We start from the raw sequence: 57671 nt of genomic DNA, 5'->3' as shown, positions 1-57671 counted from the left end.
TTGATTGAACCGTTGGAAGACCGTATCTACGGGCGCGTGTTGGCGGAAGATGCGATTGACCCGATCACCAACGAGATCCTCTATTCCGAGGGGACTTTGATTGATGAGATCAAAGCGGCTAAAATCGTTGAAGCAGGGATTAAAACGGCTCAAATTCGTACTCCGATGACCTGTAAATCGGAAAAAGGGGTTTGTGCATTATGTTACGGACTAAACCTTGGGACCGGCGATATTGTCAAAAAAGGGGAAGCGGTCGGAATCGTTGCTGCCCAGTCGATCGGGGAACCGGGGACACAGTTGACACTTCGTACGTTCCACGTTGGGGGAACGGCGTCAAGTACCCGTGAAGAGCGTCAGGTTATCGTAACCAAAGAGGGTTTTATCCGTTATTACAACATGAAAACCTACCTCTCCAAAGAGGGGAAACATATTGTCGCGAATCGACGTAATGCGGCTATCTTGCTGGTTGAACCGAAAATCAAGGCCCCTTTTTCGGGATCCATTGAGATTCAAACCATTCACGATGAAGTTATCATCAGTGTTAAAGGGGAAAGCAAAACAGCCCGTTACACGTTACGTAAAAATGAAGTTGCAAAACCGAATGAACTTGCCGGTGTCAGCGGTAAAATCGAAGGGAAGTTTTATCTTCCGTATGAAAACGGTACAATGGTAAAAGAGGATGAGTCGATCGTTGAGACGATCAAAGACGGATGGAACGTCCCTAACCGTATTCCGTATGCATCTGAGATACAGGTCAAAGACGGTGCCCCGATTACTCAGAAAATTTATGCCAAAGAGAAAGGGACGGTTAAATACTACCTTCTTAAAGGGGATTACCTTGAGCGTCACCATGAGATTGCAAAAGGGTACAACGTTGAAGTGAAAGGGCTGTTTGCCGTTGTTGCCGACAGCGAAGAACGTGAAGCGATTCGTCACTATATTGCTCGCGGTTCGATTATAGAAGTGAATGATGATGAAGCGGTCAAAGCGGATACGTTGATCGCGAAACCTCTGAAAGAGGAATCGATTATTATCGCTGAGTGGGACCCGTATTCCAATCCGATTATTTCGGAAACGGACGGTGTTATCACGTTTGAAGACATCATTCCGGGTGTTACGGCATCTGAGCAGTTTGATGAGCTGACCGGAAAAACCCGTTTGATGATTAACGAATACGTAGCCCCTGAATATAAGCCGTCGATTGTCCTTGCCGCAGCAGACGGATCTATTATCCGTTATGCGGTTGAGCCGAAAACAGCGATTTTCGCACAAGACCGTGCCGACGTTAAAGTGGCCGATATCTTGGCACGTACGCCAAAAGCACTTCAAAAATCGCGCGACATTACCGGGGGTCTTCCACGGGTTTCTGAGCTTTTCGAAGCACGTAAACCTAAAGAGATCGCGTTGATCGCAGAACTCGACGGTGTGGTCAGTTTCGGTAAACCGCTTCGCGGAAAAGAGCGTATTTTGATCACCTCTGAAAACGGAATGGTTAAAGAGTATTTTGTTGATAAAAATCTCTCCATCCTGGTTCATACCGGAGAGTTTGTACACTCCGGTGAGCGTTTGACGGATGGTATTGTCAGTTCACATGAAATCTTGAGAATTTTGGGTGTTAAAGCATTATACAACTTCTTAGTCAGTGAAGTGCAGCAGGTTTATCGCCGTCAAGGGGTTAATATCGCGGATAAACACATCGAGGTAATTTTTACCCAGATGTTGCGTCAGATCAAAATTTTACGCTCCGGTGATACAAAATTCATCGAAGGTGATGTCGTCTCCAAAGCGCAGTTCAAAGTTGAGAACGAAAAGATTCTTCGCCTCGGCGGAGAACCGGCAATTGCCGAACCGTATCTTGTGGGTATCACCCGCGCTGCGGTCAGTGCCGATTCGATCATCTCAGCCGCATCGTTCCAAGACACGACCAAAGTCTTGACCGAAGCGGCCGTTGCAGCGAAAATCGATGACCTGACCGATCTTAAAGAGAACGTCATCATCGGTCGTACGATCCCGGTCGGTACCGGTATCTACAAAGACCAAACGATTATGTTTAACGAGTAAAAGTTTTACCCGCAGGGGGCATAATGCCCTCAGCGGAAAGTTCACACACTTTGGTGTCCTTTTTATTTATCTGCTTTCATCTCTCCTTCAATTTAAAACTTCCTTAAAATAAGCTATTTTTAATCAATAAACAGGTAATATTGCGCGTTTATTAGTCCCCTATGGGTGGATTAAAATTCTACTGGAACATTTCAACAAAGGAGATTGTGTGCCAACAATCAACCAACTTATTCGTAAAGAGCGACAAGCGGTAGTGAAAAAATCAAAATCACCCGCTTTGGTGTCATGCCCACAACGTCGTGGTGTATGTACTCGTGTATATACTACAACCCCTAAAAAACCGAACTCGGCGCTTCGTAAAGTTGCTAAAGTACGTTTGACATCCGGGTTTGAAGTTATTAGTTATATCGGCGGTGAGGGTCACAACTTGCAAGAGCACTCTATCGTTCTTGTTCGCGGCGGCCGTGTAAAAGACTTACCGGGGGTTAAATACCATATCGTACGTGGTGCATTGGATACAGCGGGTGTTAAAGACCGTAAAGTATCTCGTTCTAAATACGGTACGAAAAAAGCTAAGGCTAAAAAATAGTCAAATAGTCAGACAAGATTCGGTTTTTGACGACCGTTTTTTGAGTAAATGAAATAACATTGAAGGAAACATTATGAGAAGAAGAAAAGCGCCCGTTCGCGAAATTATGCCTGACCCGGTTCACGGATCAAAAGTATTGACCAAGTTTATCAACAAAATCATGTGGGACGGAAAAAAAAGCACCGCAGAGAAAATTATGTACGGTGCTCTTGATATTATCGGTTCACGTGGTGAAAAAACCGGTATTGAAGTATTTAATGCAGCCATCGATAACATCAAACCGGTCATCGAAGTGAAAAGCCGCCGTGTGGGTGGAGCGACCTACCAAGTTCCAGTAGAAGTACGCCCTGTTCGCCAGCTTTCACTTGCAATCCGTTGGTTGACGGATGCCGCGCGTAAACGTAATGAACGTACTATGGCTGAACGTCTTGCAAACGAATTGATGGATGCTGCCAACGATAAAGGGTCATCATTCAAACGTAAAGAGGATACTTACAAAATGGCAGAAGCGAATAAAGCGTTCGCTCACTATCGCTGGTAAGAATCCCATTTTGGTTAGAACGCAACCGGAGCTAAGCCCCGGTTGCTGCGCTAGCCGCTAAGGCACTAAAGCTTGCCTCATACTGAGGCAGATTTTTAGGGCGTAACCTTTTGATAACCCGCTTGGGTTATCATTCCCCTATCCACTTTAAACTCTATTAAGGGCTATTATCATGGCAAGATCCCATAAACTAGAAGACGTTAGAAACATCGGTATCGCCGCTCACATCGACGCGGGAAAAACGACCACAACGGAACGTATCTTGTTCTACACCGGTGTATCACACAAAATCGGTGAAGTTCACGAAGGTGCAGCAACTATGGACTGGATGGAGCAAGAGCAAGAACGTGGTATTACCATTACCTCTGCGGCGACTACCTGTGAATGGAACGGCAAACAAATCAACATCATCGACACTCCGGGCCACGTTGACTTCACCATTGAAGTTGAGCGTTCCATGCGTGTACTTGATGGTGCTGTAGCGGTATTCTGTGCGGTTGGCGGGGTTCAACCGCAATCAGAAACAGTATGGCGTCAAGCAAACCGTTACGGGGTTCCTCGTATGGTTTTCGTTAATAAAATGGACCGTACCGGTGCTGATTTCTACAACGTAGAAGAGCAAATCCGTGCGCGCCTTAAAGCCAACCCAATCGCCATTCAACTTCCGATCGGTGCTGAAGATCAGTTTAAAGGGATCATCGATCTCGTTAAAATGAAAGCAATCCTTTGGGACGAAGATGCAGCGATGGGTTCAAACTATCATGAAGCAGAAATTCCAGCGGATATGGTGGAAATTGCCGATAAATACCGTGCCCAAATGATGGAAGCGGCTGCTGAGGGTGACGATACTTTGATGGAGAAATTCTTCGAAGAGGGCGAACTTAGCAACGAAGAGATCATGCGCGGGATCAAAGCCGGATGTCTTAAAATGGAAATCATCCCTATGACATGCGGAACGGCGTTTAAAAACAAAGGGGTTCAGACGCTTCTGGACGCGGTTGTTGATTACCTACCGTCACCTTTGGAAGTTGCGGCTATCAAAGGGACCATGGAAGACGATGAAGAGGTTGAAGTGGATGTTGAATCAACAGACGATGCTCCATTCGCCGGTCTTGCGTTCAAAATTATGACCGACCCATTCGTCGGACAGCTCACTTTCGTACGTGTGTACCGTGGTGTTCTTGAATCAGGTACCTATGCTTATAACACCATCAAAGGTAAAAAAGAGCGTATCGGACGTATCGTTAAGATGCACGCGAACAAACGTGAAGAGATCAAATCTCTCTATGCGGGTGAAATCGGTGCGGTTGTAGGTCTTAAAGATACAACGACTGGTGATACGCTATGTGATGAGCGCGAACGTCTAGTACTAGAGCGTATGCACTTCCCTGAGCCGGTTATCTCGGTTGCGGTTGAGCCTAAAACCAAAGTAGACCAAGAAAAAATGGGTATCGCGTTAGCAAAACTGGCGGCAGAAGATCCATCGTTCCGTGTTCACACCGACGAAGAGACAGGCCAAACGATCATCAGCGGAATGGGTGAGCTTCACCTTGAAATCCTTGTTGACCGAATGTTTCGTGAATTTAAAGTCGAAGCGGAAGTCGGAGCTCCTCAGGTTGCGTACCGTGAATCTATCCGTAACGAAGTGAACCAAGAGTACAAGTACGCGAAACAATCCGGTGGACGCGGACAGTTCGGTCACATCTATATTCGTGTCAAGCCGGGCGTTGCCGGTACCGGTTACATCTTCCACAACGAAATTAAAGGGGGGGTTATTCCAAAAGAGTACGTTCCTGCCGTTGAAAAAGGGTGTAAAGAAGCAATGCAAAAAGGGGTTCTCGCCGGTTATCCGATCGAGGACATCGAAGTAGCATTGTATGACGGATCTTACCATGAGGTTGACTCCTCTGAGATGGCGTTTAAACTCGCTGCATCTATGGGATTCAAAGAGGCTTGCCGTAAAGCAAACCCTGCGATCCTTGAGCCGATGATGAAAGTCGAAGTTGAAGTTCCTGAGAACTTCATGGGTGACGTTATCGGCGACCTTAACCGCCGTCGCGGACAAGTCAACAATATGGGTGACCGTTCCGGTAACAAAATCGTTGATGCGTTCGTACCGTTGTCTGAAATGTTCGGTTACTCAACCGACCTTCGTTCAGCGACACAGGGTCGTGCAAGCTACTCTATGGAATTCGATCACTACGAAGAGGTTCCACGTAACGTTGCCGATGAGATCATCAAAAAGCGTAACAGCTAATTTTCCCCACTCCGTGCGCCTCGGCGCACGCTTTACTTTTATTCCTCTTTTTTTTTCCGAATCCGATATAATTAAATTATGATAAAAATTAACATTTTGATTCTCCTCTTTTTACTGGCAGGTGAAGTAATTGTGTATGCAAAGCAGAGCGTCTCGATAGGTGTTTTGGCGCATAAAAACTTCAGTGAGACGGAAAGTATGTGGAATCCTACCGCCTTGTATCTGAATGAAAAAATTCCCGAATACGAGTTTCACATTCTCCCTTTGCGATTTGAGGAGTTCCCCCTCTATTTGCGAGATAACAAAATCGATTTTGTTGTTACCAACTCTGCGTATTATGTCGAATTGGAAAACCGATTCGGTATTTCCCGAATCGCGACATTGAAAAATAGGGGTCTCGACGGAAACGCCCAAACCCAGTTCGGCGGGGTGATTTTTACCAAAGCTTCCAATACGGAGATATCTTCTTTAGAGGATATGGTCGGCAAGCAAATCGCCGCTGTCAATCCGGACTCTTTCGGAGGCTGGATTATGGCATTACGGGAATTGAAAGGGGACAATTTAAGCCTGAATCAGTTCACCGTAACCTTTTACGGAACGCATGAGGCGGTCGTATATGCGGTACAAAGCGGCAAAGCCGATGCCGGAACGGTCCGAACCGATACATTGGAACGGATGGATAAAGAGAATAAAATTGAGATCGACGATTTTACCGTGATCAATCCAAAAAAGCACCCGGCCTTTTTCTATCAGTGCAGTACCGCTCTGTACCCGGAGTGGCCGTTTGCGACAACCCGGCATACATCCGGACAATTGGCCGAAAAAGTAGCCATTGCATTGATATCGATGCCGGAACACTCCGAAGCGGCGCTGAAATCCAAGAGTGCCGGATGGACAATACCGTTAGATTACCAAAGTATCCATGAGTGTCTAAAAGAGCTTGAACTTGGCCCTTACGCACAGCTCAAAAAAGCGGCTATTTCCTATTTTGTCAAAAAATACGGGGTTTATATTTTGATCGGAACCGTGTTGCTTCTGGTATCGCTGATTGTGTTGTCTTACATTGCTAAAGTCAATGGCCGTCTCCGAGAGGCTAAAAGGGTTTTAAACAACCTTAATCGATCGCTGGAGGAGAAGATTGCGGAAAAGACACGGCATCTTTACGACAAAAGTGCGAAACTGGAAGAGGCCTATCTGAATGAAAAATACCTCAGGAGTATTCTGCGTACGGTGGCGGATATCAATCAGATGCTGATTACAACCCGTTCCAAAGAGGAGCTGATAGAAAAAGCTACGCTGTGTCTGAGTTCAAATGAGGCCTTTAAGAGTGCAAAAATATCGATTGTGGAGGATGGGGTGCTAGTGGTTGGCGCCGCATACGGTGTTGTAGAGGATAACAGTGTGACCGATATCGACCGTCTCGCTTTTGATGAGGGGAAAAATATTATGATTACCTCTTTTGATGAGAAAGTACCTTCTGATTGCAAAAATAAAGCCGAGTACTACAAGATTACGGCGATGTATGCCCTCTTGCTGAAACGAAGTAACTACGGTGATCCTATGGGAGTATTGACGATTTGTACAGCGCATCGCTACGGGTTTAGCGCAGAAGAGCAAAATATGCTTGAAGAGCTCGCAGGCGATATCGGATTTGCCCTTCATTCTTTTTCCCAGCATGAGCAAATCAGCCTGCTGAACGAAGAACGGCTTAAAAACTACCAGAACTTTATCGATGCTCTCGTCAATATGATTGAACAGCGCGATACGTATACGGCAGGGCATACGCAACGGGTAGCCCATTATGCCGAGTTGATAGCCCGGGAGATGGAGTTGCCTGAGAAAGAGATTCAGAGGCTGGTGGAGGCGGCAAAACTGCACGATATCGGAAAAGTGGTTACCCCCGATTCTATTTTGCTCAAGCCGGGACATCTGAGCGTATTGGAGTATGAACTGATCAAGGAGCATGTTGCGGCAGGGTACAAGGTCCTTTCCACCGTCAATTTTTATCAGGAAATGGCACAGGTTATGCTGGATCATCATGAACGTTACGACGGAAGCGGTTATCCGAAGGGGAAAAAAGGGGGTGAAATTCCACTTTTGGGTTCTATTCTTGCGGTGGCCGATTCCTTTGACGCGATGACGACCAACCGTATTTATAAACCGAGAAAAGAGGTCGCGGAATCATTGATCGAGCTGAACGCGTTGAGCGGAAAAATGTATCATCCGGCCGTCGTCAATGCCGCTTCGAAAGTTCTCAGCGGTATCACGATCGATGCTTCTATCAGTCAGTTCGGGAGCAGTGCTTTGGAAGAGGAGCGGCTCAGTTATTTTTTTAAAGACAAATTGACCAAACTTTATAATGAAGATTATTTTACGATGACGCTGAACGGCCGTTCGGAACATGCTAAACCCGAAACGCTCTGTATCGTTTCGCTGGTTGATTTTCATCACTTCAATAAAAGGTACGGATGGGAAAAAGGGAATGAGCTCATTGCTCTATTTGCAGCCTATTTGTCCGAGAAGCTCCCTGAATATATGATCTTCCGATTGTGGGGGGATCATTTTGCGATAGCAGATTTTAATGGGGATATTGAGGCGATATTGGCAAAATCGCCGTTAAACGAAAAGGGCGTTGCCGCCAAAACAAAAATGATCGTCACAATCCCCGATAATTTAGAGGATTTGATGCACAACGAAACAACCGGTAATGGAATAAACACTCCGTTAGCGGAATAAACGGCACTTCACTCCAAAAGTTCACGCTTACTTCACCCTTGGACCCATATGCTTTGGCCAGTATCAACGCCGCATTGATTATTTACCCTGTTTCACCTCTTTGAGTTTTTGCAAGAACCCCTCTGCCGTTGCACCGCCCACCATCATCCGTCCGATTTGTTTGCCGTTGGAACCCAAAAAATAATAGGTCGGGGTACCGAACACCGCATAGCCGTATTTGTCGGGATGGAGTTCGACATCGATTTCGATAGAGACATAAAAGCTTTTGACGTATTCGGCAACTTCGTCGTTTTCATAGACGCTTTTTTTCATGATGTTGCACATTTTGCAGGTTTTTTTCGAGAACATCAGCATCACGATTTTGTGCTCATTTTTGGCCTGAGCCAACCCCTGCTCATACGAAGGGGCCCAATCGAGTTCGGCAAAGAGTGAACTGCTGATGAGAAGGAGGGCTAAGAGGACTTTTTTCATTTTGTCTCCAATGTTTTAATATGGGTGATAAAGCTTTGCGGATCTTTATACCCGATAAGATCACCACCTTGGATCAATTTTCCGCTCTCATTGAAAAAGATCATTGCCGGGGGGCCGAAAAGGTTGAACCGTTTGGTCAGCGCTTTTTCGCTATCACTGTCGGCGGTAACGTCGGCACGTACCAAAACGTAATGATTCAGTGATTGTATCACAGCAGGGTCTTTGAAGGTGATTTCATCGAGCTCTTTGCAGGCAGTGCACCAATCGGCGTAGAAATCGAGCATCACTTTTTTCCCTTTGTTCTCGGCCAATAGCGCATCGAGCTCTTCGGAAGAGTGGATCGTTTTAAATTCTAAGGGGGTAGCTGCTTTTTCGCTCACAGGAGCGAGGGGATTTGTCTCCCCTTTGATTGCACCGTAAAAGAGAATCAGCCCATAGGCGAGCATCAAAATTCCAATCCCTTTGAGAAACGGCTTTATCCCTTTATGATTGCCTTGCAGCGATTCGAGTGCACCCAAATAGATCGAGATAATAATCAAAAATGCCGCCCAAAGGAGCATGGTAAGTGAAGGGTGGAGGATACGGCTAAGCATCCAGATCGCAATAGAAAGCATCACGACGCCGAAGATATGCGATACCGTGTCCATCCATCCGCCGGGACGAGGCATGTATTTACCCGCACCTGTTCCGATAAGCAGCAATGGAATTCCCATCCCGATACTGAGGACGAAGAGTGCCGCACCGCCGAGGAGCGCATCGCCGCTTTGACCGATGTAAACGAGTGCTCCGGCAAGAGGAGGAGCAACGCAAGGTCCGACGATCAGTGCGGATAAGAAGCCCATGATTGCGACCCCGAGGTAGCCCCCTTTGGAACTTGCCTTTTCGGAAGATTTGGTGAGGCGGGTTTGCCATGATGAGGGGAGCCCGATTTTAAAGTATCCGAACATCGAAACGGCAAGACCTGCAAAGAGGAGTGCAAACGTTGAAATAACCCACGGGTTCTGCATCGCGATTTGGATATTTCCGCCGAATAGTCCCGCCAATATGCCTGCAATCGTATAGGCGACCGACATCGAGAGGACATAGACGAGGGAGAGGATGAAGCCTCGGCGTGCACTCATATTTTTCCCTTGCGCCACGATGATCGATGAGAGGATCGGAATCATCGGAAAAATACACGGTGTTAGGGAAAGGAGCAGACCGAAGGTAAAAAAGGTCACAAGGATAAGCGGTACGTTCCCCTCGATAAACGTTTGGGTAATTTGATCGGTTTCAGAGACGGTAATCGGGCTTTTTCCCCCGCTGGAAACTGTGGTTTTTAGGGGTGCTTTATCGCTCTCTTTTAAGAGGAGTTTAGAGGTTTCGATATCAAAAGCAAAGGTGGATTTCATCGGCTCATAGCATAGCCCCTGCTCAGAACATCCCTGATAGCCGATCACGAGGGTGATCGGGACGATATCGCTCATCTCTTTGGTTTTTACCAGAGGGATATCAAAGGTGAGTGAAGCAGTGTACACTTTTTCGCCGTCATGATCGATGGCTTCGGGGAGGACGAGACGATCAACTTCGATACCGCTCTTTGTTTCCAGAACTTTAGCGGTGATTTTGGAGCGGTAGAGATAGATATCCTTTCCCAACTCTATGGTCGCCGATACAGTGCATCGCTTTTTCATATGGGCCGAAGCTTTGAACGCCTCTTCGGGCATTAAGAATGCAGGTTCGGCAAATATCAGGGTATTGAAAAACAATACAAAAAATAGAAAATATTTCATGCGACTCATTTATCCTTTTTTAAAACGTTAATACTTTATCGCTCTGTATGACCCAATCGGCGAGAATCTGCATCGTGGATGAAACGCTCTCATCGAAATAGGGCTGATTTTTGAAAAGTCCGCAGCGGGCATTGCACGTACCGCACGCTTGGAGGGCTACCCCATCCTGATACAGCTTTTTGAGCATATCGACCAGATCGTGATCGTAGCTCTCAGGCTTTTGGATGATGTCTCGGGCGAGATCGACGGCATCGTTCATCAAAAAGATATTGACTCCCTCACCGCTTTTGTGGAGTGTTTTAGCCAGACGCAGAGCATTCCACGTCACATCCGAACCGTCGTAGGGTTGGTGATTGAGGATAATAGTGGTCATTCGGTACCCCTTATTGCTCTTTCGTGAGCAGTGTTACCCCTAAGCCTGTTTCAATCGGGTAACCCTCTTGGGCCCAACCTTTGAGACCCCCTTTGAGGTTGGTTGCATTGACATAGCCTAGCTTTTTAAGTGTTTGAGCGGCTAATGCCCCTCGGCTGCCGCCACGGCAATAGGTGACGATGAGGGCATTTTTGTCTTTGATTTTATTGAGCACTTCAAACTCAAGATTTCCACGCGTTATTGCCAACATATTTGAAGCGTAAATTTCACCCTCCGCACGCTGATTCTCTTCGCGCACGTCCATGACGATCACTTTTTTTTCAGCGTCCAACATCTCTTTGAGCTGTTTTGGTGCCATCTCTCCGGCCTCTTGTTTTGCCACACTGATCAGTTTTTCGGACTCTGCTTGTCCGGCTATCAAGGATGAGCCTGTGAGTAAGCTCACTATCAAAAGGATCTCTTTCAATTTCATAATCCAACCTCCGAATTTGTATTTATGTTATTAGCTAAATAGCTAAGTAATTTGTATGGTACAATACTCTTACTGAATTTGTCAAGGATTGCAATGCTCGATATGGATCAAAAATTAAAAATTTTTAAAGCGCTCAGCAACGAGACCCGCTTTTTGATTTTCAAAAATGTTTTTACCGGAGGGTATACTTGCTCACTCGATAAAAAACAGCCGGGTGTAGAGGTAAACCCTATTGCGACATGTGTCAGTACCGTAGCGGAACATTTTAACTTTTCCCTTCCGACTATTTCAGCGCATATCAAAGAGCTCAAAGAGGCGAAAATTATCACCGTAGAGAAAAAGGGAAATAAAGTGTATATCGAACCCAATATTGAGACAATCCGTGAGATGGCGGGGTGTTTTACGACATTGGTGAAAAATTTTGATGATAATCGGGAATTGTTTTTTGGGGATAATCTTACGATCTAATATTACTCACTTTCCGGGCAAAGCCCGGAAAGTGGCGGGGACGGCCCAGCCGGCACTTCATGCATCGGCCGGGTTCCAAAGCTAAAAAAGCCAAGCAGTTGGCTTTTTTGACGCTTTTCACCCCTGCATCCTCCTGAAGCTACCCGCATCTTTCGGATGCGGGAGATTACTAACCTTTTCGCACTTGTTTAGACAAGGTGCGTAAGGTCAGTTACTACTTTTTAGCCATTTTTTTCTGAGAATTTAGCCTCAACAATTTAGAGCTCATTTTTGGGAAGTTAACGTAAAAAATACATAATGTGTTCAGCAGCAGAATCGGACATTTGCAAGGTTACGATTTGCATAATTCTCTCCATATCGGCACTTCATCCTCTTCCGGTCTCCCTACCAGTTCCAGAGAGGGGGTGTAGTCGGTTTTGTAGGCCAGACTTTGACACCCCTCGACATAATAGCCCAAATAGATCCATTTGAGATTGAGCCGTTTGGCAAATTCGATCTGCTGCAGCAGGGTATAGCGCCCCAAAGAGTAGGAGGGGTACTCGGGATCGTAATAGCAGTAGAGCGAACTGATCCCCTCTTCGAGAATATCGATCAAATCAACGGCAATCAGTTTATCGCCCTCAAAATAGAGGACTTCGTATCCGAAATCTCCATGTCCCTGTACAAAAGAGGCGTAGTAATTTTTCGGATCGCTTTTCGGGGGATCCCATGCGCGGGTATGGTGTTTGTAGGTATGGTAGCGATGAAACAAATCCAGATGTTCACGGGTGAGGGTAGGATGGCGTATAACGGTCGTCAAATGGCTATTTTTCCGTAGAATACGCCGTTCGGATTTACGGTAGAGGTAATGCTTCGCATCGATTTTAAGACTTTCACAGGCACGGCAATCGCTGCAGATCGGACGGAAATACATGGAGCCAAATCGCCGCCATCCCCGTAGTATCAGCGCTTCACACTGTATTTTCGTACACTCCCGGATCACTTTGTAATGGATGGTTTGGGAATTACCCGAAATGTAGGAGCACGGCTCATGAAGAGCGCACTCTTTTAAAACAGTATTATGCATGATCTCTGCCTCTGGAAGAGGCAAGCTTGAGTGCCTTAGCGGCCAGCGCAACCAAAGGGATTTTATTCCTTTGGTGTTCCAATGAAATATTACTCGTCGTCATCTTTGCGGCTGAGGGAGATAAGGACCCCTTCGATCATCTCATCGATGTCTCCATCGAGAATATTGCTGATATTCGAGTAGGGGATTCCTGAACGGGTATCTTTGACTTGCTGATACGGAGCGAGGACGTAGGAGCGGATCTGGTGCCCCCATCCGTTTTCACTTTTTTCGATTCCGTCAACGGCTGCTTGTTTTTTCTCCATTTCGAGTTCGTACAGCCGAGATTTTAACATTTTGAAAGCGGTTGCTTTATTTTTATGTTGTGAACGGTCATTTTGACACTGTACAACGATCCCTGATGGGATATGGGTGATACGGATGGCTGATTCGGTTTTGTTGACGTGTTGTCCCCCGGCGCCCGATGCGCGGTAGGTATCGATACGGATATCGCGGTCCTCAATCTCGATATCGATGTCATCATCCAGTTCCGGAGAGACCATTACCGAGGTAAAACTGGTATGACGTTTGGCTGCCGAATCGTAAGGGCTGATACGGACAAGACGGTGAATCCCGTTTTCATTTTTAAGATAACCGTAGACATTGATCCCTTTGATTAAAATGGCGGCATCTTTAATCCCTGCCTCTTCTCCCGACTGGTAATCAAGCATTTCGACGGTAAAATCATGGCGCTCCGCCCAGCGGGTATACATGCGCAGGAGCATGGAAGCCCAGTCTTGGGATTCGGTACCGCCGGCACCCGGATGGATCGTGACAATCGCATTGTGCGAATCGTGTTCACCGCTGAGGAGCACTTCAATCTCCATCGACTTGACCTGATTTTCTAACGATCCGGCATCGGAAAAAAGAGATTCGATGGTTTCGTCATCCCCCTCCTCTTTAGCCATATCGTAAAGATCTTTGGCATCGCCGAGGCCATTATAGGTTTTGGAATATTTGGCGAGACGGCGCTCAAGCTGGGTTTTCTCTTTTTGTACCAGCCCGGCATTGGCGGCATCATTCCAAAACCCGTCGGAGTTTTCAAGAGCTTCGATCTCTTCCAAGCGGGTATTGATATCTTTCGGCCGGACGACATCCGTCACATTTTGCATTTTGGTCGTTAATGTTTTAAGTAATTCGGTATATTCGTAATGATCCATAATACGGGAATATCCTCTTTCGGTTATTTAGAATGGCTAGGGAGTCAGGCTCCGTCTGGCTGTGTTGATGGGTAAAGCGCTGAAACTTCGCTTTACCGTCACGGGAGACTTCCTGCATACAAGAAGTCTATACTATAATTGCGATTATATTCTATAGAGGCTAAAAAAATGATTATCGCACGTTCGGCACAAGAATTGCGTGAAGCACTCGGCACCCGAATCGGTAGTGTCGGTTTTGTCCCTACCATGGGGGCGCTGCACATTGGACATAAAACATTGATCGAACATGCACGTCGTGAGAATGAGACGGTCGTTGTCTCTATTTTCGTCAATCCGACCCAGTTTTTACCGGGAGAAGATCTGAGTAAATATCCGCGTCGGGAAGAGGCCGATTTTAAAATTTGCGAACTCAGCGGCGTGGATCTCCTTTTTTATCCCGATGTGGGAACCATGTACGGACGCGACGAGGTTCGGATTACGGCCCCCGATGTTCGGGGGTATATTCTGGAAGGCTCTTCCCGCCCCGGTCACTTTGACGGGGTCTTGACGGTGGTGATGAAGCTGCTGAACATGGTTCGTCCTACCCGTGCCTATTTCGGTAAAAAAGATGCCCAGCAGCTTGCACTGATCGCCCAGATGGTGGATAACCTATTTATGAATGTGGTGATTGTTCCGATTGATACGGTGCGCGAGAAGGATGGGCTTGCCCTCTCCAGCCGCAATATTTATCTAAGCCCGTCCGAGCGTCAGGAAGCGCTGAAACTTTCTGCATCGCTTAAAGCAGCGACCAAGATGGTGATGCAGGGGAGTGTGGACGCCGGTGTGATTCAAAACGCAATGATGAACATTCTTGATCCGCTGAATGTGGAGTACGTAGCGATTGTCAACCGCCGTTTCGAAGCGATGACACACGTGATCCTCGGGGATACCATCGTACTGGTCGCCGCCCGTGTCGGAACGACCCGCCTGATCGACAATGTGTGGATGTAAGATGAAACGCTGGGGAGTCTGGGCGGCGGCGTTAATCCTTTTTACGGGGTGTACACCGAAAATGGGGAAGGATATTCTGATCGAACCGCAAGGGGGGATCCGGTTGGAAAATACACGGGATGAAGTGATGCTGGGAGTATTGTGGCTACTGGGAGCCCCGGTGGAAAAAGAGGCGATCCGTTTGGGCGGTGATATCAAAGTGGTCAATCAATGGCACAGCGATATGAAGCTCATTTCGTTAAGCTATTCCCTCAATGACGGTTCGGAATCGATCGCCAGAGGGGAAGCGTGCACCGACGATCATACTTTCTGGGTCATTGCATCGGGAAAAGAGAAAATTATCCCCCTTTCGCTTAAAATCGATACGGAGCGTTTAAGCCTGAACCGGATCAACGGAGTGCTTCAGTCGAAGCGGAAACTCTTTTTGAAAGGGGAAGCGGTGATCGAAGTATGGGGGATTCAAAAGCACTATTTTTTTGAAAAAGAGGGGAGCAAAGAGATCCAGAAGGCTTTGAAAAAACTCTTATCGGTTTAAGGAGGCGATTGTTTAATGGTGAACCGGAGTCTCGTCTTTAGCTGCTGCGGCAGCGGCAACGGCGGCAGGATCGGGTTTGAGAAATTTCTCTTCGATCATCATGTCCACAATCCCTTTGAATACGGGAACGGCCGTAATCGATGCAAAATAGACGGTACGGGGGTTGATAACGGTGACCCCGATGGTGTAGCGGTGTTTGGTATCATTGGCGAAACCGATAAAAGAGGTATGATAGCTATTGACGTAGGCACCGTTTTTCGCAATGTGCGCCGTCCCCGTTTTTCCTCCCACCTCCAATCCCGGCGTTTTCGCGGACGTACCGGTCCCCTCTACGACGGTTTTAATCAGAATCCGTTTCATTTGTTGTGCCGTAGCCGGAGAGATGACCTGAATCGGGGGCTGCGTCTGCATCGGTATGATCCGTCCGTTATCATCGATCAGAGAATCAACTACCATCGGATTGACAATTTTTCCCCCGTTATTGAAAACATTGAATGCTTTGACCAGCTGCATGGCATTGGCACGCATGCCGTATCCGTACGAGGTGATCGCTTTGTAGAGATAATTGTTTAATTGTGCCGAAGAGGGGATGGAACCGCGTTTTTCATAGGGGAGATCGACCCCGCTAAAATGGGTAAATCCGAACTGCCGTAACCCTTCGGTAAATTGGGCACCGCTGAGTTTCTGGGCGAGTTGGGCGATTCCGATATTCGAAGAGTAGACGATCACATTTTCGGCACTGATCATATCGAATTTATGCTCATCCACAATCACTTTGCGCCCCATTTGATAGCGCCCTCCGTGTCCGTTGACCATATCATAAGGGTTGATGAGGTGACGTTCGAGCAGCAGTGCGAAAATGACCGGTTTGATAACCGATCCGGGTTCATAACTGTATTCGATCGCGTTGGCATTGAGCGAGGGGTAATCTTCGCGTCGGATATGGCTGGGGTCAAAACGGTTTGAGCTGGCCAGAGCGAGGATTTTGCCGCTTTTGGAATCCATGACGGTCGCAATGATTTCATCGGCTTGGAGCTTCTCTTTGATCCGGTCGGTGATCGCTTCGACACGTCCCTGAAGGGCAATGGGGATATTGAGCTTGACGGTGAGGCCGTTAATCTGCTGTTTGGTATCGCTTTGTTTGTTTAAAATCAGGTAACCGTTGACATCGCGCATCGCTTTTTGGGCTTTATTTTGCTGCGGATTGAGCTCTTCATCGAAAAATTTCTCCAGCCCTTTGATCCCATACACGCGGGTATATCCCTCTTCTTCGATTTTACGGGGGTATCCGAGGAAAGGGGACATCAGTTTTCCGTAGGGGTATTCCCGTGCTTCACCGCTTTCCAGGATAGTGAGCCCTTGCAAAATTCGATCACCGTTACGGTTTGTATATTCGATAAAAACCCCTAAACGGCGCAGTTCAAACGCTAAGGTTTTGAGATACATTGCCTCTTTCGGACTGATATGGTAGCTTAAGGTGACTGACCCTTTTCGGGTAAGGAGGCGCTGGCGTATATCGGCAGGATCAATACCGCTGTAGATACTGAAAAGCTGGACAAAAAGTTCCGTTTTATTGGAATCGATATTTCGGGTATTGACGACCGCTTTATAGAGTTTTTGGGTGGTTGCGATATGAAAACCATCACTGCTGATGATGGAGCCACGTTGTGCTTTTGATGTCTCTTCTGAAAAAATTGAGGGGATGTCCCGATCATGGATGGCGGTATAGAGCATCACTGCCAGAAAAATGGCGAATCCGAGAACCAAGACGAGAAATAGGGCTAATATTTTTTTGGATTTACTCGAATTTCTCATAGTTTTACTTTATTGTTATAAATTACCCGGAAATGGGGAAGGTAAAGAGGAGATGCAACCCTCTCTTTAATATAGGGTTACATTTGGGTTCGGGTGATCTCTTTGTATGCATTGAGTGCTTTGTTACGTACTTCGAGCATAAATTTCATACTGAGTTCGGCTTTGTCGATGGCAATCGCGGCTTGATGAAGATCTTTGACGCTTCCCGTCGCAATATCACTCATCGCCTGTTCCCCTTCGACTTGTATCTGATTCACATCGCTTAACGCATTTCTAAGCTCCTGTGCAAAGTCGGTACCGCTCCCGGTTGCTGCACCCCCGCTGCTTTTTGACTGAAGCAGATCGGCAGTTGAAAGTGATTTAATGGATTGTAAATTTGTCATAATTGTATTTCCTTACCTCTTAGCCTTGCAAAATACTGATTGCACTGTTGGCCATATTTTTAGCACTTTCGAAAGCGGCCACATTGGCCTGATAGGAACGAGTTGCTTCTACTAAATCGGCCATTTCGATGACAGGATTAATATTGGGATAAGCAACGTATCCGTTTGCGTCCGCATCGGGATGAGACGGATCGTATTTCATCTTCGGTGCCGTGTCGTCCCGGCTGATTTTATCGACAATAACGCTCATGATCGCCGGATTGGGTTTGAGCCCCGCCAGCCCTTCGTTGAGAGGATCGGAATATCCCAGTGCCGAGGTTTGACGCTCAAGGGATTGATTGTAAAGGGTATTGAAATCGATCGCTTTAAAGACAACCTCTTGACGGCGGTAAGGTCCCCCTTCGTCGGTTCGGGTCGTTTGGGCATTGGCAATATTCGAACTGATGGTGTTGACACGGACGCGCTGTGCCGATAATCCGTATCCGCTGATATCAAAACTGTTTAAAAATGACATACGGTATCCCTTACGATAGTTTGCCGGAAGCGTCGATCACACTTCGGTGAATAGCATCATCTTTTTTCAAGGCCGCAACAAGGGCATTGAACATAATCGAGTTTTTGGCCATTTCGCTGCTTTCGACATCCAAGTCGACGCTGTTGCCGTCGTTGCGCGCCATATGGCCGTCACGAAAAAAGGTGGTCGGTTTGGATTCCGACTCGCTGAGGGTTCCCAGATGGGCTTTGTCGGTACAACTCATCGGAAGGTTTTGAGATTGGTGACCGAAAATGGAAGCACTTTTTTGGGCAAGGACCTCTTCAAACCGGATATCTCTCGGGCGATAATACGGGGTATCGGCATTGGCAATATTACTGGCGATCATATCCTGACGGGCGGCACGGTAGTTCAACCCTGCTTCCATTAAACTATCCGCTCGTGATTCAATGGTACTCATAATCTGCCCCCTTTTTCCGTATATTTTCGATTCTTAAATGATAAGCAAGATTCATTCCAAAACCATTTAATCGAACTCTTTATCTAAAGAGCGATATACTTGCGCAAATTATACATTTAATAAGTCCAAAAATGCCTGATAAAAAATTGTTTCTTTTAACGACGGCCCTGATCACGATCGGTGTCATCTGCTCTTATACCCTTACGGCGTACACCGTGGTATTGTTTGAATACAACTCTTTTCACTTTGTGATCCGTGAATTGATCGTTGCGGTGCTCTCAATCTTTTTGATGTGGGGACTGGCACAGCTTGATCCCGATATCTGGCTTCATCGTCTTGGGTTGACCCTCTTTTTCGGCGGGATGATTCTGATGCTGGTTATGCCCTTTCTCCCCGCCTCTTTGGTCAGCGAAGTGGGAGGGGCAAAGCGGTGGATTAAGCTGGGGGGTTTTTCCCTCGCTCCGGTCGAGTATTTCAAAATCGGATTCGTCTACTTTCTGGCATGGAGTTTTTCCCGTAAACTCGGCCATCACGGTAATATGGGGGTGGTCGAAGAGTTTAAACGTTTTTTGCCGTATGCCGCGATTTTTATTCTGGTGATGTTTTTGATCGCCATTTTGCAAAACGACCTGGGGCAGGTCATCGTACTGGCACTGACTCTGGCCTTTATGCTCTTTTTTGCCGGGAGCAGTTTTCGATTTTTCATGACCCTCATCGGCGGTTCGGTCTCGTTTTTCCTTTTTTTCATCCTCACTTCCGAACACCGGATTAACCGTATTTTGTCATGGTGGGCCACGGCGCAAAGTACGATCCTCGCTTTTTTGCCTGAACCGATCGCGGAGCACCTGCGGATTGAAAACGGGGAAGAGGCGTATCAGATCGGCCACTCGCTCAATGCGATCCATAACGGCGGAATTTTCGGAACGGGACTCGGAGGGGGGACGTTTAAACTCGGGTTTTTGAGTGAAGTGCATACCGACTTTGTCCTGGCGGGGATTGCCGAGGAATTCGGATTTATCGGGGTTTTTACGGTCACCTTTCTTTTTATTATGATTCTCCACCGTTTGTTTAAAATCGCCAACCGTTCCCATAACGATACGGCGTATCTGTTCAGTCTTGGGGTAGGGCTTTTGATCACGTTTGCCTTTATGGTCAATGCCTACGGAATCAGCGGATTAACCCCGATCAAGGGGATATCGGTCCCTTTTCTGAGTTACGGAGGATCGGCGATGATGGCTTCGGCTATCGGGATCGGAATGGTGCTGATGCTTTCGAAAAAAATTGTCTACAAACCCGGAGACAAAAAATGAGAAAAACAGAGGTTCGTATCGGCAACGTCCGCTGAGAGCAGTAAACATCGGGGTATCGTAGAGGAGAGGTGTATGAATATAGTATTTACCGGAGGGGGGACGGGGGGGCACCTCGTTATCGCCCTCGCATTGGCCGAGGCGGCAAAAAAGCGGGGCGTCAACGTCATGTTTATCGGTTCGACGTCGGGACAGGATCGGCAGTGGTTCGGCGATGGCGCCGTGTTTGAAAAAGGGCACTTTTTGGAGACATCCGGTGTCGTGAATAAAAAAGGGTTCGGAAAACTCGGGGCGGTGTGGAAAATCTTTAAGGCCGTTCTTAAATCGCGGGAGATATTGCGTGATTTTTCTGCCGATGCGGTGGTGAGTGTCGGGGGATTTTCGGCGGCTCCTGCGGCGCTGGCCGCCGTTATGAGTAAAATTCCCCTCTATATCCATGAACAAAATGCGGTAACCGGAAAATTAAACACCCTTTTGCGTCCGTATGCAAAAGGATTTTTCAGCTCATATGAAGAGGGGGAACATCGGTGCGATTATCCCGTGAATGAGCGCTATTTTCACCATGCCTATATCCGCAGCGAGGTCAAAACAGTCATTTTTCTGGGGGGATCGCAGGGGGCGAAATTCATCAACGATCTGGCTTTGGAAATAGCCGTGTGGCTGAATGAGCGGGGGATACGGATCATCCATCAATGCGGGGCCAAAGAGGAGGAACGGGTTAAAACCGCGTACCGCCAGCTAGGGATCGGTGCCGACGTGTACGGATTTACCTCTCAAATCGCTTCGCTGATCGAGCAGAGCGATGTTGCGATCAGCCGTTCCGGGGCGAGTACGCTGTGGGAGCTTTGTGCTGCCCGGGTTCCCGCTTTTTTTATCCCCTATCCGTATGCCGCAGCCGATCATCAGTACCACAATGCCCGCTATATTGTCGAACATCAGGTGGGGTGGTGCGAACGTCAGGGCGAGGGGATTTCCGAGAAATTAAAAGAGGCTTTGTCGAGTGATATTTCACTCAAAAGTGAAAAACTAAGGGAGCTGATCTCCCCTAACGGCGCGGATTATATTATTACAAGGGTTGTTGAAGATGTTTCTTGAGTTGACACAGTATCTGGTCGATATCGTTCAGGGGTTAGGATATATGGGAATCGTACTGCTGATGGCGGTTGAGAGTTCGTTTATTCCGTTTCCGAGTGAAGTGGTGATGATACCGGCGGGGTATCTGGCGTCAAAAGGGGAGATGAACCTGCTGTTGGTGATTGTGAGCGGCTTGACCGGTTCGATGATCGGCGCGTACGTCAATTATTTCGGAGCGTTGTGGATCGGTCGCCGTTTTTTAGATAAATACGGCCGTTATTTTTTTATTTCACCGGAAACATTGGATAAAGTGGATGGGTTTTTTCTCCGTCACGGCGCCATTTCAACCTTTACCGGACGTTTGATCCCGGGGGTGCGCCAGCTGATTTCGATTCCGGCAGGGCTGGGACGGATGAATTTATCCCTTTTTAGCCTCTATACCGCTTTGGGTGCCGGAATCTGGGGTGCTGTTTTGGCACTGATCGGATATTTTATCGGCGATAACGAAGCCTTGATCGGAAAGTATCTGAAAGAGATAACGATGATCACGGCAGGTGTTGTCGCCGTGATCATCGCCCTTTATGTTTGGAGATCGAAATCTTCGATACACAAACTCTAAAGCGTCTGAAAGCCCTTTTCGCTATAATCACGCACTCATTTGTCACCAGCAAGGGGAATGAGAAGAGAATTTAGAGAAGGAATTTCGCATGAAAAACATGTCTACGGGCAAATACCGCCCTTATCCGCAAGTCGATTTGCCAAACCGTATTTGGCCTACCCGAACCATTACACACGCCCCTACTTGGTGCAGTGTCGATCTTCGTGACGGTAATCAGGCGTTGATCACGCCGATGAATCTGGACCAAAAACTCTCACTCTTCACCCTCTTGCTGAAACTCGGATTTAAAAATATAGAAGTGGGATTCCCTTCCGCATCAAAGGTGGAATTTGACTTTTTACGCACCCTCGTCGAGCAAAAGTTGATCCCCGATGACGTCACGGTTCAAGTCCTCGTTCAGGCGCGCGAACATCTGATCGACAAAACCTTCGAAGCGTTAGCGGGGGTGAAAAAAGCGATCGTCCATCTGTACAACTCCACCTCGGTCGCACAGCGTAAGATCGTCTTCGGAAAAGAGCAAGACGAGATTATCGCATTGGCGTTAGAGGGTGTTGATATGGTCAAAGCCCGTGCGGCCAAGCACGACGGCGAGATCATGCTTGAATACTCTCCTGAGAGTTTTACGGGGACGGAGTTGGAGTTTGCCGCCCGTATCTGTAATGCGGTAACGGATCGATGGGGAATCGGACCGGATCGTAAAGTGGTTATCAATCTTCCGGCAACGGTTGAAATGGCGACACCGAACGTTTATGCCGATCAGATCGAGTGGATGAGCCGTCATCTCACCAACCGTGAGCACGTATTGATCTCGACCCACACTCATAACGATCGCGGAACCTCCGTAGCGGCGACCGAATTGGCGTTGTTGGCGGGGGCGGATCGTGTCGAGGGGACGTTGCTCTCCAACGGTGAGCGGACCGGGAACGTCGATATCATTACCCTGGCGCTGAATATGTACACCCAAGGGGTCGATCCGGAGCTGGATTTCAGCGATTTGGAGACGGTCGTTCGCGTCGTCGAAGAGTGTACCGATATGAAAACCCATGAGCGTCATCCGTATGTGGGTGAACTCGTTTACACGGCGTTTTCAGGCTCACATCAAGACGCGATCAACAAAGGGTTGGCGTATCAGCGTGCCAAAGAGGATCCGTTTTGGGAAGTACCGTATCTCCCTATCGATCCGCAGGACGTGGGGCGCAATTACGAGGGGATTATCCGTATCAATTCCCAGTCGGGCAAAGGGGGCGTAGCGTACGTCCTCGAAGATAAATTCGGCTATTCATTGCCGAAGAAAATGCACCCTGAGATCGGGCGTATCGTTCAGCAGGTGACCGACGAAGCGGGCCGAGAGCTGACCAGCGAAGAAATTCTGGAAATTTTCGAGAAAACCTATTTCGGCGAGCCGCATGACATCGAATTCGTCGATTATTCGGTGATCTCTGAGAGTGCCAAAGAGCACTCCGCCAAATGTGTGTTGGAATACACCCATAACGGCAAAGTCATCCGAAGCGAAGGGCAGGGGAACGGTCCGATCGATGCGTGTAAAAATGCGTTGATGGTGGAATATTCGCACAACTTTAAAATCCTTTCCTACAGCGAGCATTCACGCGGAGAGCTTTCCAGCGCCGAAGCGGTCGCGTATATCGAGATTCAGACGGAGAGTTTGGAGAAATTTTTCGGGGTAGGGTGTGATAATGATATTACGGTTGCCTCGATCAAAGCGATGTTTAGTGCGCTTAATCGAGCGTTTTCGTAACTTCTTCCGTCATTCCCGCGAAAGCGGGAATCCAGCTTTTAAACAATAGCTACTGGAGCTTCTTCTACTTTTTTCAGAAGTGCATCTTCAAAAGTACCATATTCAGGTTTACTATTAACAAACCATACGCAAAAGCATTCATTACTTTCTTCAATCTCTTTGATAGTCATTTTAGGGCTACCTGATTTAAGTTCAACAACATCACCTTTTTTGAACATATATTTTTTCTCCTTTCATTAAAATTTAATTATTATAAGTTATTTTTAATTAATTTAGAATAGGTGTTATGTATTCAATCTTCACTCGATTGAATTTATTTCAAAATGCAATATAATTTCATCTACAGATAGTGCATCGTTACAATGACCTATAAAAAGGGAGTTGACGATGCCTGAAATTAGCCGATTTTATGGAATACGGGTGATGATGTTTTATGATGAACATAATCCACCTCATTTTCATGTAGAATACAATGAGTATAATGCGGTGATACGAATCGCCGATTTGGCGATTACCGAGGGGAAACTCCCACCTAAAGGGGCAGGATTGATCGTCGAATGGGCATTAGCACACAAAGATGAGCTGGCTAGAGATTGGGAATTGGCTCAAAACGATCAAAGACCGGAAAAAATCGAACCCTTGAAATAAGGAGTAGTAAAATGAAATATACCGTTGTCGATGCCCATTATTTGCACGATTACAAAATCGATATGACGTTTGAAGATGGTAAACACGGAATTGTTGATTTGAGCGAATACACAAAGCGCGGCGGAGTGTTTGCCAATTTCGGTCATATCGACTATTTTAAAAAATTTACGATTGATTATGGAACATTGGTATGGGATGGAGAAGTAGACATTGCCCCCGAACGGCTTTACGAAAAAGCCGTATAAAGCTCTAATTCCTCTTTAACTCCATCTTCGCTATAATCGCGTAATTTTATCTACACTAGTGAGTAACCTATGATGGATGTCCGTGAAGCCTTTTTGGCCTTTTTTGAATCAAAACAACATGAGCGTGTAGGGAGTTCTCCTCTTGTCCCGGACGATGCGACCCTCCTTTTTACCAATGCGGGGATGGTCCCGTTCAAGTCGATCTTTACCGGGGATATCCCCATCCCGGCGAATCCGAGAGCGACGAGTGCTCAGACTTGTTTGCGTGCCGGCGGTAAACATAACGATTTAGAAAATGTCGGCCATACGGCCCGCCACCACACGTTTTTCGAGATGTTGGGCAACTTTAGTTTCGGCGACTATTTCAAAGAAGAGGCGATTGCCTACGGATGGGAATTTATTACGCAAGTGATGAAACTTCCCGTCGAGAAACTCTGGGTGACGGTCCATGAGAGCGACGATGAGGCCGAAACAATCTGGAAAAAACACATTGCGGCGGATCGGATTGTCCGTCTCGGTGACAAAGACAATTTTTGGCAGATGGGAGATACCGGACCGTGCGGACCGTGTTCGGAAATCTTCATCGATCAGGGTGCGGAACATTTCAACGGGCCTGAAGATTACATGGGGGGCGACGGGGATCGTTTCTTGGAAATCTGGAACCTTGTTTTCATGCAGTATGAGCGTAATGCGAAGGGGGAACTTAAGCCGTTACCGAAACCGTCGATTGATACGGGGATGGGACTGGAACGGGCTACGGCAGTGTTAGAGGGGGCATTGAGCAACTACGATTCGTCCCTTTTTATGCCGATCATCCGTAAAGTCGAAGCCCTTATCGGCAAACCTTACACCTATGCCAGCGGCGCATCGTACCGCGTCATTGCCGACCATATCCGTACCGTCATGTTTCTCCTCTCTCAAGGGGTCAATTTCTCGAATGAGGGGCGCGGATATGTCCTTCGCCGGATTTTGCGCCGTGCGGTACGTCACGGATACCTCCTCGGATTTACCAAACCGTTTATGTTTGAAGTGGCCGATACGGTTGCGGAGCTGATGGGGAAAACCTATCCGTATCTGAACGAAAAACTGGCTGTGGTTAAAGAGCAGATTATGCTTGAAGAGGAGCGATTCTTTAAAACAATCGCATCGGGGATCGAACTGTTTAATGAAGAGCTGAACACGACGGATAAAGTATTCAGCGGTGAGGTAGCGTTCAAACTCTACGATACGTTTGGATTTCCCCTCGATTTGACCGAAGATATGCTTCGGGAGAAGAATCTCGGTCTGGACGTCGAAAAATTCGAGCAGCTGATGAGCCTCCAGCGCGAGCGTGCGAAAGCAGCGTGGAAAGGGTCCGGAGATACCGCCGTCGAGGGAGATTTCAAGACCCTTCTCGAAACCTTCGGCGTTAACACGTTTATCGGATACGGCTACACGACGGCACCGGTAAAAATTCAGGCATTGCTGGGTGAGAATTTTGAACGGGTCGATCAGCTTCACGCCCGTCATAAAGGGTGGGTCATGTTGGAACAGACTCCGTTTTATGCCGAGAGCGGTGGACAGAGTGGAGATATCGGGGTATTGGGGCATAAAGCAACCGTCACCGATACCAAAAAATTTCACGGCCTCAACCTCTCGCACGTCGAAACACGTGAGACGATCGCTGTCGGCGAGATGATCGAAGCGGTTGTGGATATTTCGCGTAACGAAATCGAGAAACACCACTCGGCGACCCATTTGCTGCACGCGGCATTGTATGAACTTCTCGGAGAACACATCTCTCAGGCCGGATCATTGGTGGAGCACAACCGTCTCCGTTTCGATTTCTCCCATCCCAAAGCTCTCTCGCACGAAGAGATCGCATCGGTCGAAGAGCGGGTCAATCACCATATTCTCCATGCCCTTGAGGGGAAAACGCGTGAGATGAGTATCGAGGAGGCCAAAAAGAGCGGCGCAAAAGCGCAGTTTGGCGAAAAATACGGAGATAGGGTCCGTGTCGTCGATTTCGGCGGAGCTTCGGTCGAATTTTGCGGCGGTACCCATGTCGCCAATACGGCGGTTATCGGGATGTTCATTATCACCAAAGAGAGCGGCGTGAGTGCCGGCGTACGCCGTATCGAAGCGGTGTGCGGCAATGCGGCTTACAATCTCTTTAAAGCAAACCGCCATTTGATCGAAGAGGTTGAAGTGTCGGTCAAAAACCGGGATATTCTTGCCGGAATCGATCGCCTGAAAGAGCAGGTTAAAACCCTTAAAACCGAAATGGCATCGCTGGCTTCAGCCTCTAAAGAGGAACTAAGTATAACGATGATGGGCAATACCGCCGTTGTGATCGCGCAGCTGGGTGCCGGGGATATCAAAGAGCGGATCGATGAGCTGAAAAACAGTCACGATTCCATTTGCGTCATGCTGTTCCAAATCAAGGACGATAAAGTCTTACTCGCCAGCGGTGTTAAAAATTCATCGCTCAAAGCAGGGGAGTGGGTCAAAGCGATCGCCCCGATCGTTGGCGGAGGCGGAGGCGGGCGCCCCGATTTTGCTCAAGCAGGGGGAAAAGATCCCTCGAAAATCGGTGAAGCGCAAGCTGCGGCATTGGCGTATGTGACCCAAGAACTTTCGTAAGAAAGATGGGCTTGACTTTAGAAGTAAACCCAGTGTTAACGTAGCCAAAGGGGCTTTGCCCTCTTGGCGTATGAAAAGGAATAGTATGAAAGATTTTCTCTATCAGTTGTTTGCCGAGCATCGGACCCTAATCGTATTTTTGCACGTGCTCAGTGCCGTCATCTGGGTCGGGGGGATGGTTGCGATCCGTTTTGCAACCCATCAGGCACTCGGTGAGATTACCGATCCGAAACTCCGTTTGGAGCGGGCGGCCCATACCCTGAAACGCCTTTTTACGATTGTCTGGCCGTTTGTGCTGGTTTTGATTACGACAGCGGTCATTATGGCGGTCGGTCTGGGATTTCGTGCTGCGGCACTTGATCCAAACGGAAACGTGATCGACGATTATGCGATGAGTCTTTACAATACGGTCCACATCAAAGAGGCGATTTGGTTGGTGATGGCGCTGAACCTTGCTGCGATGATGTTTCGCCGCCGCAAAGCCGAGATCGCTTTGGCGGAAGGGAACGTTGCCAAAGCCAAAGCGTTGCTGGGGGTGATCGCCCAATACATGGTGCCGGTGAATATCGTTTTGGGTGTTATTGCCATTTTTATCGGCGTTGTTCTGCGAAACGCATATTAAGACCATGCTACGACTGGCGTCTGCTTCTATCACCCGTGCCGAACTTCTTCGGAGTGCGGGTATCCCTTTTCTTCAGGAGTCGGTTGATTTCGATGAAGACTCCATTATCGCCGCAACGCCTAAAAATTTCGTCTATCAGGCAACCCTCGGCAAATACAAAGTGAATCTGGAACGTTTCGGATACAGTGATTATCCTCTCCTTGTCGCCGATACGGTGGTTACGGCAGGGGGGAAAATTTTGCGCAAAGCGAAAGACGAAGCCGATGCGAGAGCGATTCTGGAGATGCAGAGCGGTTCGGAAGTGGCGATCATCACCTGCATGATCTATAAAACTCCCCGGCTTGAACTTTTCGATATCGCATCGACCCACTATTTTTTCAATCCGTTCGATCCAGACGAGGTGGATCGCTATCTTCGAAGCGGCGAGTGGCGAGGGAAAGCGGGAGCCTGTATGGTGGAGGGGTTTTGCAAACCTTATATCCGGGAAGTACGGGGATTTGAGAGTACCGCAATGGGGCTGTGCGTAGAGGTTCTCAAGCCGTTTGTATCGGATGAAGCCGAGGAGAAGGGAGTTCTATGAAAGTAAAATCGTTTGTTTTGGCCGGATTGATATTGAGCGGGTGTGCAACGACACCGGTGACCAACCGATCGCAGTTTATGATGGTCTCTCCCCAAGAGGAGATGACGATGGGGGCCACCGAAGCGCAAAAAGTGGTGCAGACATCGAAGATCAGTACTGACCGTGTGCTGCAAGAACGGATCAAACGGATCGGGAAAAAGATTGCGGCCATCAGCGGCCGGGATGATTTTGCATGGGAGTTTACGGTCATTGACGATGCAACCCCCAATGCGTTTTGTCTGCCGGGGGGAAAAGTCTTTTTTTATACGGGGATTTTAAAAATTACCGAAAATGATGACCAGATCGCTGCAGTTATGGGGCATGAGATCGCCCACGCTCTGGCACGGCACGGTGCGGAGAGGATGTCGATGCAGATGGCCAGCAATCTGGGTGCACAAGTGTTGGCAACGGCGCTCAACATTCCGGCACAGTATCAGAATCTCTATTCTCAGGCCTACGGCATCACCTCTCAGGTGGGATTGATTCTCCCCTACAGCCGAAAATTCGAACATGAAGCCGATCAAATCGGAGTGTACCTGATGTGGAAAGCGGGATATGAGCCCCGGCAGGCGCTCCGGTTCTGGGAGAATATGGCCCGTCTCTCCGGCAGCGGGCAAAAACCTCCCGCATTTTTATCGACCCATCCGGCGGATAACGCGCGTATCCAGGAGATACGCAACTATATTCCGCACCTTCCCGCGCAACGATGAATTCTAACCCTTACGCCAAGGAGCTTCAAGCCCTCAAGCGCTCCGGACGCTACCGCGTCCGCCGTCTCCGAGACGATGCGCTGATTGATCTGGCGTCGAACGATTATCTGGGGTTGGCCCATCTGCCGGAACTTCACGCCAAAGCGTGCGAAACCCTCTCCTCCTATCCCGATCACGCTCCCAAAGCGTCGATGCTGGTCAACGGCTACCATCCGATCCATGCGGCATTTGAAGCGGCATTGTGCCGGGCAAACGGTTTTGAAGCGGCGATTGTCATGGGGAGCGGGTTTAATGCCAATATCGGCTTGATCGAATCGCTGGTCCGAAAAGGGGATCTGCTGCTGATGGACGCCGATTACCACGCCAGCGGTATCGCCGGGGCGCGGATGTGCGAGGGGGCGGTGGAATTTTTTCTCCATAACGATCCTACAGATCTCGAAAAGCGGTTAAAAGAGAATCGGGCAAAGCGGGTGATTGTTGCCGTAGAGGGGATCTATTCGATGGGGGGGGACCTGCTGCGCCGTGAAATTATCGAGCTGTGCGAACGCTACGGTGCTCTGCTGATTCTGGATGAGGCCCACAGCAGCGGCGTTATCGGGGAACATTTGATGGGGATTCTGGATCACTATGCGATTGGGCCGACTCCGCGCATGATCAAGATGGGGACATTGGGGAAAGCCTACGGAAGTTTCGGTGCGTACGTCCTCTCCAGCTCCCATATCAGCGAGTATCTGATCAATCGGGCTAAAAACGTCATTTACGCTACGGCCCCTTCGCTGTACGATACCGCACTGGCCCATCACGCGCTGGAGTACATTCAGACCCACACCCAATCATTGCGCGCGCAGATGGATAAACGCCGATCAATCGTCCGGAAGCTTCTGGGGATCGAGGTCGAAGGGTTGATTGTTCCGATCGTCATAGGGGACAATAACCGTGTGATGGAGCTGCAAAAACTCATCAACGAAGAGCTGGGAGTTTGGGTCGGAGCAATCCGACAGCCGACGGTGGAGAGGGCGATTATCCGGCTGATCGCGCGGCTGGGTGCCGATGAAGATGTTTTGCATCGTGTGTGTGAGCGTTTTAGTGCGATTAGGGTAAAATAGCGCGATGAATTGCATCCATATCGATCGGCTTAAAATTACCCATGCAGGGGGGATATTGTTGGATATCGCGTTTGATATTCACCGCTCTTTGGCCTTGGTCGGACAAAGCGGAAGCGGGAAATCGCTTACACTGAAAGCCCTTTTGGGATTATTGGACCGTTCGTTGGGATTGGAATTACAAAAACGGTCCGATTTTGAATGGATTCGGGGCACAAGTGTTGCCTTGGTTCCCCAAAACCCGTTTACGGCCCTTTCCCCGTTGACCAAGATAAAAGATCAGATGTTTTTTCCGCCGGAACGGAGCGGGGAGTTATTTGATCTGTTGGGGCTGGAGCGAGGGCTTTTGGAACGTTTTCCTCCGGAGCTTTCAGGGGGACAGGTACAACGGGTGGTCGTGGCGATGGCATTGGGTTCCGGCCCAAAGCTTCTTTTGCTGGATGAACCGACGACCGCACTTGATCCGGAGTCGAAAGAGACGATGATTGTGCTGTTGAAATCCCTACAGGAGAAGATGGGCTTTTCCATGTTGTTTGTCACCCACGACATGGGCGTCGCATCGGCATTGTGTGAGGATATATGTGTGATTTATGAGGGAAAGATCGTCGAAACGGGAAAAACATCGGCGGTAATATCGGAGCCGAAAGAGCGGTACACCTGCTCTTTGATTGAAGCAGATTTTGGGAATCGGGAGTTTAGAATTTAATGAAAAAATACGTATGGATAGCATTGGGGATAGTGATCCTCATCCCGGTTACCTTTTTCGGGTATCTGATCTACTCGTTTGAGTATGAAACCAAGAGACTGATCAATTATCAACCCCGTTTGACCACCGAGGTGTATGACCGTAATGGAGTGAAAATCGCCAACCTTTTCAGTGATGAACACCGTTATTACGTCTCATTCGAAAATATCCCTCCCCGTTTGGTGGAGGCGCTGGTAGCGATTGAAGATACGATGTTCTTCGAACATCACGGGGTCAATCCCGATGCGATCATGCGGGCAATTATCAAAGACGTCAGTGCCGGAAAACTCAAAGAGGGGGCGAGTACCATTACCCAGCAGTTGGTCAAAAATACGTTGCTGACCCGCGAAAAGAAATTTTCCCGTAAATTTAAAGAGCTTTTGTACTCCATCCGTATTGAGCAGGAGCTGACCAAAGAGCAGATTCTGGAGCGCTATTTTAATGAAATTTATCTGGGACACGGATACTACGGGATCAAAACGGCATCGGACGGCTATTTTCGTAAACCGCTCAAAGAGCTAAGTCTCAAAGAGATAGCAATGCTGGTGGGACTCCCTAAGGCTCCAAACTTTTACTCTCCGACAAAAAACTACGAATTGTGTCTGGGTCGGGCCAACCGTATTATCGGTCGTATGCTTGAGCTGGGATGGATTGATCAGGCGACGTATGACAAGGCGACGCAGGAACGGCCGAAGGTCTATAATGACACTTTGAGCAAAAATTCGGGTCCTTACATTATCGATGAGGTGATGCGTCAACTCGGGGATGCTTTCCCCGATATCCGCAGCGGAGGATACAAAGTGTATACGACGATCGATATGCGTTTGCAGGAAGCGGGATATAAAGCACTTCAGTCCGGACGTGACGAGATACTCAAACGGGCCCAGGAGGCAGGCGATCTGGATGAAAATATCCAACGCCAGCTCAACGGCGCATTGATCAGTCTTGATCCCGAAACGGGGGAGATTTTGGCGATGGTCGGAGGATACGATTACTCTTTGAGCCCGTATAACCGCGTCACGCAGGCCAAACGTCAGCCGGGTTCGGCGTTTAAACCGTTTATCTATCAGGTGGCACTGGACAGCGGAATGTCCCCCTCCTCGATGGTGCCCGACATCGCTCGTACCTATACCTATGCGGGTGAAGACGGCGAAGAGAAAACCTGGCAGCCGAAAAACTACAAAAACGAGTACAAAGGGATGGTGACAATCCGTGATGCGCTGACCCATTCGCGCAATCTGGCGACGATCAATATGGTCAGCGATATGGGTTTCGGGAAAATTACCGACGGATTGAGACGTTTCGGGATTGTTGAAAATCTCCCTCCGGATCTCTCTATCGCTTTGGGGACCATCTCCATTTCCCCCTTGGCATTGGCAAAATATTACACGATGTTTGCGGCAAAAGGGATTTTGGCCGATCCGATTTTGATCCGTAACGTCATTACCCCAAAAGGGGAGACACTGCGGTATGAGAACAAACGGCGTCAGGTCGATTCACCGGAACAGATCTATCTAATGACCTCGATTTTACAGGATGTCGTTCGTCGCGGTACGGGGACAAACGCTCGGGTAGCGGGGATGGATGTTGCCGGGAAAACGGGAACGACCAATAAAAATATCGATGCCTGGTTCGTCGGATACACTCCAACGGTTGAAACGGTGGTCTGGATGGGGCACGACAACAATACGCCGATGCGTCGAAGTGAGACGGGGGGACGTGCGGCGGCTCCGGTATTTAGATATTACAATGAAGATTTGTTGCGGATATACCCCAACACGAAACGATATTTTGACCGCCCTAACGGAGTTTATGAGATGACGACCAATTCGGAGACGAATACGAGTGAGACCTATACCGATACCTCTAAAGTACCCGACATTACAACCGAACCGGCTCCGACTACCAACGAACAGCTGGTGTTTTAAGTTATTTTTATTCTGAACGCCGATCGGAGCAAAGCCCCGATCGGCTACGCTGGCCGCTAAGGCACTGAAGCTTGCCTCTTCCGAGGCAGAATTTTCACCGGAGGAGCAAGCTTTGATCGGCTACGCTGGCCGCTATGGCACTGAAGCTTGCAACATTTGATTTGAACGCCATCGGAGCAAAGCCCCGATCGGCTACGCTGGCCGCTAAGGCACTGAAGCTTGCCTCTTCCGAGGCAGAATTTTCACCGGAGGAGCAAGCTTTGATCGGCTACGTTGGCCGCTAGGGCACTGAAGCTTGCCTCTTGCGAGGCAGAGGTAGGAGAGAGACTCTATTATTTTTTCTTGGTGGCTTGAGAGAGATAAAACCAGACGCTTCCGCCCACGGCGATCAGCATGAGGGGGGCGAGATAGGGTTTGTCTGAAACCATTTTGTACCCTTCGATAATGGCTCCGCCGAAGAGATAGCTCCCCCCTCCGACAACGACTGCCCAGATGATTGCTCCGATAGCGTTGTAGCCGCTGAACTTCCAAAAATCGTATTTGGTTAAACCGACGGCAAGGGTGACCAGCGTTTTAAGACCGTAAATGAATTTTTTCATAATGATGATCCACGATCCGTGCCGTTTGATCAGCAGATGGGAAAAGGCAAGTTTCCGTTTATGTTTGCGGAAATACTCCATCATTTCGCCTTTGTGATAGCGGGCAAGATAAAAGAGGAGGGCATCTCCGACAAAATTGGCGACGGCCGCGACGGCGATCGAGGTGGTAATGTCCATTTTTCCGGCAAAACTGAGCACCCCTGCCGCCATCAGCGCCGCAAAGCCTCCCCCCAGCGAATAGACAAATAAGACGACATAGCCGTAGGTTGCGAGATTTGTTAACATTTCATCCATTTTTATTTCTAACGCAACGGGAGCAACTCTCCCGTTTACTACGCGAACGTTGAGTTCTCTTTGGCAGAGAGCCCACACGCGGTAGCCGCGCTTTTTCCTTTCTTTTAAATTAGAGTTTTCGTATTTTGGCGATTTCATCGCGCAGGCGTGCCGCCTCTTCAAATTCGAGTTTTTTGGCCGCTTCCCTCATTTTGAGGGTCAGCTCTTCGACCAGTTTTTTCCGCTCGGCCGCCGGGAGGGTTTTTGCTTTTTTGGAGCGGTTGTAGAGTTCGGCCGGATCTTCGAGTTTGAGATTCTCATCCAGTGAGCGTGTGGTGGTTGTCGGGGTAATGCCGTGTTCACGGTTGAACGCCATTTGCCGTTCACGGCGTGCATCGGTTTTGGCAATGGCTCTCTCCATTGATCCGGTGATCTTTTGGGCATACAGGATAACCCGTCCGCGAGAGTTGCGTGCAGCCCGTCCGATGGTTTGAATCAGGGAGGTTTCGGAACGTAAAAATCCCTCTTTGTCGGCATCGAGAATGGCTACCAGACTCACTTCGGGAAGGTCAAGCCCTTCACGCAGGAGGTTGATCCCGATCAGGACGTCGAAATCGCCGACCCGCAGTCCACGGATGATCTGATTGCGCTCGATCGCATCGATCTCGGAGTGCATGTACTGCACTTTGATCCCCAGATCGGCGAGGTATTTGGTGAGGGCCTCGGCCATTTTTTTGGTGAGTACCGTGACGAGAACCCGATCTCCCAGCGCCACCGTTGTTTTGATCTCGTCATGGAGATCTTCCACTTGATTGGTACTGGATTTGATCGTGATGGGGGGATCAATCAACCCGGTGGGGCGGATGATCTGCTGCGCAACGGTGGTACTGAGTTCCAGCTCTTGTGCCGAAGGGGTTGCTGATACAAATAGATAGTGGGGCGCTTTGTTGATAAACTCATCGATCATCAAAGGGCGGTTGTCGAGGGCGCTGGGGAGGCGGAACCCGTAATCGACGAGCACCTCCTTGCGGCTGCGATCACCCGCGAACATCCCCCGAAACTGCGGAAGACTGACGTGCGATTCATCGACGATGATGAGGTATTTGTCGTGATGGAGGGCAAAATAATCGAGGAGGGTATAGGGGGCCTCTCCCGGTAATTTATCGGTAAGGAGGCGGGAGTAGTTTTCGATCCCCTTGCACATCCCTGTTGCCTGAAGCATCTCCAGATCAAATTCACACCGCTGGCGAAGCCGCTGTGCTTCGACGATTTTCCCCTGACTTTCGAGTTCGGCAAGCCGTTCTCCCAGTTCGTCTTCGATCCGTTTGATCGCGCGGGAGAGTTTCTCCTGCCCTACGGCAAACTGACTGGTGGCATAGATGGTCATGGTCTCAACGCTCTCGGTGACACTGTTTTTCATCGGTTCAAAGAGGGCCAGCCGTTCCACCTCGTCGCCGAAAAACTCGATCCGCAGCGCCTGATCCTGCCAGTAGGGGGGATAGATGTCGATCACTTCGCCGTTCACCCGAAAATGGCCCCCCTCAAAAACAGAGTCGTTGCGGGCATACCCCATCTCGACGAGACGGAGGAGGAGCTTTTTTTGGCTGATTTCATCGCCCAGACTGACCACCTGTACCATTTTTTCGTATTCTTCAGGGTCACCCAAGCCGTAGTTGGCTGAGACGGAAGCGACGACAATGACGTCATCGTAGCTCAGAAGATTGGCCGTAGCCGAGAGGCGCAACCGCTCCAGCTCATCGTTGATCGAGCTGTCTTTTTCGATAAAGAGGTCCTGACGGGGGATGTAGGCTTCGGGCTGATAATAATCGTAGTAGCTGATGAAATACTCAACATGATTTTCGGGAAAGAAAGATCGGAACTCGCTGTAGAGTTGTGCCGCCAAGGTTTTATTATGGGTCATGATGATGGTGGGGAGCTGCACCGCCTCGATCACCTTCGCCATTGTATAGGTTTTACCGCTACCTGTAACTCCCTCTAAGGCGACATAGCGCTCACCGTTCTTGATACCGTTGCTGAGGGCTTCGATAGCGACGGGCTGATCACCGGCGCTCTGATACGGGGTATGGACTTTAAAAATCGGCAATGAGTAACCCTGAATTAATTTGGTTTATAGTGGTCGAATTATAGCGGAAAACCTGTTTTCTAAGGAGGATGAGTGCCTATAGGCTGCTTGGTTAAGGTGAGGTTTTGGATGTGGTTTCAAATAATGATCTTGTTAGGATTTTACTAGAAATTATATGATGTAGATTAGCACAGTGATGTGCACTTATTGCTAATTCATAAGCTCTATACATTAGTCCAGCTCGAACGGTAAAAAACTTTTTGCTATGGACACGATCTATAACATCAACTTCAAGTACAATATGAGTTATAATCATTAAAATAGAAAACGTGAGGCGTTAAGATGGTTGAAAAAAACGAAGATATTAGATGGAAACAACGATTTTCAAATTACACCAATGCCTTCGAACAACTACAAGACGCCGTTGATCTCTCACGCGCGAGAGAGCTTTCGATGCTCGAAAAACAAGGGCTTATTCAAGCATTTGAATATACCCATGAACTGGCGTGGAATGTTATGAAAGATTTTTTAGAATACCAAGGGAATCAAAACGTCAAAGGATCACGTGATGCTATCCGAGAAGCGTTTAAGGTGGCTCTCATAGACGATGGTGAAACATGGATGGAAACGATACAAACCAGAAATGTAACGTCGCATGGATATGACAAAGAAATGGCAGAAGAAGTGGTCAATACTATCATTAACGACTATATGGAGATCTTCTCAAAATTTAAAAAAGAGATGTTGCTTCTTTTGGATAGAGAGAATTAAGATGCAAGAGCTTTACGGTTTGCGAGCTGATATTATTGAAAAAATTGTTGATACAATTAAAAAAAACTTGAAAATACAAAAAATTATCCTCTTTGGTTCACGGGCGAAAGAGACGTATAAAAAGGGTTCCGACATCGATATATCCATCGTTTCGGAGGGTTTAAGCCTAAAAGAGTTAAATCAACTAAAAGTGATGTTGGATGATTTAATGCTACCCTACAAAATAGACCTGTTAGATTATGGACGTATTTCCAATAATGATTTAAAAGAGCACATTAATAGGGTGGGAAAAATTTTGGCAGGTTAAAAACGCTTGTATGCGTATCCCACTCGGGAGAGTGGGAACGAGAGATCTCGCCTTATGCCGATCATGGACAAATTGCTTCTTCGAAAACGTGCCCTGATTGAGTCAATCAATGATCAACTCAAAAATATCTCTCAGCTTGAACATGCAAGACACCGCAGCCCTATCAATGCAATGGTCAACTGGATCTCAGCCCTTGTCGCTTACTCCTATCAGGAAAAAAAACCTTCCATTGATTTCGCCAAACACCATAGAAATTTCATTGGCGCTTAAACGAGATTCACGTTATTTACTATTTCATACCAAGTACAATACTCACCATCGTATCAACATCATCCATTTCATGAGGATGCAACGAAGTGATTGCATTGGAAGTCAATCGGTTATTATCGATTGATCGAATTTGATCGATAACGATATCGGAATCATAATCCAATGCATCTCGTTTATTAATGCGATATCGAAGTGGTTGGGCATCATCGATTAGTTTGGTAGATAACGGGATTACTATTGTTGTTGTATGCCCTATGCTGTTGAGCATATTGCTTTGGTAAATCAAGACAGGTCGTATTTTACCTATCTCATCACCTTTTTTAGGATTGAGGTTGGCTAAATAGATGTCTCCGCGATTCATACCAATCCATCATTTAGAGTATCATCAAATTCTTGAACCATAGATAACGAATGATCTCGTACTTTTAAAGATGCTCGTTTCATTTGCTCTTTGAGTTGTTCTTGTTTCAATGCTTCTTGATAATAGGTTACCGAGCGGCGAATTAATTCGCTCTTTGTAATTTTGAGGGCCTTAACCATATCGTTAAGTGTTTCATAAAAGGTGTCATCTGATTTTAATGTGATCGTGTGCATGATCTCTCCAATCAATAGTATTTTATGTATTATAGCAAGTTACTTACTTTAGTATTACTAAATTACTTAAATACTTTATTTATCAAAGAACTCATAGAAAACCCAATTTTTATCAAGACAACTGCCTCTACGCTGCCCAATCAAAAAATATTAAAAAATAAACTGCGAAATTATAGCTCAATTGTTGTTTTCTAAAGAGGATGATTGCCTAGCGGCCAATCGATCTCCCTTCTAGAATTTATACAGCAAATTCATCCAGAACGTTTGCCCCATATAGGGTACGTCAGAAGTATCGGGCGGATTCAGTGGGAAATAGAGCGTTTTAAGGGTTTTTCCAAAAACATTTTTGACACCGAATTCCAAATCAAGATTTTTGGCTATGCCATTAATCTTTTGGGTGATATTCAAATAATCCTGAGCAGGGATAGAACCGTTTGTCGTGTAGATGCCCTGGACATTGCCATTGATATCGAGCAAGGCATTATTGACCCGGTTTTTGTTCCCGGTATAGTGGTACCACAACGTGGTCGGATACGACGTATCACTGTTGAACGTAGCGAATACATTTGCCAATACTTTGGCGGATAGCGCAAATTCGCTTGCATCGTAGTTGAGCGCATATCCGTCTCTAAGCAATTTAACATCTCCTCTATGAGAGTGGTACAACGAGAGATTGGCACCCAGATTCACCGTTCTATAATTTTTTGTTAATTCGACTTCAAGGCCGTTAACGGTTGTCGGACTCTCAAGATTGATCGTTTCGTAGGTGAAATCATGATAGGTAATCATGTTGTAGGTTTTTGTATTAAACACGGTTGTTTTGAGGGACGAATCGTTGGTTTTAAAAATGTAAGACAATTCAACGGTATCGGCAGTTTCCGATTCATACCTCGTATAGGGAGACAGATTGTTCGGCGAGTATTGCTCCGAGAGGCTTGGGGGTCGAAACGCTCTTGAGTATTGAGCCTTTAGAATATTGGAATCATCGTACAGATGGACAAAAGCGATTCTCGGAGATAAAGCGTTCCGCCCGTCGCTGTAGGTGTCGTAGCGTGCTCCGATCGTTAGCGTACTTTTTTCATCCAACAAGATCTCATCTTGGAGGTAGAGTGCCTTATTGATCCTTTTGGGATTATGGACCGTGATTAAATGGGTGGATACCCCCGGGTCTGCGTAGGAGCCGCCGCTCCAGCTTTGCAGGACGTTGTCTTTATCCACCGAAAGGAGACCGGCATAGATCCCCCCCAACAACCGATTGGACCCCAGTGTTGTTTCCGCCGTCGCTTCGGCATACTGGGTACTTTCAACATAATCGATCGTTCTGACCCCGTCTAGATTGTTCGGATTATTTTTTAATACGGATGCCGGAAAGAATACCACATCGGCACGATTCGTATAGCGATTGAGCCCGGCCTTTGCGCTTAGCAGTACATCGGAAATATTGTACTTCCCCTGGACACCCAGCAGGGTATGGGTATTGGATTGAACGGGTTGGGTATTATCGCGCGGCAGATAGTTTGTCGGATCCCATTGCAACCGTGCGTAGTCATTTTTGGCTTCTATTCGGTAGGCCCAGAAATCAATATTTTTATAGGATGCATCCGCCATCAAAAGATTACCGCCGCTTGCATTGGGAAGATTGCCCTGTTGTGCAAGAGATTGGCCGGTGGCCGTTAAATCCCAGCCGTCACTTTTGTCAACCGAGACAACTGTGGAAACTTTTAAATCATTTTTTTCAAAAGTGCCGTAGCCCCCTATCGCTTTGCCGAACTTGTTGCTTTCCATCCGGGATAGGGTGGTAAATACACCGCCCTCCCCTTTTTTCGTAATAATATTAATAACGCCGTAAATGGCGTTACCGCCGTAAATGGCTGAACCCGGCCCCCGGATGAGCTCAATGCGCTCAACGGCATCGGTGGGGATCGGAAAAACAATCTGTCCGGTACCCAGTTTCGGAAGTCCCCATATTTCGGAACTGATCGGTTTGTCATTGATCATCCATTTGATTTTATTGCCCTGCGATCCATAGATCGAACCCGCTCCCCGAAGCGAGAGGGTTGAGGAATCGAATCCTACAATCGTATCAAATGCGTTTTGTTCCGCAAGATTGGTGATCCCCAGCGATTTTAATTTTTCACCGCTGATGACCGTTACGGTTCCGGGTACGTAATCGGCATTTAACTTGGTCTTTGTTGCAATGGAGGTTATTTCTTCCAAAACTTTGTCGAAATCATTAGCCTCTTCGGCTAAGAGTAGCGATTGTGCGAGTAACAGCGAGAGCCATAAAACCGGTAAATGCTTCAAAATAGATCCGTTCAAAAGTTTAATCAGTGAAAAGATTGTACCAAAATTAATAGGATATTAACTAAAATTTATATAGCATTGTTTTATGTTATTGCGCATTGGATTATGATGACAAATTCACTTATCGGAAAATTTGCCTGGGTATTCTGGCTGCTTTACATCGCCGTCATTGCCCCCATATTTATTTTTATTCAGATCACCGTCTCTTCGGTACTCAACGAAAGTGAAAGGGCAAAAATAGAGCTGGTTACCCAAACGCTCACCCCCATCATCTCCACGTATCTGACGTTCGATCAGCAAGAGATGCTCAGCGATGTAATGCGTACCTTTTTTCAAAACCCTAATATTCTGAAGGTATCGCTGATCGGTGCGGACAATAACGTTATTTTTGAGCAGCACTATCCCCATTCCAAAACACAAGAGACGATTACCCTCTCTGCTCCCGTGGTCGATTCCATCACCCATCAGCACCAGGCCACCCTTGTGATCCGTTATTCAAACACCTTCGTGCACGATCTGCAAACGAAACTTTTTAGGGAACTCGTCCTTCTCTCGCTGTTTGCACTGCTGATCTTTTCTATCACCTATTGGTATTTCCGGAAACAGTTTTTTGTTCTTCGTCTTTTATCAAACTGGATGGGGAGCTATACCATCGATAAAACTTCCCAACCGTTTAAAAGCGATAATACCAATAGCGAGATCATCACCATCACCTCTTCGGCCAATAAGATGCTCGAAACCATCGATAACTACCGCTGCCAGATGGAGTAGATCAATAATGAACTTGAAAATCGTGTTGAGAGCGAAATTATCCAGCGCCGTGAAAAAGAACAGCTCCTTATCCACCAATCCCGCCTTGCGGCAATGGGTGAAATGATTGAAAGTATCGCCCATCAATGGCGTCAGCCTTTGAATATCATCGGGTTGGCAGTCGCCGAAATTGAGATGAAACGCTCCTTCGGCTTGCTCAAAGAGGAGGAGATTGAGAAAAACAGTACCATCATCAATAATAATCTTGCTTTCATGTCGAATACGATCGATGATTTCCGGAATTTTTTCAACACCGATAAAAAATCGGTCCATTTCGATCCCATCGGCCCTATCCATGAAATATTTGCCCTGATCGGCGAACAACTGCGCTATGCCAACATCACCTATCGGATCGATGAACAATGCCATAAAGAGATTTTCGGCGTTGTCAACGAATTCAAACAGGTGATTTTAAATATCGTCAATAACGCTAAAGAGGCCATTAAGAGTAAACACAATTCAACCGAAGGAAAAATCGACGTTATCCTCCGTTGCGATGCAACCCATTTTTATATCGATATAAGCGATACCGGAGGGGGGATCTCCCCTTCGATTCAGGAGCGAATTTTTGAACCCTATTTTACGACCAAACTTCATGAAAAGGGGACCGGTATCGGGCTGTATATGTCCAAGGTGATCATCGAAAAACATTTCGAAGGGCTCCTCAGTGTGAGCAATAACCGTGAAGGCGCTCTTTTCACCTTGAGCATACCTCTGGGGCGAGAATGATAAAATTTATCCTCCTTTTTTTCATACCGGTTCTCCTTTGGGGTACAACGTATGATTCGACGCTATTGCAGATAGGGGCAAAAATATTTCCCAAAATAGCCTTGATGGAAAAAGGGACAAAAGAACGTATTCAAACGACCGTAAATATCGTCATTATAACGGGGGGATCAAACAAACAGACCGCACAGCAATTGGCAGAGATGATTGAACGTCAATACCATGGAACGCTGAGCAATTATTCGCTTACCTGCTCGGTTGTCTCGATAAAAGAGGGTTTTGAGGTCAAAAATGCGCATGGTTTTATTTTGCTTATGGACCCCGATGATAGTATGCTCCCGGCCTTACTGGAATACGCGCACAAGAACAAAACGCTGACGTTTTCTTTCGATCCTCTGGTGCTGCAAAACGGGGCTGCCGTTTCACTCTATATCGGAAGAAGCGTCAAACCCTATATCAATCTCTCCACGCTTAAAGAGGTACCGTTTACGTTTGAATACGGTTTCTTGAAACTCTCTCAATCTTATTAGATGTTACGCATTTTCCGGGCGAAGCCCAGAAAATGGCGGGGACAGATGTCCCCTGCACCCCCCTAAAGCTACCCGCATCTTTCGGATGCGGGAGATTAACTCCCCTGTAAGGTCAGCTAGTACGTTGAATTTTCGAATATGGCCGTAGTATTGGCGATAAAATAGCGTCCCAAAAGTGAATTCGTACGTGTAGGGGACGGATTGACGATACAATAAAATTTATGCTAAACTTTAGAAAGAAACAGTAGATTTCTTCATTAAGAAAAACATAATTCGAAGAGTTGGTTTTTTCCGATTACGTTGAATGGCTAAGGGTATACGATAGATGATAAACGATAATACGATGGTTTTCTTTGAAATTTTCCCCTGGACCGCAAATTTTGAGACCGGTATCGCTCTGATCGATGAGCAGCATAAAAAACTTGTCGATATTTTAAATCAGTTGGCGGCACACCTCGCAAATCGTTCCGATACGATCAAACTCCATACGATCTTTGATGAATTGGCAGAGTATGCGGACTACCATTTTAAGTCCGAGGAGAAAATATGGTCTGAATATTTTCAGGAGGATGAATGGTTTACCAATCACGAACAAACGCACGGCTCGTTTAGTGCCAAGATCGTCGCCTTGCGAAGCAATGCCGATCACGCGTCATTGGATGAGGTCGTCTATGATGTCGTTACCTTTTTATCGAAGTGGCTCGCCTACCATATTCTCGATACCGATAAGCGGATGGCTCTTGCGGTCCAAAAGATCCGATCGGGATACCCGCTGAAAGAGGCCAAAGCCGATGCCAGCGAAAAAATGACCGGTTTTATGAAAGTGGTGATCGAAACGGTACTGACCATGTACGAGAGCCTGTCGATGCGGACTCTGGACCTTATGCGCGAAAAGAGCCTCCGCATCCGGGCCGAAGAGGCATTGAACCAAAGCGAAGAGCGGTGGAAATTCATCCTGGAAGGGGGATCGGATAATGTTTGGGATTGGGATATCAAATACGACACCCTCATCCAATCAAGAAATCAGCTCTCCGTATTTGAAAATCCGGATAACCCTCTTAAAAGCAGCGGGGACGACTCCGCGATTCACCCCTCGGACGCACAAGCGATGCGTGCTGATTTGCAGGCGCATCTGGAGGGAAAAACCGATTTTTACATCAACAAACATCGCGTACTGCAAAAAAACGGGAGCTGGTCATGGGTCTTGTCCCGTGGAAAAGTGATCAGCCGTGATCAAAACAATCGCCCTTTGCGTATGGTCGGGACAAATTCGGACATTACCGAACGGGAGCTGGCGGGACTGATCCACACAAACAGTTCTCAGGCTATTTTTATCTGTGATTCGGATCAGCGCATTGTCAGTATTAACCCCGCATTTACCAAGATCACCGGATACAGCGAAGAAGAGACCATCGGAAAAAAACCGAAATTGATCGCTTCTGGGATGCAGGATACGGCATTTTACGCCGCGATGTTCGACGTACTTTCCCATACAGGGCAGTGGAGCGGAAAAATACTCAACAGACGAAAAAACGGTGAACTCTTTTCAGAATTGATAACGATCCAAGCGGTAAAAGGGGCGAGTACAGAGGTCGATCACTATATCGCTATGTTTAATGACATTACGGAGGAGGAGTCGTTTAAAAAACAGCAGGAAGAACAAAAAAATATCTTATACCATCATGCCTATTATGATACCCTCACCAATCTTCCCAATCGTACCTTGTTTAATGATCGCTTATCCCAGGCGATCGAAAAAGCGAAACGCCATCAAAACAAACTGGCCCTTTTCTTTATCGATCTGGACCATTTCAAGCACATTAATGACTCTTTGGGGCATGAGATCGGGGATAAAGTGCTTCAGGAGATTGCGCATCGGCTGCACGGCAATATCCGCAAAGAGGATACTCTGGCACGTTTCGGCGGTGATGAATTTGTTTTGTTGGCGGAGGAGCTGCTCCAAAGTCAGGATGCCGCACAATTGGCCCAAAAACTTCTTCAAAGCTTTGTCGAACCCATTTGGATTGACGGGCGTAAACTCTACCTCTCAACGAGTATCGGTATCAGCCTTTTTCCGAAAGACAACAGGGAAGCGCACAAACTGATCATGTATGCGGATACCGCAATGTATCGCGCAAAATATGCGGGACGGAATAACTTTCAGTTTTATTCGGCCGAGATGACCGATGTGGCGTATGAGCGGGTTATGCTGGAAACCAGTTTGCGTCAGGCGCTGGAGAAGGATGAGTTCGTTGTTTATTATCAGCCGCAGATCAACGGCAATAGCGGTGAATTGATCGGGATGGAAGCGCTGGTCCGCTGGAACCATCCGACGAAGGGGTTGATTCCCCCCGCGAAATTTATTCCGATTGCCGAAGAGACAGGGCTGATCGTCTTGTTGGACCGATGGGTGATGAAAACGGCGATGAATCAGATACGGCAGTGGTACGCCGATGGGTTCAATCCCGGGGTATTAGCCCTAAACCTGGCGATAAAACAGCTGCAGCAAAAAGATTTTATGGAGATTTTCAAAGAGATATGCCGTGAGACGCACTTTGAGTGGGAGTGGCTTGAACTGGAAATTACCGAAAGTCAGATCATGACCAATCCCGAAGAGGCTATTGTGATGTTAAAACAGATCAGTGAGCGGGGGGTTCAGATCGCGATTGACGATTTCGGAACAGGATACTCTTCCCTCTCCTATCTCAAACGGCTTCCGATCGATAAGTTAAAAATTGACAAATCGTTTGTAGACGATCTTCCCGATGACGATGAAGATGCCGGTATTGCCAAAGCGGTGATCGCTTTGGCCAAGAGTTTGAGACTCAGTGTGATCGCCGAGGGGGTCGAAACGGCAGAGCAGAAAGATTTTTTAATTCAAAACGGGTGTGAAAATATTCAGGGTTTTTTTTACGCCAAACCGATCACTGCTGCGGAGATGGAGAGGGTATTTCTGAAAAAAACGGCGCTAATCGGGAAGATCGAAAAAGAGGAGGGGGGAGAAAAGTGAAGGTGAAAATTTCAAATGGTGATACACACTGTGAATTTATGCTAGAATTATAAAGAATACTATTACCCAAGGTTAACCACATGACACCTATAGAACGCCTTACCGCACTGACGGCGGAATTGATGACAAAGCACTCTGCCGTAACGGAAGAGTTGAAAAATATGCAGCATGAGATTGTTGCGTGCCGCAGCAATACGCAAAGCAAAGAGGAAGAGATTGAGCTTTTTACAGCGGAACTTTCGGAGAAAGATCGTGAGATTGAACGTCTCAAAGGTGAGCTTTCGGCCAAAGATAACGAGATTGAAGCGATTGTTGCGAGAATCGAAAGTTTATTAGGGTAGTCACGATAATGAAACTTTCTCTTACCCTCAATGCCAAGCGGTACGATATTGATGTCGAAGAGGGGTTTGCAAAATTTTTGAGCGTACAGATGGGGGAGGATTTTAATGTATCCGGGAATAATGATCTAAAACTTCTTCTTCAAGCCTATGTTCGTAAAAATCTTGCTTTATATGAACAGGAAAAACAGATTTCGGCATTGCTCGAAAGACTCCAGAACGTTTAAATCCCCTTCACAATTTCTCCACGATCTTTTTTTATACTTCTCTTATCCAAAAAGAGAACCTCTTTTCCTTCCGGGAAGGTTCCAAATCAACGGATAAGGAGAAAACAATGAAAAAGTTTATGGCAATATTCGTAGCGGTAGCTCTGAGTCTATCCATGGTGCATGCGGATTCCAAAAGCGGACAAAAAGTCTATCTCAAAACGCTTAAAGCAAAATTTGGGATGAACGGTACCAAGTTTGCCGCAGAACACACCGTTGCGGAATGGGGAGAGCTGTTCGACAACAACGCACAGGGGTTTATTAAAGAGTACGGTGAGCGTTTTCCGGCAGCCTCTGCGGTTCTAAACAATCCGGATATGCAAAACAAACTTCAAGATATCGGCGATTTTGCCAAAGAGTACGGCAGTGATTCGGGAAATGTCCCCTCTTGCGGATAAAGAGGATCGTTTAATCACAACGGAAGCATTTTGATTGCATACTAAAGAAAAAAAGTGGATCATCTTGCTTCAGGAAGTACAGATGATCCTTTTTCTAAAGAATGGATGAAGTAGAGAGCCGATTGGAATGTATCCTGTGATAAAGAGAAAAGAAAGTTCGCTGATGAAAGATGCAATTACCCTTTCCATCCGTTTGAAAATTACCCTTTTACTGGCTTTTTTGGGAATTTTGTTTATCTTCATCCTCTATTTTTCGGTCAAAAAAGTCATTACCACCGATATCTCCCGGATTGAACGGCAAAAAGCGGAGATGATCGCCAAGACGATCGAACCGACGCTGACGATGAACCATTTTTTACAGCTGGACGGAGAAAACAGAGATTTTGCGCAAAACGTGCTGCACAATAAAGATGTGATCGGATTGGCCGTCACTTTTGAGGGCAAACCGATTTTCAGCCATATCCCCTCCGTCGAGGAGGGGGAAGTGTTTCGGGTAGAGTATCCGATACATGATGTCATGCTGAGCAAAGAGATCGGAAAAATCGAACTTCATTATACAAAAAAGCACTACAACAAGATGGTTGAAACCTTGTATCAACGGTTTACCGTCGTCGTTGTCATGATCATTATCATCGTCTTTATCATCTCTTTCACGATTCGCTATCTCTTCAGACCGCTTGAACAGATTACGGAAGCGATCAGGAAGTATCATATCGGAGATTCGATCGATTTTTCGGCAATCAAACGTGAAAAAGAGACGGATGGCGTGATGAATATCATTGCAAAGCTGGTGGAACGGGTGAATCGGCATAATCAGGTGATGGAGGAGAAACAAGAGGAGCTTCGCGAAGCCAGAGAAATTGCCGATGCGGCCAACGCATCCAAATCGATGTTTCTGGCAAATATGTCTCATGAAATACGGACCCCTATGAACGGGATACTGGGATTTTCGAAACTGCTTGAAGAGAGCGGTCTGAATGCAAAACAGCAGCGCTACGCCGATATCATCAATGCCAGTGCAAACGCATTGTTGGGGATTATCAACGATATTCTCGATTTTTCAAAACTCGAAAGCGGAAAATTTGAACTCGATTACTCCCGATGGAATCCGTTTATCGAATTTGAAAAAATGACGGCCCTCTTTACGGCTCGGATGGATGAGAAAAATATTACGTTTGAACGCCTTATTGATCCGGATGTTCCCGAAGGGATCGTGGCCGATATGTTGCGGTTGCAGCAGGTCATTACCAATCTGCTGGGAAATGCGATCAAATTTACCCCCGAATACGGAAAAATCACCTTTTACGTCAAACGATTACGTGTGGAGAACGGGTTGAGCGTTTTGCGAATCGGGGTGAAAGACAGCGGCATCGGTATTGAAAAAAGGAAACAGGGCCATATCTTCGAAGCTTTTTCTCAGGCAGACAGCTCAACGACGCGTAAATTCGGAGGGACAGGGCTTGGCCTCTCGATCAGTTCCCATCTGGTCTCATTGATGGGGGGAAAAATCGAGCTGAAAAGCGATCTCGGGGAGGGGAGCGACTTTTATTTCGATCTATCGGTGGAACCGTATGAGAGCGAACACACCCTGAGTGCATTGTTCAAAGAGCTCAGGATTGTTATCTACAACGAGGAAGAGGGGAATCGTATCGCTCAAACGAGGATTCAGCACTATTTGGAGCGTCTGCATATCTTGTTTCAGACGAAAAATCTTTCGGAGATTTCGGAAAGTTTCGACAGAGGCGATATCCATATCCTCTTTTGCAATGCAAAGCGGCAGATGATTGATGCGCTTCTTGCGGCGGAGGTAAGTTTGATCGTTATTTGCAAAGAGGACTTCGGATGGTCGATGCACACTCCGTATCTGTTATGGATCAGCGATATCGACCATAATCTTTCCGGACTGTACAACGTTTTGTTAAAATCGGCGATGAACAAACTGCATCTGCAGCCCGAAAGCGGTTCGGGTGTTGTACCGATGGAGGTGGGCGGAAAAATTCTCGTTGCCGAGGATAACGAAGTCAATCAGATACTGATCGAGGAGATTCTCTCCCAATGGGGATTGGGATACGTTATCGTCTCGAATGGGAAGGAAGCGCTTGAGCGACTTGAGAAAGAGCAATTCGATCTTATTTTGATGGATGTCAATATGCCGGTTATGGGGGGGGTAGAAGCGCTTCAAAAGATCAAAGAATCGGGAAGTACGACCCCGATTATCGCTCTGACGGCCAATGCGATGGAGGGGGACCGCGAACGGTTTTTAGAAGAGGGGTTTGACAGCTACATGACAAAACCGATTGTGCTGGATCAATTTAAGTCTTTGCTTTACCGATATCTCGAACCTGCGGTTCCAAAAGATTCCCGAAAGCTCACCCTCTGCGAGTCGGCCGGAACCGATGGTATCGTGGATCTAAAGAGAATAGCTCAGGAACTCCATTTGCCGGAGAAAGTGATTCTTCGACTGTTGAACGTTTATCTCGGCTCGTGTGATCCTTACCTGCTCAAGCTCACAGAAGCGGTTGAGCAAGGAGAGATGCGGCAAATCGAGATGAATGCGCACAGTATTAAAGGGGCGGCATCCAATCTCTTCTTTACTCCGGTTGTTGATCTGGCCAAACAGATGGAAGAGGGGAGCCGCAGGGGAGAATCGATCGATTATCTCTCCCTCCTGACCCGGCTGACGTCCGTGAATGAGGAGGTTAAAACGCAAATCCGGGAGATTTTAAACCGCTAAAGGGGTCAGTTATTCAATCACTTTCACGATTCTGTAAAAGACCGGGGTGAAATTGATCGTGTATTCATGCAGTGCCGATTTGTTCAGGTAGATATAGGTTTTTTCTTTCATCAGGAGGCTGATGAGAATATTATTTTCAATGTCTTTGTAGTTGTAGCCAAAGCAGATACGGTGGTTTTTGGCAGCACGGGCAATGACGCTTCTTTTTTTCGGATCTGCGGCATCGAGGAGGATGTAGGCCGTTGCGTCATCCGAAGCAGAGAAATTGTCGATATGGACCAGTTCCGTTTCAAAATTGTACCCCCCGATTTTCCCTTTGTACTGTCCGTCCACCAGCTGTTTCAACTCTTTGGCCTGTAGACGTTCTGATCCGTCATAGATCACTTTCAGCGAGATCGAACCGTTGAGCGTTTTTTTGGAAACATCTTGATCCAGCAGGATGATTTTGGGAAAAATGGAGGCCTGTGCTCTCATTAGGAGCGGATCGTAATCGGCAGAAAAAAGGGAGACCGAATAGAAAAGGAGGAAGAGACGGCGCATCTTAAAACCTTTTGGTGAGACGGAGCAGATAGCTACGCCCCTCCTGAACAAAATCCCTGGGATAGGTATTTTGATGGGATGGGAGATAGTAGACGGTATCTCCGATGTTTTTAAGGTTCAACGTCAGGGTAAGGTCATCTGCAAGGGTATAGACGGCAGAAAGATCGATCGTGGTATATTCGTTTAGTTTGGTGCGGCTGTCCCCGGCGATACGATTCTTTTCACCGACATATTTCACAACCGAGGAGAGGGCCAAATTTTCATTCACGGTATAAATACCGTAGGCTTTTGCCATATTCTGTGCCGAATTGGCAAGGGAATCGGAGGTGTTTCTTCCATCTACGTACGAGTAGTTCAGATAGAGTTTACAAGGATCGCTTAAATGGGTCGTATACTCCGCTTCCACGCCGTAGAGTTCGTTGTCTCCGTTATTGCTGTAGGTGCTCGTAGCGTTTTGGGCATGAATCTGATCTTTGTTTTTGAGGTAAAACGCGTTGAATTTAAGGTCGTTGCGGATATCGAATTTGTGAATGTAGGCAGCTTCGAATGCATCCACCGATTCGGGTCTGACGTTAAGCATCGCCTGAAACCGGTGGACACCGGTCAGATACTGTTCGCGCCATGAGGGTTCACGGTAGGAGCGGGTGTACATCAGCTTGTAAATATTGTCGTCGTTATAACGGTGAACGAGTGCGAAACGGGGGCTGAACTGATCTTTGACATCGTTGGAGTGATCAAATTTGATCCCCAGCTGTATCGATGTTTTCTCACTTAGATTGATCAGGTCATCTAGGTAATAGGAGGCATGATCACGTCCGTTGTTGGAGAGAAGATCGGTCCGGGTAAAGGTTTGCATCGTATCCATCGATGTTTTCGCCCTCTTCGTATCGATATGGCTTTGAAAAAGGGTGACGCCGGTCGTGATCGTATGATTTTCAATGGAGGAGAATTTCAGTTCAAACCGTTCATTAAAGGTATGTTCTTTGTAATCAACCAGAAAATAGAGCCCTTTGGGGACGGTGACCATCATTCCCCCCATCATCATGGATGAGCCATCCGGCATCACTTTGTTTTGCAATTCGCGGGTTTCGTCAAAATATCCTGCCGCAACTTCCCCTTTGACCCCTTTTGCGAGGTCAAAACCGTAACTGAGCTCCATCGAGTTGTTGGCGACATTCAGATAATCGGTGGGGTCGTTGCTGAGGGCGAACGATTGCCCGTAGCTGACACCGCTCTCATTTTTGGCGAAACGCCCTTTGAAACTCAACTCCTTATAGCGTCCGTTCAGCCCCAAACCGTAATTGCGCAGCCAAAGGGGGGCATCGCCGCTGCTGCCGTACATATCGGGGCCGGCAGGGAGCTTTTTATCGTGACGCTGGTAGAAAAGGTCGCTGCTAAGATCGATTCCGTTTTCGGAATAGGCCGCCGTGAAGCCCCCCATCCCGTATTTGTCCGAACCTTGGGCCGCAAAGAGGGTATTTTTCTTTTCGGTACCGTTTTTGTTGTTGGCTTTGGTGATGACGCAGATCGAGCCGGCATAAGCGTTGACATGGTTTTCCAGCGAACCCGGCCCCCGAACGACTTCAATCCTCTCGACGATATCCAAAGGGATGTCCAGATACTGGTTGTAGGCGCCGAAGAGCTGATCGTTGACCACGACACCGTCGATCATCAGTTTCGACTGCCCCATGGCATAGGGATTCGAACCGCGAAAAATAGGGTTTTTGACCCCTGCCATTCCGAGTGAGAGGTCGACCCCCGGGATCAGCGTTATGGCGTCTCGAAGGGTTAATAACCCCAGCTTTTGAAATTCGTCCGACGTCATGACCGAGATGACGTAGGGCATGTAATCGACGTTTTGCCGGGTATCGGTAGCGATTTGTGAATATTTCTCCATCTCGGTTTCCAGCGAGTCGACAAAAGAGGAGGGGTCCTCCTCTCGGGCGTGAAGAGACGCGAGGGCCAGCGAGAGGAAAAGAGAAACGTATTTCAGTACCACAATGAACTCCATTCCGTAACGGTTCTATAAACCGTATTATAGTTTACGGGGATTAAAAGCGGTGTAAATCGATCACGAAAAATATTAGTGGTTTTTCAAAGACCATCCTATGCAGATGTGTGTCCCTTTTTTCTCTTCCGATTCAACGGTAATGGAGAAACCATAGCTTTTGGCGATCATTGCGACGATGTGAAGACCGATTCCAAACCCTCCGACACTTTTATCGGCACGCGTGTAGCGTTCGAATACCCTCTCGATCATGGATGCGGGGATGCCGATACCGGTGTCTTCGATGGACAACCGTTGCGGTTCAAGGGTTACGGTAATGCTCCCTTGTAGCGTATTGTATTTGATCGCATTGGAGAGGAGATTGTCGATCAGGCGGGTCGCTTTGGTCCGGTCGATGAACAAACGGACGTCCGGCGTAATGTGCAGCAGAAGGGTGATCTTTTTTTGTTCGATCCGGTGTCGGAAATACTCCAACCTCTCTTCCAGCAGATCGGAAAGGCTAAGCTCTTCGTCATGGTAGGAGAGGTCATGGTTGAGGATCAGGTAGGTGAGATCGTCGTAAAGCGTCGAGATGGTACGCGAAGCGATTTCGATCCGTTTGAGCTTTTTCTGAACCCCCGGGGAGAGTTCACGGGGGTCGATCGATTCGAGATTGGTCAGAATCGCGCTCACCGGAGTATTGAGCTCATGGGTCGTATCTTTGATGAAATCGTCGAGGAGGGCAATCGCTTCATTGACGGGACGCAAAATGAGGCGTGAGAGCAAAAATCCGACCCCCGAGAGGAGCAATACGAGAAGCGCTCCGAAGAGGAGGGAAGTTTTTAGGGTCTGCATACGCCAGAGGCCGTCGTCTTTGGTCTCAAAAATAAGGTAAAACTCCCCCATCCCGTAAGGGGAAAGGGGGATGATCAGGTAGATATGCCCCTCCAGAAGATAGAGGTTTTCTCTGAAATCGAGTCGGGTGGTGTGGAGACGGGAGACAAGGCTTTTTTGGTCGTATCCGTAGAGGGCGGTCGTATAGGCAAGATCGCGGGGGAAGGCGGAGAGGTTCCGGTCATGGAGGAGCCATTCACGCAGTTTCGGGACGTACGATTCGCTTTGGAGCTGCATCGCAAGACGGTGCGACGAGAGCATCTCCCCTTTCATCGATTGATAATAGAGGGTGCCGACGAGCACCAGAAGCAGAGCGCTCATCACCCCGTACAGGGCGAGAAAGCTCCTGAGAGTCCGGTATTTAGCGAAATTGATACCCGAGGCGTTTGTGGCTGACAATGGTATCCTTTCCGAGGATTTTGCGCAGGGTTTTGATATAGGTTCGCAAACTGCCGTCGCTGGGGGTCTCTTCGTAATCCCATAAACGGTCCATAATCGTTTCATGGGTAAGGAGCTCTCCTCGGTGCTGCAAGAAGAGTTTTAGGAGTTTGTGCTCTTTGATCTGCATCGGGACCTCTTTGCCTTCGACTTTGAGGAGCTGATTGTCGGTATCGTAGGTGATTGCGTTCCCCAGATCGATCGCCTGAGAGGCAGGGTGGTAAAAATTGCGTTTCAAGATGGTCTGGATCCGCAGCAGCAGCTCTTTAAGGGCGTAGGGTTTGCGGATGTAATCGTCCCCTCCGCTCTCGAACCCCTCTTCGACGTCATCCATGCCGTTGCGTGAGGTGATAAAGATGGCCGGGGTGACATTCCCCTCGCCGCGCGACGCTTTGAGCAACGAGAATCCATCCCCCCCGGGGACGTTGACGTCCAGCAACAAAAGATCAAATTTCTCTTCGTACAGCAAATCTTCGGCCGAAGAGGCATCATAAACACAGATAACCTCAAACCCCTGCTCTTCGAGGTATTCGCTGACACTTTCGCTGAGGTTCGGATCGTCTTCCAAAAAGAGGAGTTTTGCTTTTTTCATACCGCTATTGTAACATTTAAAAGGAATAACCCAAACGAAAAGCCGTTTCATGGTCGCTGGCACTGTCGCTGAGACCGTATTTATAATCTCCCAGAATAAACCATTGGGGAGTGATCGCAATGAACAGACCGAGCGAGAGGGTCTGGATCGGATTCACTTGCGTATAGATGCTCTGAGAATGGGCGTAGGAGAGATTGATCGAGTTGTTTTCGGGGGTCGTATATCCAAGACCGCCGTAAAAAGCGTGGGTGTTTTGGAAGAGGGCAACCTTGGGGATGTCGGCATCGTTGACGAGGGTGTAGCTGTATCCCCCGAAGAGATTGATCTGCGGTTGAAGGGTGTATTGCATCGCGATACTTCCGCGATAATCGATCGCTTCATTGCCGTATCCGGTAGAATAAGTGGGTAAAACGGCTCCGACTCCGGTTTGCACGATGACACTTTCTGCGGCTTTGACGGTGTAAAAGAGGCTAAGCTGCGTATCGTTCCATCCGGTATCGCTGTAGGTGCTCTCTTCGGACCTGAAATAAGAGGTGAGGAGCTGTGCCGAAAGATTTCCATGGTAGAGATCGGCCTGAAACGTTGTGGTGGAGGTTGCGGTATTTTTCAGGGTAGCGGTATTCATCGTTGAAAAATTGACTCCGACGATAATGTCGTAATCGGTTTGGGTGTAGAGGGTTTGCGTCGTACATCCGTTTGCATCGACAAGATCACTAAATGGGGTATCAAGACATCGGTCCGCGCTATCATCCACCCCGTCGAAATCACGGTCATTCGCACCGTATACACTGAACATGCCGAGCAGCAAAAGGATTAGTGAGAATTTCATCCTTTCACTCCTTAGGGACGGTTGGAAAAATCGGGGCGGCCGTTGCCGTTCATTTGACGTTGAGCCGATGAGTTAGGATTCAGGGTGTGCATCGGGCTGTTCAAGAGATGATTGGATCCATTGTGTCCCCCCCCTTTGCCCCTCTGGGCCGAAAGTTTTTGCAACGCTTCGTTTCTCTCCTCTTCCTTCATTGCGGCCAGTTTGGTTTTGAGCTGATTCATCCGCTCTACCCGTTCATTTGCCGGTCCGTTCATAATCTGTTCAATTTGTGTGTCTATGGAAATGTCCGCTTGTCCATTACTCACGAAGAGTATAGCGGTAAAAATAAGGGGTAATAATTTCATGTACCAACCTTTTTAAATTAGGTATATCATCATACCTTAGAACTATTAGCGAAGCGTTAGCGCCTGTAGATTGAGGGTAAATTGGCTTCCTTGATTGATGATACTTTGAACATAAATGGGTATTTTGAGCTCATCGCACAGTTTTTTGACGATATGCAAACCGATCCCCAATCCTCGATCATGCTCTTTGTAAAAACGGTTAAAAATTTTATCCGGATGTTCAATTCCTTTGCCATTATCATCGATATGGAGGGTTTGCGCCGAAGAATCGATTCGAATCCATACCGTACCGTTTTCGCGGTTGTATTTGGAAGCATTGCTTAAAAGGTTATCGATGATTCGGATAATGGCATCACGGTTGGTGTAAATCAAAAGAGAGGTCTCATCCTGAATAAAAGCGATATCGGGGTAGAGTTTGCCCATCGCCGCGATACGCTCTTCGAGCAGGGGGTAGAGATCGATAGCCTCTTTTTGGAGAGGGTGCTCTTCGAGGTAGCTGCGTAAATTGTTCCCCAGTGAAACCATCGTCTCAATACTTCGCTCAATCCGCCGGATTTTTTTGGTTTCACCCTCAGAGACGTTCAACAGACGCACGTTCAGCCGCAGGATGGCAAGGGGGGTATTAAAATCGTGGAGAATATCCCGGCTGAACTCTTCGGTCAGGCGCAGGGCTTTTCGCAAAGGGTGGAGCGTATACAACGAAAAGAGGGCGGAGATGATCCCTAAAACGAGGAGCGTTATCCCAAAAGCCTGTAGAAGGGGAGGGCGTTCCTGATTCAGCCGTCCATCGAAACGCTCCTGCGAGAGATGGATTTTAAGGGCATATTTTCCGCTGGGGATGGCGAAAAGGGCATAATATCCCGTTGGGTCTTGGGTGAGCGTATAGAGCGTTGCCGTGTGCAGGGGTGCAAAATCAAAAGTGAATTGTTGACACTTGAGATCAAAACTGCACACCTTCATCTCATTAAAAACCGCCTCTTCGAGAGCATGCCGTTTTTCGGTGTATTCCACCCAAAAAACCAAAGCACCCAGCAAGGAGAGGGAGAGGAAAAAAACGAAAAAACTTTTCAGAAAAGATTCGGTTTCAGCGTGTTTCAAGACGATATCCTACACCGCGTATGTTCCGGATATCCCAGTCGGTCGTGTGTTTAAGCTTGTTGATCGCGACACGCAGCGCACTGTCGCTGGGGTGTTCCATGAGATCAAACAGCCTCTCTTTCGGAAGCGTGATGCCGATATTGCGGATAAAAAGGTGTAATAGCGGAAGCTGAACCTCTCCCACTGAAAGAGGGTGGCCATTTTTGGTCACCTCGTTGTTTTGAGGATTAAACGAAATCTCTCCATGCAAGATGAAGTTGTGAAATCGGATCAATTTTGCATCGATTCGGACGAGTAACTCTTCGGGGAAAAACGGTTTTTTAAGATAATCCTCTGCCCCTAACCGAAATCCTCGGGTAACCGATCCGATATCGCTCAGGGCGCTGATGAAAATGACACGGGTCGAGTCTCCGGCTTCACGGAGTTCTTCGAGTAATTGAAACCCATTGATTTTTGGGACGTTAATATCCAAAAGATACAGATCGTAGGTGTTGTAAAAAGTGGCTTCGGCCGCCTCTTCGCCGTCTTTGACCCAATGAACGTCGTAATGGGCCTCACCGAGCATCTCCGCAACCGTTTCACCGAGGAGGGGGTCATCTTCGAGTAATAAAATCTTCATAAATGCCCCCTTGTTTTTACTGGCAGAACTCTTGCCATTTTCCACGAACTCTACCATTATAATCAACCCTTTTAGAGTTGTTTGTTAAATGCCGCGAGATGATTTTCGGACCCTTTGCGTAAATTTTCATAAACGGCACGGATATCGGATGGCAGATCACTCGGAAGCAATCGTTGATCCAAATCGGCAATATCGGTTTGCTCAATGAGTACGCCTACCTTGTACGCTTCGGTTAGAGAGAGGTTCCCTGTTGTGACCAGCGTCGTGTACAGCGCCTGTAGATCTTGATTCACGAAAACACCGGGTTGGGCAGGTTCTTTATATCCCGTGGTACTTACACCGTATTTATCGATCATCGATTTGAGACTCTCCATATGGACCTGTTCTCCGTTGTTCGCAATATTGGTGAAAACTTTAGCCCCCCATTTGGCATACATGACGAGATAGACATCCCGTGCCAACCGTTCCTCTTCCCACATAAAGAGTAAATCAGCCTGAAGCTGCGGAGACAATGAGGATGCGATTGTCGTGTTCAGTTCCGCAATTTGCGTCGCCACATCCGTGGTATTCACATCACACAGATACGAAATATTGCCATCGATGGCATTGGACTGAATCCTTGCGATTTGAGAACGGATCTGTTTGGCGGCCAAAAGACGGATGAGACGCGGATGGACGGCAGGAGCCAAAGTAGTTAAATCGGTTTCCGTATTGGCCAAAGAGTGGGCGATAATTTTAGCCGCATTATGCGCTTTGGTATGATTTGCCGCGATATAATCGACCGACGCATTGATATCAATTCCCAACTCTTTTTGAAGATTTGCCATGGCTTGTTCTACGGTGAGGGTCGTGTTCCACTCCATCTCCTGAGCCACCAGCGTACTTAAGGGGGAGATAAAACGACCCTGTCCCGCTACCGCTTTAAAATGCCATTTTTTCCCGATGGAGGTGTTGGTATCCAAATCGGTCGTATTTTCATCCGCTTCAACCACTATCGGAAGGATGGTTGCATCTTTATCGGGGAGGATAAAGGTATACCGCCCTGTCGCGTCGGTCAAAACAAACGGTTCGTCCGCATCGCACAGATCGTTACGGTTTTTGTCCAGACACACTTTGGCTCCGACCAAATACCCATCGGCAACGGTTCCGCTTAGCGTCGTTGTCGTCGCGGCCGTTGTGCCGGCGGTTACGCTATCGCCGCCCCCTCCGCATCCGAGGAACACCATTCCTGCGGACAGGGTCAGTGACAGCGTCATGATCTCTTTTAAAAATTTCATCTTGTTTCTCCTTATTTGGCTCATCGTATTGTGGCATAGAAGTGTTAGTGAAGTGTTAGCATTTACTAAAGCTACCCGCATCTTTCGGATGCGGGAGAGATAAGCGATTTAATGTTATGCACTTTCCGAGCAAAGCCCGGAAAGTGGCGGGGACAATTTGTCCCCTGCACCCCCCTGAAGCTACCCGCATCTTTCGGATGCGGGAGATTACTAACCTTTTCGCACGTGTTTAGACAAGGTACAGGTCAGTTAATCATTACTAACTGATGTTACGCACTCGATTCGTTTTCCGTCATCCTCGGGCTTGACCCGGGGATCCATCCCCATAAGAGAGAGCGGGATTCCCGATCGAGTCGGGAAT

At 47.6% G+C, this 57671-nt stretch carries 57 protein-coding genes and 1 pseudogene (1 of these 58 running past the window's edge); 33 read left to right on the top strand and 25 right to left on the bottom strand.

Going from position 1 to position 57671, the window contains the following annotated elements; genetic code table 11:
- The 5 genes from rpoC to M0P91_RS12580 form a co-directional block, all read left to right on the top strand.
- Window positions 1-2061 carry the end of a DNA-directed RNA polymerase subunit beta' gene (gene rpoC / locus M0P91_RS12600; RefSeq protein ID WP_295068013.1) on the top strand. It extends 2448 nt beyond the left edge of the window, so only the last 2061 of its 4509 coding nucleotides appear in the window; its start codon lies beyond the left edge, outside the window; it ends in the stop codon at window positions 2059-2061.
- A gap of 208 nt (window positions 2062-2269) precedes the next feature.
- A complete protein-coding gene (gene rpsL / locus M0P91_RS12595; protein WP_013461125.1) occupies window positions 2270-2650 on the top strand; it encodes a 30S ribosomal protein S12 in 381 nt (126 codons plus the stop codon).
- A gap of 73 nt (window positions 2651-2723) precedes the next feature.
- Window positions 2724-3191, top strand: coding sequence for a 30S ribosomal protein S7 (gene rpsG / locus M0P91_RS12590; RefSeq protein WP_295068010.1), 468 nt, complete (start codon window positions 2724-2726; stop codon window positions 3189-3191).
- Window positions 3192-3363: 172 nt separating this feature from the next.
- Window positions 3364-5448 (top strand): elongation factor G, encoded by a 2085-nt coding sequence (fusA, locus tag M0P91_RS12585; RefSeq protein ID WP_295068007.1) that lies wholly within the window; start codon window positions 3364-3366, stop codon window positions 5446-5448.
- 78 nt (window positions 5449-5526) lie between these two features.
- Window positions 5527-8184, top strand: coding sequence for an HD domain-containing phosphohydrolase (locus tag M0P91_RS12580; RefSeq protein ID WP_295068005.1), 2658 nt, complete (start codon window positions 5527-5529; stop codon window positions 8182-8184).
- A 78-nt stretch (window positions 8185-8262) separates the two neighbouring features.
- Here the strand turns inward: M0P91_RS12580 and M0P91_RS12575 are convergent, their stop codons facing one another.
- From M0P91_RS12575 to M0P91_RS12560, 4 genes are read right to left on the bottom strand one after another with little or no spacing between them, the layout of a single operon-like run.
- Window positions 8263-8655 carry a DUF255 domain-containing protein gene (locus M0P91_RS12575; RefSeq protein ID WP_295068003.1) on the bottom strand — a complete coding sequence of 131 codons (393 nt, stop codon included), beginning with the start codon at window positions 8653-8655 and terminating at the stop codon, window positions 8263-8265.
- Window positions 8652-10427, bottom strand: a complete 1776-nt coding sequence (gene dsbD / locus M0P91_RS12570; protein WP_295068000.1) for a protein-disulfide reductase DsbD — start codon at window positions 10425-10427, stop codon at window positions 8652-8654. The genes M0P91_RS12575 and dsbD overlap by 4 nt, the downstream gene beginning before the upstream one ends.
- Before the next feature lie 19 nt (window positions 10428-10446).
- Complete coding sequence (locus M0P91_RS12565; protein ID WP_295067997.1) at window positions 10447-10800, bottom strand: DsrE family protein; 354 nt, start codon at window positions 10798-10800, stop codon at window positions 10447-10449.
- Between the two features lie 10 nt (window positions 10801-10810).
- Window positions 10811-11272, bottom strand: a complete 462-nt coding sequence (locus M0P91_RS12560; protein WP_295067994.1) for a rhodanese-like domain-containing protein — start codon at window positions 11270-11272, stop codon at window positions 10811-10813.
- Between the two features lie 93 nt (window positions 11273-11365).
- On the opposite strand from M0P91_RS12560, the gene M0P91_RS12555 reads away from it, so the two are divergent.
- Window positions 11366-11740, top strand: coding sequence for a helix-turn-helix transcriptional regulator (locus M0P91_RS12555; protein WP_295067991.1), 375 nt, complete (start codon window positions 11366-11368; stop codon window positions 11738-11740).
- 331 nt (window positions 11741-12071) lie between these two features.
- Here M0P91_RS12555 and M0P91_RS12550 read toward each other — a convergent pair whose 3' ends face one another.
- The gene (locus tag M0P91_RS12550) at window positions 12072-12806 is read right to left on the bottom strand and encodes an arginyltransferase (protein WP_295067988.1); all 735 of its coding nucleotides are present in this window, start codon (window positions 12804-12806) and stop codon (window positions 12072-12074) included.
- Between the two features lie 89 nt (window positions 12807-12895).
- Window positions 12896-14005 carry a peptide chain release factor 2 gene (gene prfB / locus M0P91_RS12545; RefSeq protein WP_295067986.1) on the bottom strand — a complete coding sequence of 370 codons (1110 nt, stop codon included), beginning with the start codon at window positions 14003-14005 and terminating at the stop codon, window positions 12896-12898.
- A gap of 168 nt (window positions 14006-14173) precedes the next feature.
- Here prfB and panC point away from each other — a divergent pair, with 168 nt between their 5' ends.
- Window positions 14174-14995: a pantoate--beta-alanine ligase gene (panC, locus tag M0P91_RS12540; protein WP_295067983.1), complete on the top strand. Its 822-nt coding sequence runs from the start codon at window positions 14174-14176 to the stop codon at window positions 14993-14995.
- A 1-nt stretch (window position 14996) separates the two neighbouring features.
- On the top strand, window positions 14997-15530 hold the full coding sequence (locus M0P91_RS12535; RefSeq protein ID WP_295067980.1) for a hypothetical protein: 534 nt from the start codon (window positions 14997-14999) through the stop codon (window positions 15528-15530).
- Between the two features lie 12 nt (window positions 15531-15542).
- Here M0P91_RS12535 and M0P91_RS12530 read toward each other — a convergent pair whose 3' ends face one another.
- The 4 genes from M0P91_RS12530 to flgB all read right to left on the bottom strand — a co-directional run bounded on the left by M0P91_RS12530 (window position 15543) and on the right by flgB (window position 18681).
- Window positions 15543-17345 carry a penicillin-binding protein 2 gene (locus tag M0P91_RS12530; RefSeq protein ID WP_295067977.1) on the bottom strand — a complete coding sequence of 601 codons (1803 nt, stop codon included), beginning with the start codon at window positions 17343-17345 and terminating at the stop codon, window positions 15543-15545.
- Window positions 17346-17422: 77 nt separating this feature from the next.
- Window positions 17423-17728, bottom strand: coding sequence for a flagellar hook-basal body complex protein FliE (gene fliE / locus M0P91_RS12525; protein ID WP_295067975.1), 306 nt, complete (start codon window positions 17726-17728; stop codon window positions 17423-17425).
- A 19-nt stretch (window positions 17729-17747) separates the two neighbouring features.
- Window positions 17748-18242 (bottom strand): flagellar basal body rod protein FlgC, encoded by a 495-nt coding sequence (flgC, locus tag M0P91_RS12520; protein WP_295067972.1) that lies wholly within the window; start codon window positions 18240-18242, stop codon window positions 17748-17750.
- 10 nt (window positions 18243-18252) lie between these two features.
- Window positions 18253-18681 (bottom strand): flagellar basal body rod protein FlgB, encoded by a 429-nt coding sequence (gene flgB / locus M0P91_RS12515; RefSeq protein WP_295067969.1) that lies wholly within the window; start codon window positions 18679-18681, stop codon window positions 18253-18255.
- 131 nt (window positions 18682-18812) lie between these two features.
- Here flgB and M0P91_RS12510 point away from each other — a divergent pair, with 131 nt between their 5' ends.
- From M0P91_RS12510 to leuA, 4 genes are all read left to right on the top strand, one after another.
- On the top strand, window positions 18813-19991 hold the full coding sequence (locus M0P91_RS12510) for an FtsW/RodA/SpoVE family cell cycle protein (RefSeq protein WP_295067966.1): 1179 nt from the start codon (window positions 18813-18815) through the stop codon (window positions 19989-19991).
- A 72-nt stretch (window positions 19992-20063) separates the two neighbouring features.
- Window positions 20064-21083, top strand: coding sequence for an undecaprenyldiphospho-muramoylpentapeptide beta-N-acetylglucosaminyltransferase (gene murG / locus M0P91_RS12505; RefSeq protein ID WP_295067963.1), 1020 nt, complete (start codon window positions 20064-20066; stop codon window positions 21081-21083).
- The gene (locus M0P91_RS12500) at window positions 21073-21681 is read left to right on the top strand and encodes a DedA family protein (RefSeq protein WP_295067961.1); all 609 of its coding nucleotides are present in this window, start codon (window positions 21073-21075) and stop codon (window positions 21679-21681) included. Before murG ends, M0P91_RS12500 begins: the two co-directional genes overlap by 11 nt.
- A gap of 88 nt (window positions 21682-21769) precedes the next feature.
- A complete protein-coding gene (gene leuA / locus M0P91_RS12495; RefSeq protein ID WP_295067958.1) occupies window positions 21770-23437 on the top strand; it encodes a 2-isopropylmalate synthase in 1668 nt (555 codons plus the stop codon).
- 38 nt (window positions 23438-23475) lie between these two features.
- On the opposite strand, the gene M0P91_RS12490 is transcribed toward leuA, so the two are convergent.
- Window positions 23476-23655 carry a DUF2158 domain-containing protein gene (locus tag M0P91_RS12490; protein ID WP_295067956.1) on the bottom strand — a complete coding sequence of 60 codons (180 nt, stop codon included), beginning with the start codon at window positions 23653-23655 and terminating at the stop codon, window positions 23476-23478.
- A gap of 169 nt (window positions 23656-23824) precedes the next feature.
- Between M0P91_RS12490 and M0P91_RS12485 the strand changes: the two genes are divergently transcribed.
- The 10 genes from M0P91_RS12485 (at window position 23825) to M0P91_RS12440 (ending at window position 32963) form a co-directional block, all read left to right on the top strand.
- A complete protein-coding gene (locus M0P91_RS12485) occupies window positions 23825-24085 on the top strand; it encodes a DUF4160 domain-containing protein (RefSeq protein WP_295067953.1) in 261 nt (86 codons plus the stop codon).
- An 11-nt stretch (window positions 24086-24096) separates the two neighbouring features.
- Entirely contained in the window at window positions 24097-24330 is a 234-nt protein-coding gene (locus M0P91_RS12480) for a DUF2442 domain-containing protein (protein ID WP_295067950.1), read from the top strand.
- A gap of 72 nt (window positions 24331-24402) precedes the next feature.
- On the top strand, window positions 24403-26952 hold the full coding sequence (gene alaS, locus M0P91_RS12475) for an alanine--tRNA ligase (RefSeq protein WP_295068037.1): 2550 nt from the start codon (window positions 24403-24405) through the stop codon (window positions 26950-26952).
- An 85-nt stretch (window positions 26953-27037) separates the two neighbouring features.
- On the top strand, window positions 27038-27574 hold the full coding sequence (locus M0P91_RS12470; protein WP_295067947.1) for a hypothetical protein: 537 nt from the start codon (window positions 27038-27040) through the stop codon (window positions 27572-27574).
- Window positions 27575-27578: 4 nt separating this feature from the next.
- The gene (gene maf / locus M0P91_RS12465) at window positions 27579-28154 is read left to right on the top strand and encodes a septum formation inhibitor Maf (protein ID WP_295067945.1); all 576 of its coding nucleotides are present in this window, start codon (window positions 27579-27581) and stop codon (window positions 28152-28154) included.
- The gene (locus M0P91_RS12460) at window positions 28151-28903 is read left to right on the top strand and encodes a M48 family metallopeptidase (RefSeq protein WP_295067942.1); all 753 of its coding nucleotides are present in this window, start codon (window positions 28151-28153) and stop codon (window positions 28901-28903) included. The genes maf and M0P91_RS12460 overlap by 4 nt, the downstream gene beginning before the upstream one ends.
- Complete coding sequence (locus M0P91_RS12455) at window positions 28900-30009, top strand: pyridoxal phosphate-dependent aminotransferase family protein (RefSeq protein WP_295067940.1); 1110 nt, start codon at window positions 28900-28902, stop codon at window positions 30007-30009. The genes M0P91_RS12460 and M0P91_RS12455 overlap by 4 nt, the downstream gene beginning before the upstream one ends.
- Window positions 30010-30013: 4 nt before the next feature.
- Window positions 30014-30712: an ATP-binding cassette domain-containing protein gene (locus tag M0P91_RS12450; RefSeq protein WP_295067937.1), complete on the top strand. Its 699-nt coding sequence runs from the start codon at window positions 30014-30016 to the stop codon at window positions 30710-30712.
- Window positions 30712-32679, top strand: coding sequence for a penicillin-binding protein 1A (locus tag M0P91_RS12445; RefSeq protein WP_295067934.1), 1968 nt, complete (start codon window positions 30712-30714; stop codon window positions 32677-32679). Before M0P91_RS12450 ends, M0P91_RS12445 begins: the two co-directional genes overlap by 1 nt.
- A gap of 134 nt (window positions 32680-32813) precedes the next feature.
- Window positions 32814-32963 carry a hypothetical protein gene (locus tag M0P91_RS12440; RefSeq protein ID WP_295067931.1) on the top strand — a complete coding sequence of 50 codons (150 nt, stop codon included), beginning with the start codon at window positions 32814-32816 and terminating at the stop codon, window positions 32961-32963.
- A 48-nt stretch (window positions 32964-33011) separates the two neighbouring features.
- Here the strand turns inward: M0P91_RS12440 and M0P91_RS12435 are convergent, their stop codons facing one another.
- Window positions 33012-33572, bottom strand: a complete 561-nt coding sequence (locus M0P91_RS12435; RefSeq protein ID WP_295067928.1) for a DedA family protein — start codon at window positions 33570-33572, stop codon at window positions 33012-33014.
- Between the two features lie 109 nt (window positions 33573-33681).
- The gene (uvrB, locus tag M0P91_RS12430) at window positions 33682-35655 is read right to left on the bottom strand and encodes an excinuclease ABC subunit UvrB (RefSeq protein WP_295067925.1); all 1974 of its coding nucleotides are present in this window, start codon (window positions 35653-35655) and stop codon (window positions 33682-33684) included.
- Window positions 35656-35976: 321 nt separating this feature from the next.
- Here uvrB and M0P91_RS12425 point away from each other — a divergent pair, with 321 nt between their 5' ends.
- The 3 genes and pseudogenes from M0P91_RS12425 to M0P91_RS12415 form a co-directional block, all read left to right on the top strand.
- Window positions 35977-36405, top strand: a complete 429-nt coding sequence (locus M0P91_RS12425; RefSeq protein WP_295067922.1) for a nucleotidyltransferase substrate binding protein — start codon at window positions 35977-35979, stop codon at window positions 36403-36405.
- Between the two features lies 1 nt (window position 36406).
- Window positions 36407-36712, top strand: a complete 306-nt coding sequence (locus M0P91_RS12420; protein WP_295067920.1) for a nucleotidyltransferase domain-containing protein — start codon at window positions 36407-36409, stop codon at window positions 36710-36712.
- 36 nt (window positions 36713-36748) lie between these two features.
- Window positions 36749-36982: pseudogene (locus tag M0P91_RS12415) on the top strand (transposase); the annotation flags it as partial.
- 19 nt (window positions 36983-37001) lie between these two features.
- On the opposite strand, the gene M0P91_RS12410 reads toward M0P91_RS12415, so the two are convergent.
- From M0P91_RS12410 to M0P91_RS12400, 3 genes are all read right to left on the bottom strand, one after another.
- The gene (locus M0P91_RS12410) at window positions 37002-37343 is read right to left on the bottom strand and encodes a type II toxin-antitoxin system PemK/MazF family toxin (RefSeq protein WP_295067917.1); all 342 of its coding nucleotides are present in this window, start codon (window positions 37341-37343) and stop codon (window positions 37002-37004) included.
- Complete coding sequence (locus M0P91_RS12405) at window positions 37340-37576, bottom strand: DNA-binding protein (RefSeq protein ID WP_295067914.1); 237 nt, start codon at window positions 37574-37576, stop codon at window positions 37340-37342. The genes M0P91_RS12410 and M0P91_RS12405 overlap by 4 nt, the downstream gene beginning before the upstream one ends.
- A 231-nt stretch (window positions 37577-37807) precedes the next feature.
- Window positions 37808-39880 (bottom strand): TonB-dependent siderophore receptor, encoded by a 2073-nt coding sequence (locus M0P91_RS12400; RefSeq protein ID WP_295067911.1) that lies wholly within the window; start codon window positions 39878-39880, stop codon window positions 37808-37810.
- Window positions 39881-39988: 108 nt separating this feature from the next.
- Between M0P91_RS12400 and M0P91_RS12395 the strand changes: the two genes are divergently transcribed.
- The 8 genes from M0P91_RS12395 (at window position 39989) to M0P91_RS12360 (ending at window position 48692) form a co-directional block, all read left to right on the top strand.
- The gene (locus M0P91_RS12395) at window positions 39989-40651 is read left to right on the top strand and encodes a hypothetical protein (protein WP_295067909.1); all 663 of its coding nucleotides are present in this window, start codon (window positions 39989-39991) and stop codon (window positions 40649-40651) included.
- A 93-nt stretch (window positions 40652-40744) separates the two neighbouring features.
- Window positions 40745-41419: a HAMP domain-containing sensor histidine kinase gene (locus M0P91_RS12390; RefSeq protein WP_295067906.1), complete on the top strand. Its 675-nt coding sequence runs from the start codon at window positions 40745-40747 to the stop codon at window positions 41417-41419.
- Window positions 41416-41946 carry a hypothetical protein gene (locus M0P91_RS12385; RefSeq protein WP_295067903.1) on the top strand — a complete coding sequence of 177 codons (531 nt, stop codon included), beginning with the start codon at window positions 41416-41418 and terminating at the stop codon, window positions 41944-41946. The genes M0P91_RS12390 and M0P91_RS12385 overlap by 4 nt, the downstream gene beginning before the upstream one ends.
- A 325-nt stretch (window positions 41947-42271) precedes the next feature.
- Window positions 42272-44956, top strand: coding sequence for a bacteriohemerythrin (locus tag M0P91_RS12380; RefSeq protein WP_295067900.1), 2685 nt, complete (start codon window positions 42272-42274; stop codon window positions 44954-44956).
- Window positions 44957-45036: 80 nt separating this feature from the next.
- Window positions 45037-45297: a hypothetical protein gene (locus tag M0P91_RS12375; protein WP_295067897.1), complete on the top strand. Its 261-nt coding sequence runs from the start codon at window positions 45037-45039 to the stop codon at window positions 45295-45297.
- An 8-nt stretch (window positions 45298-45305) separates the two neighbouring features.
- Window positions 45306-45521 carry a hypothetical protein gene (locus M0P91_RS12370; RefSeq protein ID WP_295067894.1) on the top strand — a complete coding sequence of 72 codons (216 nt, stop codon included), beginning with the start codon at window positions 45306-45308 and terminating at the stop codon, window positions 45519-45521.
- Window positions 45522-45628: 107 nt separating this feature from the next.
- Window positions 45629-45958: a hypothetical protein gene (locus M0P91_RS12365; protein ID WP_295067891.1), complete on the top strand. Its 330-nt coding sequence runs from the start codon at window positions 45629-45631 to the stop codon at window positions 45956-45958.
- Between the two features lie 163 nt (window positions 45959-46121).
- Window positions 46122-48692: a hybrid sensor histidine kinase/response regulator gene (locus M0P91_RS12360; protein ID WP_295067889.1), complete on the top strand. Its 2571-nt coding sequence runs from the start codon at window positions 46122-46124 to the stop codon at window positions 48690-48692.
- A 9-nt stretch (window positions 48693-48701) separates the two neighbouring features.
- On the opposite strand, the gene M0P91_RS12355 is transcribed toward M0P91_RS12360, so the two are convergent.
- The 9 genes from M0P91_RS12355 to M0P91_RS12315 all read right to left on the bottom strand — a co-directional run bounded on the left by M0P91_RS12355 (window position 48702) and on the right by M0P91_RS12315 (window position 57310).
- On the bottom strand, window positions 48702-49232 hold the full coding sequence (locus tag M0P91_RS12355; protein WP_295067886.1) for a hypothetical protein: 531 nt from the start codon (window positions 49230-49232) through the stop codon (window positions 48702-48704).
- Between the two features lies 1 nt (window position 49233).
- On the bottom strand, window positions 49234-51231 hold the full coding sequence (locus tag M0P91_RS12350; protein ID WP_295067884.1) for a TonB-dependent siderophore receptor: 1998 nt from the start codon (window positions 51229-51231) through the stop codon (window positions 49234-49236).
- A gap of 84 nt (window positions 51232-51315) precedes the next feature.
- On the bottom strand, window positions 51316-52512 hold the full coding sequence (locus M0P91_RS12345) for a HAMP domain-containing sensor histidine kinase (RefSeq protein WP_295067882.1): 1197 nt from the start codon (window positions 52510-52512) through the stop codon (window positions 51316-51318).
- Complete coding sequence (locus M0P91_RS12340; RefSeq protein WP_295067880.1) at window positions 52475-53143, bottom strand: response regulator transcription factor; 669 nt, start codon at window positions 53141-53143, stop codon at window positions 52475-52477. The genes M0P91_RS12345 and M0P91_RS12340 overlap by 38 nt, the downstream gene beginning before the upstream one ends.
- A gap of 16 nt (window positions 53144-53159) precedes the next feature.
- Window positions 53160-53972 (bottom strand): DUF3187 domain-containing protein, encoded by an 813-nt coding sequence (locus M0P91_RS12335; RefSeq protein ID WP_295067878.1) that lies wholly within the window; start codon window positions 53970-53972, stop codon window positions 53160-53162.
- Window positions 53973-53983: 11 nt separating this feature from the next.
- Window positions 53984-54316, bottom strand: a complete 333-nt coding sequence (locus M0P91_RS12330; protein ID WP_295067875.1) for a hypothetical protein — start codon at window positions 54314-54316, stop codon at window positions 53984-53986.
- A gap of 45 nt (window positions 54317-54361) precedes the next feature.
- Window positions 54362-55414 (bottom strand): HAMP domain-containing sensor histidine kinase, encoded by a 1053-nt coding sequence (locus M0P91_RS12325; RefSeq protein WP_295067874.1) that lies wholly within the window; start codon window positions 55412-55414, stop codon window positions 54362-54364.
- Entirely contained in the window at window positions 55401-56033 is a 633-nt protein-coding gene (locus M0P91_RS12320) for a response regulator transcription factor (protein ID WP_295067871.1), read from the bottom strand. The genes M0P91_RS12325 and M0P91_RS12320 overlap by 14 nt, the downstream gene beginning before the upstream one ends.
- Before the next feature lie 71 nt (window positions 56034-56104).
- Window positions 56105-57310, bottom strand: coding sequence for a DUF2202 domain-containing protein (locus tag M0P91_RS12315; RefSeq protein ID WP_295067868.1), 1206 nt, complete (start codon window positions 57308-57310; stop codon window positions 56105-56107).
- Between the last annotated feature and the right edge of the window lie 361 nt (window positions 57311-57671).

It is taken from the genome of Sulfuricurvum sp., assembly GCF_023229695.1.
GTDB lineage: Bacteria > Campylobacterota > Campylobacteria > Campylobacterales > Sulfurimonadaceae > Sulfuricurvum.
The sequence above is the reverse complement of the archived record's forward strand: the minus strand, read 5'-3'. Positions and strand labels throughout refer to the sequence as shown.

Bases quoted from the DNA above. Each gene is read 5' to 3' on its own strand.
- rpsG (WP_295068010.1), top strand. From the start codon at position 2,724: ATGAGAAGAAGAAAAGCGCCCGTTCGCGAAATTATGCCTGACCCGGTT.
- fusA (WP_295068007.1), top strand. From the start codon at position 3,364: ATGGCAAGATCCCATAAACTAGAAGACGTTAGAAACATCGGTATCGCC.
- M0P91_RS12580 (WP_295068005.1), top strand. From the start codon at position 5,527: ATGATAAAAATTAACATTTTGATTCTCCTCTTTTTACTGGCAGGTGAA.
- M0P91_RS12575 (WP_295068003.1), bottom strand. From the start codon at position 8,655: ATGAAAAAAGTCCTCTTAGCCCTCCTTCTCATCAGCAGTTCACTCTTT.
- dsbD (WP_295068000.1), bottom strand. From the start codon at position 10,427: ATGAAATATTTTCTATTTTTTGTATTGTTTTTCAATACCCTGATATTT.
- M0P91_RS12565 (WP_295067997.1), bottom strand. From the start codon at position 10,800: ATGACCACTATTATCCTCAATCACCAACCCTACGACGGTTCGGATGTG.
- M0P91_RS12560 (WP_295067994.1), bottom strand. From the start codon at position 11,272: ATGAAATTGAAAGAGATCCTTTTGATAGTGAGCTTACTCACAGGCTCA.
- M0P91_RS12555 (WP_295067991.1), top strand. From the start codon at position 11,366: ATGCTCGATATGGATCAAAAATTAAAAATTTTTAAAGCGCTCAGCAAC.
- M0P91_RS12550 (WP_295067988.1), bottom strand. From the start codon at position 12,806: ATGCATAATACTGTTTTAAAAGAGTGCGCTCTTCATGAGCCGTGCTCC.
- prfB (WP_295067986.1), bottom strand. From the start codon at position 14,005: ATGGATCATTACGAATATACCGAATTACTTAAAACATTAACGACCAAA.
- panC (WP_295067983.1), top strand. From the start codon at position 14,174: ATGATTATCGCACGTTCGGCACAAGAATTGCGTGAAGCACTCGGCACC.
- M0P91_RS12535 (WP_295067980.1), top strand. From the start codon at position 14,997: ATGAAACGCTGGGGAGTCTGGGCGGCGGCGTTAATCCTTTTTACGGGG.
- M0P91_RS12530 (WP_295067977.1), bottom strand. From the start codon at position 17,345: ATGAGAAATTCGAGTAAATCCAAAAAAATATTAGCCCTATTTCTCGTC.
- fliE (WP_295067975.1), bottom strand. From the start codon at position 17,728: ATGACAAATTTACAATCCATTAAATCACTTTCAACTGCCGATCTGCTT.
- flgC (WP_295067972.1), bottom strand. From the start codon at position 18,242: ATGTCATTTTTAAACAGTTTTGATATCAGCGGATACGGATTATCGGCA.
- flgB (WP_295067969.1), bottom strand. From the start codon at position 18,681: ATGAGTACCATTGAATCACGAGCGGATAGTTTAATGGAAGCAGGGTTG.
- M0P91_RS12510 (WP_295067966.1), top strand. From the start codon at position 18,813: ATGCCTGATAAAAAATTGTTTCTTTTAACGACGGCCCTGATCACGATC.
- murG (WP_295067963.1), top strand. From the start codon at position 20,064: ATGAATATAGTATTTACCGGAGGGGGGACGGGGGGGCACCTCGTTATC.
- M0P91_RS12500 (WP_295067961.1), top strand. From the start codon at position 21,073: ATGTTTCTTGAGTTGACACAGTATCTGGTCGATATCGTTCAGGGGTTA.
- leuA (WP_295067958.1), top strand. From the start codon at position 21,770: ATGAAAAACATGTCTACGGGCAAATACCGCCCTTATCCGCAAGTCGAT.
- M0P91_RS12490 (WP_295067956.1), bottom strand. From the start codon at position 23,655: ATGTTCAAAAAAGGTGATGTTGTTGAACTTAAATCAGGTAGCCCTAAA.
- M0P91_RS12485 (WP_295067953.1), top strand. From the start codon at position 23,825: ATGCCTGAAATTAGCCGATTTTATGGAATACGGGTGATGATGTTTTAT.
- M0P91_RS12480 (WP_295067950.1), top strand. From the start codon at position 24,097: ATGAAATATACCGTTGTCGATGCCCATTATTTGCACGATTACAAAATC.
- alaS (WP_295068037.1), top strand. From the start codon at position 24,403: ATGGATGTCCGTGAAGCCTTTTTGGCCTTTTTTGAATCAAAACAACAT.
- M0P91_RS12470 (WP_295067947.1), top strand. From the start codon at position 27,038: ATGAAAGATTTTCTCTATCAGTTGTTTGCCGAGCATCGGACCCTAATC.
- maf (WP_295067945.1), top strand. From the start codon at position 27,579: ATGCTACGACTGGCGTCTGCTTCTATCACCCGTGCCGAACTTCTTCGG.
- M0P91_RS12460 (WP_295067942.1), top strand. From the start codon at position 28,151: ATGAAAGTAAAATCGTTTGTTTTGGCCGGATTGATATTGAGCGGGTGT.
- M0P91_RS12455 (WP_295067940.1), top strand. From the start codon at position 28,900: ATGAATTCTAACCCTTACGCCAAGGAGCTTCAAGCCCTCAAGCGCTCC.
- M0P91_RS12450 (WP_295067937.1), top strand. From the start codon at position 30,014: ATGAATTGCATCCATATCGATCGGCTTAAAATTACCCATGCAGGGGGG.
- M0P91_RS12445 (WP_295067934.1), top strand. From the start codon at position 30,712: ATGAAAAAATACGTATGGATAGCATTGGGGATAGTGATCCTCATCCCG.
- M0P91_RS12440 (WP_295067931.1), top strand. From the start codon at position 32,814: ATGGCACTGAAGCTTGCAACATTTGATTTGAACGCCATCGGAGCAAAG.
- M0P91_RS12435 (WP_295067928.1), bottom strand. From the start codon at position 33,572: ATGGATGAAATGTTAACAAATCTCGCAACCTACGGCTATGTCGTCTTA.
- M0P91_RS12425 (WP_295067922.1), top strand. From the start codon at position 35,977: ATGGTTGAAAAAAACGAAGATATTAGATGGAAACAACGATTTTCAAAT.
- M0P91_RS12420 (WP_295067920.1), top strand. From the start codon at position 36,407: ATGCAAGAGCTTTACGGTTTGCGAGCTGATATTATTGAAAAAATTGTT.
- M0P91_RS12410 (WP_295067917.1), bottom strand. From the start codon at position 37,343: ATGAATCGCGGAGACATCTATTTAGCCAACCTCAATCCTAAAAAAGGT.
- M0P91_RS12405 (WP_295067914.1), bottom strand. From the start codon at position 37,576: ATGCACACGATCACATTAAAATCAGATGACACCTTTTATGAAACACTT.
- M0P91_RS12395 (WP_295067909.1), top strand. From the start codon at position 39,989: ATGACAAATTCACTTATCGGAAAATTTGCCTGGGTATTCTGGCTGCTT.
- M0P91_RS12390 (WP_295067906.1), top strand. From the start codon at position 40,745: ATGGGTGAAATGATTGAAAGTATCGCCCATCAATGGCGTCAGCCTTTG.
- M0P91_RS12385 (WP_295067903.1), top strand. From the start codon at position 41,416: ATGATAAAATTTATCCTCCTTTTTTTCATACCGGTTCTCCTTTGGGGT.
- M0P91_RS12380 (WP_295067900.1), top strand. From the start codon at position 42,272: ATGATAAACGATAATACGATGGTTTTCTTTGAAATTTTCCCCTGGACC.
- M0P91_RS12375 (WP_295067897.1), top strand. From the start codon at position 45,037: ATGACACCTATAGAACGCCTTACCGCACTGACGGCGGAATTGATGACA.
- M0P91_RS12370 (WP_295067894.1), top strand. From the start codon at position 45,306: ATGAAACTTTCTCTTACCCTCAATGCCAAGCGGTACGATATTGATGTC.
- M0P91_RS12365 (WP_295067891.1), top strand. From the start codon at position 45,629: ATGAAAAAGTTTATGGCAATATTCGTAGCGGTAGCTCTGAGTCTATCC.
- M0P91_RS12360 (WP_295067889.1), top strand. From the start codon at position 46,122: ATGAAAGATGCAATTACCCTTTCCATCCGTTTGAAAATTACCCTTTTA.
- M0P91_RS12355 (WP_295067886.1), bottom strand. From the start codon at position 49,232: ATGCGCCGTCTCTTCCTCCTTTTCTATTCGGTCTCCCTTTTTTCTGCC.
- M0P91_RS12340 (WP_295067880.1), bottom strand. From the start codon at position 53,143: ATGAAAAAAGCAAAACTCCTCTTTTTGGAAGACGATCCGAACCTCAGC.
- M0P91_RS12335 (WP_295067878.1), bottom strand. From the start codon at position 53,972: ATGAAATTCTCACTAATCCTTTTGCTGCTCGGCATGTTCAGTGTATAC.
- M0P91_RS12330 (WP_295067875.1), bottom strand. From the start codon at position 54,316: ATGAAATTATTACCCCTTATTTTTACCGCTATACTCTTCGTGAGTAAT.
- M0P91_RS12320 (WP_295067871.1), bottom strand. From the start codon at position 56,033: ATGAAGATTTTATTACTCGAAGATGACCCCCTCCTCGGTGAAACGGTT.
- M0P91_RS12315 (WP_295067868.1), bottom strand. From the start codon at position 57,310: ATGAAATTTTTAAAAGAGATCATGACGCTGTCACTGACCCTGTCCGCA.